This is a genomic window from Pseudoalteromonas sp. NZS71_1 (assembly GCF_015864305.1).
Classification (GTDB): domain Bacteria; phylum Pseudomonadota; class Gammaproteobacteria; order Enterobacterales; family Alteromonadaceae; genus Pseudoalteromonas; species Pseudoalteromonas arctica.
This window is the reverse complement of the sequence record NZ_JADYXM010000001.1, coordinates 115344-173014: the sequence shown is the minus strand read 5'-3', so window position 1 is coordinate 173014 and position 57671 is coordinate 115344. Positions and strand designations below refer to the sequence as shown.

General features: G+C 38.6%; 51 protein-coding genes (2 of these 51 cut by a window edge). 37 read left to right on the top strand and 14 right to left on the bottom strand.

The annotated features are described in order from the left end of the window. Positions 1–156: the beginning of an ATP phosphoribosyltransferase gene (gene hisG, locus I6F43_RS00715; protein WP_007580644.1), read on the bottom strand. The gene continues 744 nt to the left of window position 1, outside the view; only the first 156 of its 900 coding nucleotides appear in the window; it begins with the start codon at positions 154–156; the stop codon falls past the left edge of the window. Positions 157–575: 419 nt separating this feature from the next. Between hisG and I6F43_RS00710 the strand changes: the two genes are divergently transcribed. After that, the gene (locus I6F43_RS00710; RefSeq protein WP_197100475.1) at positions 576–812 is read left to right on the top strand and encodes a hypothetical protein; all 237 of its coding nucleotides are present in this window, start codon (positions 576–578) and stop codon (positions 810–812) included. A 112-nt stretch (positions 813–924) separates the two neighbouring features. Here I6F43_RS00710 and I6F43_RS00705 read toward each other — a convergent pair whose 3' ends face one another. Continuing rightward, positions 925–2781, bottom strand: a complete 1857-nt coding sequence (locus I6F43_RS00705) for a cytochrome c/FTR1 family iron permease (protein ID WP_197100913.1) — start codon at positions 2779–2781, stop codon at positions 925–927. 283 nt (positions 2782–3064) lie between these two features. Beyond that, entirely contained in the window at positions 3065–4348 is a 1284-nt protein-coding gene (locus tag I6F43_RS00700) for a cation:proton antiporter (RefSeq protein WP_007580638.1), read from the bottom strand. Positions 4349–4680: 332 nt separating this feature from the next. Here I6F43_RS00700 and I6F43_RS00695 point away from each other — a divergent pair, with 332 nt between their 5' ends. The 3 genes from I6F43_RS00695 (at position 4681) to I6F43_RS00685 (ending at position 7706) form a co-directional block, all read left to right on the top strand. Continuing rightward, positions 4681–6597 carry an ATP-dependent DNA helicase gene (locus I6F43_RS00695; protein ID WP_101163490.1) on the top strand — a complete coding sequence of 639 codons (1917 nt, stop codon included), beginning with the start codon at positions 4681–4683 and terminating at the stop codon, positions 6595–6597. A 9-nt stretch (positions 6598–6606) separates the two neighbouring features. Continuing rightward, positions 6607–7308, top strand: coding sequence for a tRNA (adenosine(37)-N6)-threonylcarbamoyltransferase complex dimerization subunit type 1 TsaB (gene tsaB / locus I6F43_RS00690; RefSeq protein WP_024607770.1), 702 nt, complete (start codon positions 6607–6609; stop codon positions 7306–7308). 68 nt (positions 7309–7376) lie between these two features. Beyond that, on the top strand, positions 7377–7706 hold the full coding sequence (locus tag I6F43_RS00685; protein ID WP_007580633.1) for a hypothetical protein: 330 nt from the start codon (positions 7377–7379) through the stop codon (positions 7704–7706). Positions 7707–7963: 257 nt separating this feature from the next. Here the strand turns inward: I6F43_RS00685 and I6F43_RS00680 are convergent, their stop codons facing one another. Then, a complete protein-coding gene (locus tag I6F43_RS00680) occupies positions 7964–9253 on the bottom strand; it encodes an alkaline phosphatase (protein WP_007580632.1) in 1290 nt (429 codons plus the stop codon). Between the two features lie 415 nt (positions 9254–9668). Here I6F43_RS00680 and I6F43_RS00675 point away from each other — a divergent pair, with 415 nt between their 5' ends. The 3 genes from I6F43_RS00675 to rnd all read left to right on the top strand — a co-directional run bounded on the left by I6F43_RS00675 (position 9669) and on the right by rnd (position 13470). Further along, positions 9669–10520 (top strand): alpha/beta hydrolase, encoded by an 852-nt coding sequence (locus I6F43_RS00675; protein ID WP_197100473.1) that lies wholly within the window; start codon positions 9669–9671, stop codon positions 10518–10520. A 115-nt stretch (positions 10521–10635) separates the two neighbouring features. Beyond that, on the top strand, positions 10636–12288 hold the full coding sequence (gene fadD / locus I6F43_RS00670; protein WP_007580629.1) for a long-chain-fatty-acid--CoA ligase FadD: 1653 nt from the start codon (positions 10636–10638) through the stop codon (positions 12286–12288). 51 nt (positions 12289–12339) lie between these two features. Continuing rightward, the gene (rnd, locus tag I6F43_RS00665; protein ID WP_007583273.1) at positions 12340–13470 is read left to right on the top strand and encodes a ribonuclease D; all 1131 of its coding nucleotides are present in this window, start codon (positions 12340–12342) and stop codon (positions 13468–13470) included. A 152-nt stretch (positions 13471–13622) separates the two neighbouring features. On the opposite strand, the gene minE is transcribed toward rnd, so the two are convergent. From minE to minC, 3 genes are read right to left on the bottom strand one after another with little or no spacing between them, the layout of a single operon-like run. Next, entirely contained in the window at positions 13623–13886 is a 264-nt protein-coding gene (minE, locus tag I6F43_RS00660) for a cell division topological specificity factor MinE (protein ID WP_004334706.1), read from the bottom strand. Position 13887: 1 nt separating this feature from the next. Continuing rightward, positions 13888–14697, bottom strand: a complete 810-nt coding sequence (gene minD / locus I6F43_RS00655; RefSeq protein WP_007583272.1) for a septum site-determining protein MinD — start codon at positions 14695–14697, stop codon at positions 13888–13890. 5 nt (positions 14698–14702) lie between these two features. Beyond that, on the bottom strand, positions 14703–15407 hold the full coding sequence (minC, locus tag I6F43_RS00650; RefSeq protein WP_007583271.1) for a septum site-determining protein MinC: 705 nt from the start codon (positions 15405–15407) through the stop codon (positions 14703–14705). A gap of 155 nt (positions 15408–15562) precedes the next feature. On the opposite strand from minC, the gene I6F43_RS00645 reads away from it, so the two are divergent. Both I6F43_RS00645 and I6F43_RS00640 read left to right on the top strand, forming a co-directional pair. Further along, a complete protein-coding gene (locus I6F43_RS00645) occupies positions 15563–15844 on the top strand; it encodes a YcgL domain-containing protein (protein WP_007583270.1) in 282 nt (93 codons plus the stop codon). Then, a complete protein-coding gene (locus I6F43_RS00640) occupies positions 15837–16853 on the top strand; it encodes a lytic murein transglycosylase (RefSeq protein WP_007583269.1) in 1017 nt (338 codons plus the stop codon). The genes I6F43_RS00645 and I6F43_RS00640 overlap by 8 nt, the downstream gene beginning before the upstream one ends. A gap of 40 nt (positions 16854–16893) precedes the next feature. Here the strand turns inward: I6F43_RS00640 and I6F43_RS00635 are convergent, their stop codons facing one another. After that, positions 16894–17439 (bottom strand): GbsR/MarR family transcriptional regulator, encoded by a 546-nt coding sequence (locus I6F43_RS00635; protein ID WP_010552940.1) that lies wholly within the window; start codon positions 17437–17439, stop codon positions 16894–16896. 206 nt (positions 17440–17645) lie between these two features. Here I6F43_RS00635 and adhP point away from each other — a divergent pair, with 206 nt between their 5' ends. Next, positions 17646–18656, top strand: coding sequence for an alcohol dehydrogenase AdhP (gene adhP, locus I6F43_RS00630; protein WP_182672370.1), 1011 nt, complete (start codon positions 17646–17648; stop codon positions 18654–18656). Positions 18657–18724: 68 nt separating this feature from the next. On the opposite strand, the gene I6F43_RS00625 is transcribed toward adhP, so the two are convergent. Both I6F43_RS00625 and I6F43_RS00620 read right to left on the bottom strand, forming a co-directional pair. Further along, the gene (locus tag I6F43_RS00625; RefSeq protein WP_197100464.1) at positions 18725–21145 is read right to left on the bottom strand and encodes a TonB-dependent receptor; all 2421 of its coding nucleotides are present in this window, start codon (positions 21143–21145) and stop codon (positions 18725–18727) included. 218 nt (positions 21146–21363) lie between these two features. Then, positions 21364–22641 carry a Xaa-Pro dipeptidase gene (locus I6F43_RS00620; protein ID WP_197100462.1) on the bottom strand — a complete coding sequence of 426 codons (1278 nt, stop codon included), beginning with the start codon at positions 22639–22641 and terminating at the stop codon, positions 21364–21366. A gap of 154 nt (positions 22642–22795) precedes the next feature. Here I6F43_RS00620 and I6F43_RS00615 point away from each other — a divergent pair, with 154 nt between their 5' ends. From I6F43_RS00615 to I6F43_RS00525, 19 genes are all read left to right on the top strand, one after another. Beyond that, the gene (locus I6F43_RS00615; protein WP_197100460.1) at positions 22796–24637 is read left to right on the top strand and encodes a DUF885 domain-containing protein; all 1842 of its coding nucleotides are present in this window, start codon (positions 22796–22798) and stop codon (positions 24635–24637) included. 97 nt (positions 24638–24734) lie between these two features. Further along, positions 24735–25247 (top strand): YcgN family cysteine cluster protein, encoded by a 513-nt coding sequence (locus I6F43_RS00610; protein ID WP_024591051.1) that lies wholly within the window; start codon positions 24735–24737, stop codon positions 25245–25247. Further along, positions 25247–25765: an RNA methyltransferase gene (locus I6F43_RS00605; protein WP_197100458.1), complete on the top strand. Its 519-nt coding sequence runs from the start codon at positions 25247–25249 to the stop codon at positions 25763–25765. The genes I6F43_RS00610 and I6F43_RS00605 overlap by 1 nt, the downstream gene beginning before the upstream one ends. Before the next feature lie 74 nt (positions 25766–25839). After that, entirely contained in the window at positions 25840–26733 is an 894-nt protein-coding gene (locus I6F43_RS00600) for a substrate-binding periplasmic protein (protein ID WP_197100456.1), read from the top strand. 85 nt (positions 26734–26818) lie between these two features. Continuing rightward, the gene (locus tag I6F43_RS00595) at positions 26819–28075 is read left to right on the top strand and encodes a sugar MFS transporter (RefSeq protein ID WP_197100454.1); all 1257 of its coding nucleotides are present in this window, start codon (positions 26819–26821) and stop codon (positions 28073–28075) included. Positions 28076–28332: 257 nt separating this feature from the next. Beyond that, positions 28333–30222: a methyl-accepting chemotaxis protein gene (locus I6F43_RS00590; RefSeq protein ID WP_197100452.1), complete on the top strand. Its 1890-nt coding sequence runs from the start codon at positions 28333–28335 to the stop codon at positions 30220–30222. Positions 30223–30227: 5 nt separating this feature from the next. Beyond that, entirely contained in the window at positions 30228–31310 is a 1083-nt protein-coding gene (locus tag I6F43_RS00585) for a GGDEF domain-containing protein (RefSeq protein ID WP_101216935.1), read from the top strand. A gap of 13 nt (positions 31311–31323) precedes the next feature. Beyond that, positions 31324–31938 carry a DsbA family protein gene (locus tag I6F43_RS00580; protein ID WP_197100450.1) on the top strand — a complete coding sequence of 205 codons (615 nt, stop codon included), beginning with the start codon at positions 31324–31326 and terminating at the stop codon, positions 31936–31938. A gap of 241 nt (positions 31939–32179) precedes the next feature. Continuing rightward, positions 32180–32932 carry a DUF3450 domain-containing protein gene (locus tag I6F43_RS00575; protein ID WP_197100448.1) on the top strand — a complete coding sequence of 251 codons (753 nt, stop codon included), beginning with the start codon at positions 32180–32182 and terminating at the stop codon, positions 32930–32932. Positions 32933–32942: 10 nt separating this feature from the next. Then, on the top strand, positions 32943–34322 hold the full coding sequence (locus tag I6F43_RS00570) for a MotA/TolQ/ExbB proton channel family protein (RefSeq protein WP_165736060.1): 1380 nt from the start codon (positions 32943–32945) through the stop codon (positions 34320–34322). Between the two features lie 3 nt (positions 34323–34325). Then, entirely contained in the window at positions 34326–34853 is a 528-nt protein-coding gene (locus I6F43_RS00565) for a MotA/TolQ/ExbB proton channel family protein (protein WP_024591043.1), read from the top strand. A 54-nt stretch (positions 34854–34907) separates the two neighbouring features. After that, entirely contained in the window at positions 34908–35318 is a 411-nt protein-coding gene (locus tag I6F43_RS00560) for an ExbD/TolR family protein (RefSeq protein WP_024591042.1), read from the top strand. A gap of 9 nt (positions 35319–35327) precedes the next feature. Next, positions 35328–35933, top strand: coding sequence for an energy transducer TonB (locus I6F43_RS00555; RefSeq protein ID WP_024591041.1), 606 nt, complete (start codon positions 35328–35330; stop codon positions 35931–35933). A gap of 45 nt (positions 35934–35978) precedes the next feature. Next, positions 35979–37307: a tetratricopeptide repeat protein gene (locus I6F43_RS00550; protein WP_197100446.1), complete on the top strand. Its 1329-nt coding sequence runs from the start codon at positions 35979–35981 to the stop codon at positions 37305–37307. 284 nt (positions 37308–37591) lie between these two features. Then, a complete protein-coding gene (locus I6F43_RS00545; RefSeq protein WP_197100445.1) occupies positions 37592–41680 on the top strand; it encodes a hypothetical protein in 4089 nt (1362 codons plus the stop codon). A 64-nt stretch (positions 41681–41744) separates the two neighbouring features. Then, entirely contained in the window at positions 41745–44447 is a 2703-nt protein-coding gene (locus tag I6F43_RS00540; RefSeq protein ID WP_101163505.1) for a TonB-dependent receptor domain-containing protein, read from the top strand. Positions 44448–44667: 220 nt separating this feature from the next. Next, entirely contained in the window at positions 44668–45807 is a 1140-nt protein-coding gene (gene asd, locus I6F43_RS00535) for an aspartate-semialdehyde dehydrogenase (protein WP_197100444.1), read from the top strand. Positions 45808–46146: 339 nt separating this feature from the next. After that, the gene (locus I6F43_RS00530; RefSeq protein ID WP_206007875.1) at positions 46147–48036 is read left to right on the top strand and encodes a putative bifunctional diguanylate cyclase/phosphodiesterase; all 1890 of its coding nucleotides are present in this window, start codon (positions 46147–46149) and stop codon (positions 48034–48036) included. 351 nt (positions 48037–48387) lie between these two features. Then, positions 48388–49512, top strand: coding sequence for a DUF748 domain-containing protein (locus I6F43_RS00525; protein WP_197100443.1), 1125 nt, complete (start codon positions 48388–48390; stop codon positions 49510–49512). Positions 49513–49599: 87 nt separating this feature from the next. Here the strand turns inward: I6F43_RS00525 and I6F43_RS00520 are convergent, their stop codons facing one another. After that, positions 49600–50409, bottom strand: a complete 810-nt coding sequence (locus I6F43_RS00520; protein WP_007583228.1) for an ion transporter — start codon at positions 50407–50409, stop codon at positions 49600–49602. A gap of 100 nt (positions 50410–50509) precedes the next feature. Here I6F43_RS00520 and I6F43_RS00515 point away from each other — a divergent pair, with 100 nt between their 5' ends. The 5 genes from I6F43_RS00515 (at position 50510) to I6F43_RS00495 (ending at position 52707) form a co-directional block, all read left to right on the top strand. Next, positions 50510–50722 (top strand): hypothetical protein, encoded by a 213-nt coding sequence (locus I6F43_RS00515; protein WP_121954678.1) that lies wholly within the window; start codon positions 50510–50512, stop codon positions 50720–50722. A 15-nt stretch (positions 50723–50737) separates the two neighbouring features. Next, on the top strand, positions 50738–51019 hold the full coding sequence (locus tag I6F43_RS00510) for a hypothetical protein (protein WP_007583225.1): 282 nt from the start codon (positions 50738–50740) through the stop codon (positions 51017–51019). Between the two features lie 68 nt (positions 51020–51087). After that, positions 51088–51279: a YwbE family protein gene (locus I6F43_RS00505; RefSeq protein ID WP_007583223.1), complete on the top strand. Its 192-nt coding sequence runs from the start codon at positions 51088–51090 to the stop codon at positions 51277–51279. Beyond that, positions 51279–51797 carry a DUF4240 domain-containing protein gene (locus I6F43_RS00500; RefSeq protein ID WP_007583221.1) on the top strand — a complete coding sequence of 173 codons (519 nt, stop codon included), beginning with the start codon at positions 51279–51281 and terminating at the stop codon, positions 51795–51797. The genes I6F43_RS00505 and I6F43_RS00500 overlap by 1 nt, the downstream gene beginning before the upstream one ends. Before the next feature lie 448 nt (positions 51798–52245). After that, the gene (locus I6F43_RS00495; protein WP_010552920.1) at positions 52246–52707 is read left to right on the top strand and encodes a hypothetical protein; all 462 of its coding nucleotides are present in this window, start codon (positions 52246–52248) and stop codon (positions 52705–52707) included. 20 nt (positions 52708–52727) lie between these two features. Here I6F43_RS00495 and I6F43_RS00490 read toward each other — a convergent pair whose 3' ends face one another. From I6F43_RS00490 to I6F43_RS00480, 3 genes are all read right to left on the bottom strand, one after another. Then, positions 52728–53987 carry a Y-family DNA polymerase gene (locus tag I6F43_RS00490; protein WP_197100442.1) on the bottom strand — a complete coding sequence of 420 codons (1260 nt, stop codon included), beginning with the start codon at positions 53985–53987 and terminating at the stop codon, positions 52728–52730. After that, the gene (locus I6F43_RS00485) at positions 53975–54388 is read right to left on the bottom strand and encodes a S24 family peptidase (protein WP_010552918.1); all 414 of its coding nucleotides are present in this window, start codon (positions 54386–54388) and stop codon (positions 53975–53977) included. Before I6F43_RS00485 ends, I6F43_RS00490 begins: the two co-directional genes overlap by 13 nt. Before the next feature lie 80 nt (positions 54389–54468). Then, complete coding sequence (locus I6F43_RS00480; protein ID WP_010552917.1) at positions 54469–54888, bottom strand: MarR family winged helix-turn-helix transcriptional regulator; 420 nt, start codon at positions 54886–54888, stop codon at positions 54469–54471. Between the two features lie 123 nt (positions 54889–55011). Here I6F43_RS00480 and I6F43_RS00475 point away from each other — a divergent pair, with 123 nt between their 5' ends. From I6F43_RS00475 to I6F43_RS00465, 3 genes are all read left to right on the top strand, one after another. Next, positions 55012–55755 (top strand): siderophore-interacting protein, encoded by a 744-nt coding sequence (locus I6F43_RS00475; RefSeq protein ID WP_197100441.1) that lies wholly within the window; start codon positions 55012–55014, stop codon positions 55753–55755. A 141-nt stretch (positions 55756–55896) separates the two neighbouring features. Next, positions 55897–56886 (top strand): LLM class flavin-dependent oxidoreductase, encoded by a 990-nt coding sequence (locus I6F43_RS00470; RefSeq protein WP_007583209.1) that lies wholly within the window; start codon positions 55897–55899, stop codon positions 56884–56886. A gap of 282 nt (positions 56887–57168) precedes the next feature. Next, positions 57169–57671 carry the 5' portion of a patatin-like phospholipase family protein gene (locus I6F43_RS00465; protein ID WP_197100440.1) on the top strand. Its footprint extends 511 nt past the window's final position, so only the first 503 of its 1014 coding nucleotides appear in the window; it begins with the start codon at positions 57169–57171; the stop codon falls past the right edge of the window.

Below are 57671 nucleotides of genomic sequence, written 5' to 3'. Positions count from 1 at the left end.
ACGTAGTACGTCAATTGGCATATTAGTTGAGTGTGCAATTAAGCGTTGTTCACGAAGGTTAAGTTTAACACCTAACTGTTTAAGCAGATCTTGACAATCTTTAGATAGGCGGCCGCCTTTTTGGATGGCGATACGTAGACGATTACTGTTGTTCATTATTCATTTTCCTTTAATTTAAAAACTAAAAACCCCGAGGGGAACCTCAGGGCGAAAATGAATCAATGTTATTTGAATCGCCAGAGGTTCCTTTTAGGAATAACCTCTCAGCGAAAGACCTGACAGGTTATTCCGGTGAATGGTGGTGATGATGTACTGTTGTCAGGTTTAAGCGCATTTTTTATCCTATGTAGCTGCTCGTTGATATAGTAACGTTCAGTTGTTATCTGTTTAAATAAATTTCGCATTCATAAAAACATAAACAGCTATATTATGGCAAGTTTTTTTTAGCTTAATTAAAGCATATGTTATAACTGTCGATAATATTAAGATAATAAGCGCAATTTTCGCCAACAATTGGTTGTTTATCACTCAAACCAAGTGGTTAATGAATAAAATGAAAAAATAAGGAAGTACTTATGGATATTATGATCCCTTATTTAGGAAGAATAACTAGGCTAGAAGTTGAGTCAAAAAGTGCTTTTCATATTGCGGGTGTGCAAAGTGGGGCTGCCGCTGAAAAAGTTGAATTAGAGAATAAAAAAAGGCGTGAGTTACAAAAAAAGAAAAAGCTCAATATGCTTGATGATCAAAATAATAAAAAAAAGTCTAACCTAGATGATGACGAAAACACCCATTTAGATACATGGGCTTGATAATACCAACTTTACTAAATACATAAGCAATTAACTCAAAAAGGCCCTTGCGGGCCTTTTTACTATGTATTTTGCTTATGCCAATTAGCTTAAACTCTTAAGCAGATTGGCATTACTCTTGGTTTTTGCTTTTAAATATATAAAAGCTAAATATAGCGAACACACATACTTGAGCCACAATACCTTGCCATGTTGACTTTATACCAAGCCATGCAATATCAAAGCTCATTGGCAGTGATGCAATACCTATTATATCGGCCTCTTGTAATGCAATAACAGCTTTGCCCATAAGCACAAACGAGAGTGCAAATAATAGGTAAGTGGTAATTGCAAAAAACTTAGCAACCGGTAATTTAATTGAGTACTTAATTAATACCCACGTAATAATAGCCAGTATTGCTACAGCTATCGCAAAACCCGAAGCAATAGATGAATATTGAGCAGGCGAGCTTTGCGTTAATAAAGACTGATAGAACAATACAGTTTCAAAGACTTCTCGGTATACGGCTATAAACGAAAGCCCTGCTAAACCCCATAATGTACCCGACTCAAGACGCTTATCTATATTGTCTTTGATGTATTTTTGCCATTGCTGCGCACTGGTTTTACTGTGCATCCATACGCCAACATACAGTAAAATTACAGCGGCAAACAATGCACCAGTACCTTCCATAACTTCGCGACTTGCACCACTTATTTCTATTAATGTTTGCGCCGCAGCCCACGTTAAACCACCTGCAAGAAGTGCGGTTACCCAACCAACATGTACATATTTAAGCGCGTCTTGGCGTTTAGTTTTAATAAGTACGGTCATAAGGGCAATAATAACGAGGAGTGCTTCTAGGCCTTCGCGTAGTAATATAACTAAACTCGCTGAGAGGAGTGCACCATCAGTTAGTTTGGTTTCGTTTAGCATGCTATCTGCTTTAGCGAGTTGAGCTAGCGCTGCACTTACTTTTTCGCCAACGATGGCTGCATCTTTCTCGTTTTTAAATGTTTGGCGCAGGTTCATCAGTTGTACTTCGATGTTTTTACGCAGTGTTTCGTCGTAGGCATTTAAGTTGTTTTCAACAAGCTCAAAGCCATCTAGGTAAGCGCTAATTGCTAAATCACTTGCTTGTGAGTAATTGCCTTTAGCATGCGCGGCTTGCGCTGCAAGCAACTGCGTGCGAGTAACCGTTATCGGATTCTTTTTACCGGTAAATAGTTGCTCTGGATTACCACGAAGCCATTTAACGTAATGTGCTTGTGCTTCACTTTGACCTGCCGATAATTGTGCAGGGTTTAAGTTTACAATCTGCGAAGCGGTAATGTTTTGCTCTAGATTTTGTGGTTTTTGAACATCTTTAAATGCCAAGCTACCTACATAAAAAGCTAAAGACCAACGTTGTTGTTCATTAAATTGAGTAAAAGCAACCATTGGCGTGTCGTTAATACCGTTACTTACAGCGTCAAATAACCCCATTAATGAGCGGTTAGTTGCGCGTTCTTCATCGGTAAAATTGGTAGGCTCTGGTGATAAGTTTTTTGCAAGCGGGCCGTCGCCTTGACCACTTGGGCCGTGACACATTGAACAGTTAGCAGCAAAAAGCGCTTTAGTTTGCTCAACAGGAAGTAGTGATGTAGGTAACGATAGTTGCGGCATAAAGGTCAGTAGCGACTCACGAAGCGCTGAGCTTGCTGCACGTACATCGGCAACACTCGCTTTATTAGCAATCGCTGTATGCAGGGCTTTAGCTTGTGCCTTTACTGTATCAAACTCATTTGTTTGGCTTGATAGTTGCCCAGCTTGCTCAATAATGACGTGCGAAAATTCAGTCATTTCTTGATATTCGTCAGGATCAAGTATTTCACCATTTCCAACAGCTGCCACGTAATCAACACCTACATACTCTGCAAGCTGTGCAATTTGTTTTATTTTTGTTTGCTCATTAGGCGAGGCTGAAACACTAAAGCTTGCCATGACCATTATAAAAAGCATAAAAAAACATTGAAATTGTCGTTTGCTCAGAGACACCAAATTTAAAAACATGTGAGAATTATTTATGGACATCGAAAAGCCCTGTAGAGGAAAAGTCAAAATTATAATTGTTTTCATTTGCATTTCAAGCGGATTAATTTAAACAAAGCAGATAAATAAAAAGGATAACAATTTATAGAACTTTAAAGTGTTTTTGTAACACGTGAGTAACAGTAACCAAGTGATTTTTATAATAACTTGGTTACTGAATGTGTTGCAGACAAAGCATTTATTACTTGGCTTGCTCAGCTGACTTAATGCTGCTTTGAATAAGCGGCGAAATAGTTAATCCTTGTACAATAATAGAAAATATAACCACTACGTAAGTAACAATAACGATTAGGTTATGTAGGTCTGAACCGCCTACAAAAACTTGCTCGCGTGGGATTGCTGCCGCCATTGCCAGAGCAAGGCCACCACGTAGTCCACCCCAGGTCAAAATTTTAACACTGTGTTTATCGTAAGTTCTAAAGCGTTTAAAAATTACAAATGGTGCGCCTACACTTATAAAGCGTGCTAGCAGTACAACAGGTACCATTAATAGCCCTAAACCAATTTCGCCAAGCGTGATTGGCATAGTGACTATTAGCATACCTATTATTAAAAACAGTAGAGCATTTAGAAAGCTGTCGGTTGCATGCCAAAAATCTTTTACGTAGCGCGTGTCTTCGGGGCCCGTGCGCTCGGTTGCTTTGGTGCGGGTAATATTACCCATTAATATGCCACTGGTTACCATGGCAAGTGCGCCAGATATTTCCCAAATATTTGCTGCAGCAAAACCTGCTGTTGGGATAGTTAAGGTAATTAATAGGCGAATATTTACATCGCGGCTATTAATAATTAAAAAGTGGCCAACCAATGCAATAACTAAACCAAACGCAATGCCCCCTATTGCATCAACAAAGAATAGCTCTGCTATGTCACCAAATTGTGCATCTGTGCCATAAAAAGCAACAGAAAATATAGTGGTAAATATAACTAAACCAATACCATCGTTAAATAGCGACTCACCTTCTACTTGAACTGAGATGCCTTCTGGCGCTCGCATTTGTTTAATAATAGCAAGTACAGCGATAGGGTCGGTTGGGCTAATAAGCGCGCCAAACAGTAAACAATAAATAAAAGGGACATCAAAACCAAAAACTGAAAATAAATAAAAGCTCAAATAACCCACTATAAATGTGGAGGCAATGGTTGAAAACAATACCAGGGCAGTAATTTCCCACCGCTGCTTACGCAGGGCAAGTAGGTTTATTTCGAGCGCACCCGCATAAAGTAAAAACCCCAACATGCCTTTAAGTAGTAACTCGTTAAAGTCAATACTGGAAACAATTTGGGTCATTGCTAGTGCGTTCTGATCGCCTAATAATTTTACTGCAATAATCAGTAATAAAGAAATAACCACAGAGCCAGTAGTAATGGCAATGGTAGTTTGCATTTTGAGGATGTACTGGTTTGCAAAGGCTATAAAAATTGCAATTGCAGAGAGAAAACAAATGAGGTACCAAGCATTCATTGATTAACCTTAACTATTTTTTAAACGACACACAAAAAGGAGGATTATAAACCCGCGTATGTTACTCCTGTAATATTTGAGAGTCACAGTATTTATGCCTAAATATAGCTTTTAATACGGATTGTTTTTAGTAAGAGTTAATAGGAAATTAGGCTTTGTAAATATTGTCATTATTAAATTAAATGTACGTTATAAATACAGTGTTTGTTGTAAACTTTAGTGGTTAATCACATTATTGAAACGTGTGTTGCATCATAAAATAAAAGTCGATTTTGTAATTACTTGCCCTAAATGCTTTGCTTACGTAAAATCCCGCTATTATTTATTTTAAAGTGATTGGTATTATCAAACAGCTGTTTAGTGCAACCGGGCCTTTGGCGTCATCGTTAGATGGATATACGCCTCGCCAACCACAAATTGATATGGCAGTAGCTGTTGCAGATGCATTAAAAAACAGTTCGCAATTAGTTGTTGAAGCAGGCACGGGTACTGGTAAAACATTTGCATATTTAGCCCCTGCACTTAAATCAAAAGGCCGAACGATAATATCGACTGGTTCTAAAGCCTTACAAGAACAGTTATACCACCGCGATTTACCTCAATTAGTGAAAGCGCTTGGTGCTTCTAAAAAAACCGCCTTATTAAAAGGGCGTGCCAATTACTTATGTACCTACCGACTTAATCAGCATGTTGCGCATGTACCTACTGACGACTCCGACGTAATGCATCAACTAGCTATGGTGGCTAAGTTTGCCAGTGAAACGCAATCGGGAGATTTGGCCGATTGCATTGGTATAGAAGATGACGCGAAAGTACTGCCTTATGTAAATTCAACCGCCGATAATTGTTTAGGTAAAGAATGCCCAGACTTTCAAAGCTGTTATATACGCAAAGCACGTTTAACTGCGGCCGATGCCGACGTAGTTGTGATTAACCATCATTTGTTTTTTGCCGACATGGCCGTAAAAGAAAGTGGCTTTGCTGAGCTTATGCCAAAAGCTGACGCGTATATATTTGATGAAGCCCACCAGTTAAGCGAAATTGCCAGTGATTATTTTGGTGAGAGTATTAGTACTAAAAAGCTGGTGGATTTAATTAATGATTTACGTGCTATTTATAGAGCCGAAATTCCCGATATGCTGCAGCTAGGTAAAAGCTTAAATAAGCTTGAAACAAGCGTTGCTGATTTACGATTACAGTTTGGTGTTGATGGCAGTAGAGGCGATTGGCGAGAAAAGCTAAGCGATAAACAAATATGCGCGGCACTTCATCGTGTCATTAGTGATTTAGATTTTGTTTATCAAGTACTTAAACTTTGCCTAGATAGAAGCGACAAAATTGAGCATCCATTTGAACGTGCACTTGCGTTTAAAGGGCAGTTAGAGCGGGTTTTTGATACAGCTCAAACCGGTTTTAGTTACTGGTATGAAACAACGCGCCGTTATTTAACGATTAATATAACGCCTTTAAATGTATCCGCTAAATTTGCTCAAATGATGCAAGACACGGGGGCAGGCTTTGTATTTACATCAGCAACACTTTCGGTCGACAACAAACTAGAGCACTTTAATGCAAGCCTTGGTTTAAAACCAAAGCAAAGCATGATGGTAGATAGCCCGTTTGATTACCCTAATCAGGCGCTGCTGTGTTTACCGCGTTACTTACCTGAATCGCACGCTGATAATATGCCGCATGCGATTGTAAAATTAACACTTGAGCTTATAAAGTCAGCGCAAGGGCGTTGTTTTGTGTTATTTACGAGCTATCGAATGATGCACTTAGTTGCCGAAGGGCTCACCACACAAATAGACTACCCAGTTTATATGCAGGGGCAAATGTCTAAGCGTATTATTTTAGAGAAATTTACCCGCCATGGTAATGCTGTATTACTGGGCACGGCTTCATTTTGGGAAGGCGTTGATGTACGCGGCAGCACATTAAGCTGTGTTATTATAGACAAATTGCCATTTGCAGCCCCTGACGATCCATTGCTTCAAGCTAAAATGCAAGATTGCCAAATGCAGGGAAAAGACCCTTTTTCACACATACAATTACCGCAGGCTGTTATTGCGCTAAAACAAGGTGTAGGGCGTTTAATTCGAGATAGTAAAGACAAAGGCGTACTTGTAATATGCGATAATCGCTTAGTTACACGCCAATATGGCCAAGTATTTTTAAAAAGCTTACCGCCGATGCGCCGCACGCGAAGCTTAGAAGATGCCAATACATTTTTAAAACAAATTAATTAGAGTAATAAAATGATCAAAAGTAATATTCTTGCCCTTGATGCTTCAACTGAAGCACTTTCAATTGTTTTACATTTTCAGGGCCAAACATTTCATCATTTTGAAGAATGTCCGCAGCAACATAGCCAAAAAATACTTCCACTTGTGGATGAGCTATTAACTAAAGCAAACTGTAAATTAAAAGACTTAGATGTCATTGGTTTTGGGCAAGGCCCGGGTAGTTTTACTGGTGTGCGTATTAGTGTAGCAATAGCACAAGGTTTAGCGTATTCAACTAATTTGCCGCTTGTAGGTGTTTCTACTTTGGCTATTATGGCGCAACAAGCGTTTGAACAAAACGGTAGTGTGAGTGTTTACCCAAGTATAGATGCGCGTATGGGGGAGATATACTTTGCACATTACCAAGCGCAAAATAATCTAATGCTTTTAGTTAACCAAGAATGCGTTATAAAACCTGATTTACTAAACAATGATTATATAGCGACCAATGAGCCATCTGTAGCGGTAGGCACGGGCTTTAAAACCTATCCTGATGCGCTTAATGACTTTGAAAACGTGACAATTAATACTGATATCACATTGCCTGATGCGCGTTATATGTTAGCGCATGTTGAAGCCGCGTTTTTAGCGGGTGACGTTGTAAAAGCGAGTGACGCTCAACCTAAATATGTGCGCGATACGGTAACGTGGAAAAAGCTACCAGGACGTGAGTAATCATATTATTTGCAAATTGGTTGTTTTTAAATCATAATTTTATGCAATATTAAGGTTGGAGATGCGTAATGACGCTGCCTATTGGTTCAGGTTTTTTTACCGGAGATATTCCGGGTAGGGTTAGCCCTACTAAAGTTGTTACTAATAAACCACAGAGTTTATTAGACCAGCCGGCTGCTCAAAAAACGAATACCGATTATGTAAAAAGCAGTGTCGAGGGCGTCGAACTGGCTAATCAACTGTTTAAAAGCAGTGCTAAAAGTAATGAATACAGCCAAACAATTTACGACCAACCGACAGCTCAAGTAAGCAAAGCGATTTCTACTTATACTGAATTTGCCAATTTAGAACGCAGAGCCGAAGTACAAAATTTAATAGGCGTTGATATATACGCTTAAAGCTCATTCAAACGTTTTAGATAAATACAGCGATAAAATTCAATAAAAAGCCCGAACATGTGTTCGGGCTTTTTGTGTTAAAAACGAGGTGAAATTATACCAATTCGCTTAATTAAGTGATCTATTTTGAGGGAAGAAAATCGTGTCGATAACAAGGCAAAAATTTCGTTATTTAGTTGTTCTATATCAGAAATTTTTAACGTAGTTAACGTCAGATTTAACCCCTCAAATTGATTAAGTATTATTGCGGATTGGTATTACTGTTCAATAAAGCCAATTAGCTTATCGGCAATATCAGTATTATTTTGTGAGCCAATAAATTGCTCACTGCCTTTGCCATAGGCAAATACTTGAACGTCTACAGCGGTGTGTCCGCCGGTTGTCCAGCCAGTAAAGCTCGCATCACTAATAATACTTTTAACAGCTAAATTAAGCGCTTTTTCGCCCATTTTTTTAGCTTGCTCTAGTTTGATTTGGTTTTCGGTTGTAAATTCAATATTGGTGTTAGCAGTCCATACTGGTTTTAAGTCTTTAGACTCCATAAGTTTGTCTGTTAACTTACTAGCCGTTGCCTTAACACCTTTAATTACGTCTGTTTCCCATTTAAATTGGCCGTGCGAACCAATAGTTAAACCGCCCGTTGAGTGATCGGCTGTAACTACAAGTATCGTGTCTTTATTTTTATCAACGTACGCTTTTGCTTTTTCGATTGATTTAGCAAAGTCGTCCATTTCAGCCATCGCACAGGCTATATCGTTAGAGTGACCACACCAATCAATTTGGCTGCCCTCAATCATCACAAAAAAGCCTTCTTCGTTCTGGTTATCTAGTAAACCAAGCGCTTTAGATGTTAACTGAGTAAGGCGAGTTGGGTTTATATCAAGTGCAAATGGCAGGCCTTTGCTTGCATACAAACCTATGGCAGGTATTTGTGTAATTTGGCCCAGATTATTAATATCGTCACCGTATTGGTAACCTGCCGCTTTAAATTCTTCAACTAAATTCCGGTCATCACGAATAAAATATTTAGTACCGCCACCTAGCATTAAATCAACGGGTAATTTACCAGCAATCTTATTATCAATATAATCGTTAGCAATATCATCGTAGTTGTAACGAGATTCATTGTGAGCTGTAAAGCTAGCAGGTGTTGCATGGTTTATTTGTGACGTTACAACAAGCGCTGTTGTCATACCACGCTCTTTTGCTATTTCAAGCATAGTTTTAACTGGTTTTTTGTCTGTATCTACAGCAACTGCGCCATTATAACTTTTATGACCGCTACTAAGCGCTGTAGCACCCGCAGCACTGTCTGTTACATAAGTATGGTCGTCAGGGTAGGTATGAGCCATGCCTTTTAAAATAGTGTCAAAAACCGTGCCTTCTACTTCTTTTGTTGCGGGGTCATCTTTAAAATAGCGATAAGCCGTGGTGTAAGCCGGACCCATGCCGTCACCAATCATATAAATTACATTTTTAGGTGCTGATTCTGCGTAAGCACCAGAAGCGGTGCATAAAAGTGCCAATAAGCTGATCTGTTTTTTCATGGTTGTACCTTATGAGTGTACCTTATTTAATAGCCGCTGATATTGTATACAGATAGGATGATAAATAAATGAATATCTGAGATATTTATAATTTATACTTTGATTTTATATACATAGAATTGTAGTTAACGCTGTTAGTTCTATTTATTTAAATTATACTAGTTATAAGCTATCTATATATGGTGCTCTCACCTTTTATTTGTTTAAAAGGTACTCAAAATTAATATGTTAAAAAAACTTTGCTTATTACTCCATTTTTAAGTTATTGAAAATATTGAGTTTGGTTTTCTACTCAGTGCTATATTTGATACCAGGAAGATAATTAAATCGTGAATTTGGCACCATTTTCTAAGTTAGTGGTCTGACAACTTGTATGCTATAAATAATGATGCTCTAAATTAATAAAGGACTTACCGTGCAGCCATTTAATATTGAAACCAATAATTTAAATATTCATGGCTTAAAAGTAGGTTCAGGGAACGAAATAGTAATAGCGTTGCATGGGTGGTTAGACAACTGCCATAGCTTTATGCCAATGTTAAACAACGTTAACCCAAAACACACTTGGTACTGCATTGACTTTGTTGGGCACGGTTTATCGTCTTGGCGAAGTGATGATGCACACTATTATTTTATTGATTATATTGATGATGTGTACCAACTTATAAATGCGCTTGGTGTTAAAAAAGTACATTTAGTAGGTCATTCAATGGGGGCTATGGTTGCAGGACTTTTTGCAAGCTGCTTTAGCGATTATGTAAAGTCTGTTACCTTTATTGAGGGAATTGGTTGTGTTACAACCCCGAGTGAAGGTGTGTGTGAACAGTTAAAAAGTGCAGTACTAAATAGAGCGCGTTTAAAAAATAAAAAGTCGAGAATTTATAAGTCGAAAGAACTTATTTATGAAGCACGCGCTCAAACAACCGATTTAAATAGCGAGCTTATTACGCTATTAATGCAGCGAAATATAAAACAGGTTCTAGATGGTTTTGCGCTAACAACAGATCCAAAGCTCAAAAATCACTCAGGTTTTAGGTTTAATGAGGCGCAATGTATTGGTGCAATAAAAGATTTAATTGCACCATGTCAATTAATTTTAGGTAACGAAGGTTATTCGTTTGTAAAACAAAATTTGGCAAAGTATATTAGTTATTACAATAGCTTGAAGGTCATTAATGTAGATGGTGGGCATCATTGCCACATGCAAAGCAGTCAACTATGTTTTGAGCATATTCAAGACTTTATGCTGCAAAATGGTGCATGTTAATTGTAAGTTTGTGTTAAATGTGGGATTATTCCTGCATTAGAGTATTTGCTCAATTGTTAAAGCGCCTTACTTAGATTAAGGTTAATAAAAATATAATTATAAACAGGGGCTAAGAGTGGAAAAAATCTGGCTTAAGCGCTACCCAGAGGGTATGCCTGAAACAATCGATCCTGAGCATTACAACTCGTTACTCGAAGTGTTCGAAAAAAGTTTTAGTGACTACACCGATTTACCTGCATTTACGAATATGGGTAAAACGATGTCTTACGATGAAATAGACACAGCAACAAAAAAAGTTGCTTCCTATATTCAAAATGATTTGGGTCTTAAAAAAGGCGACAAAGTTGCCGTAATGATGCCTAACTTACTACAAACACCAGTCACAATTTTAGGTGTTTTGCGTGCAGGTTGTGTGGTTGTAAATGTTAACCCACTTTACACAGTACGTGAATTAGAGCATCAGCTAAAAGACTCTGACACTACAGCTATTTTCATCCTAGCAAACTTTGCTGACACACTTGAAAAGTCACTTGCTCATACTGATGTTAAGCATATTGTGGTCACGCAAGTAGGCGATATGGTTGGCGGGCTTAAAAAGCATGTAGTTAACTTTGTTGTGAAGCACATTAAAAAAATGGTGCCAAAGTTCAACTTGCCTAACACAATTAAATTTTCAGACGTTTTAGCTGCAGATGAAGCTAAATATACGCGCCCTGAAATGAGCTTGTCTGATCTTGCATTTTTACAGTACACCGGTGGCACAACAGGTGTATCTAAAGGGGCAATGCTGAGCCATGGCAACATGGTTGGTAACCTTGAACAAGTTTCAGGTTGTTTAGACAAAGTGTTAAACCGTGGTGAAGAAGTGGTTGTGACTGCTTTACCGCTTTATCATATATTTGCCTTAACAGCTAACTGCCTAACATTTATGAAGTACGGTGGTTTAAATATATTAATTACAAACCCACGAGATATGCCTGGGTTTGTTAAAGAGCTGGGTCAGCACAATTTCACAGCTATTACCGGTGTTAATACATTATTTAATGGTTTATTAAACACACCAGGTTTTGCTGAACTTGATTTTAGTCATTTAAAAATGTCTTTAGGCGGCGGTATGGCCGTTCAACGTCCTGTTGCTGAAAAATGGCAAAAAGTGACTGGCTCAAAATTAATGGAAGGTTATGGCCTTACAGAATGTTCTCCTTTAGTTACTATTAGTCCTTTTGATTTGAAAGCATATAATGGCTCTATTGGTTTACCAGCGCCTAACACTGATATTAAATTGGTTTTAGATAACGGCGAAGAAGCCGCTAAAGGTGAACCTGGCGAGCTTTGTGTTAAAGGCCCGCAAGTCATGGTTGGTTATTACAAACGACCAGATGCAACCGCTGAATGTTTAAAAGACGGCTGGTTTGCTACAGGTGATATTGCGACTTATGATGACGAAGGTTTCTTCTTTATTGTAGATCGTAAAAAAGACATGATCATCGTATCTGGCTTTAATGTTTTTCCTAATGAGATTGAAGAAGTAGTGGCTATGCACGAAGGTGTGCTTGAAGTAGCTGCTATCGGTATTCCTCACGATGTAAGTGGTGAACAAGTTAAAGTTTTTGTTGTGAAAAAAGACCCTTCTTTAACTGAAAAAGATATAATAAGTCACTGTCGTGATAATTTAACTAATTACAAGGTCCCCAAGCTGGTAGAGTTTAGGGATGAGTTACCTAAGACTAACGTAGGTAAGATACTCCGAAGAGCCTTGAAAGATTAGCAACCTATAAAAAAGCCGACATATGTCGGCTTTTTTATTGTAGGAGATTAAGTGCAATACCAATTGATCGAAACCCAAAATCAACTGAACACTTTTGTTGAACAAATAAAAAATAAACCTATTTTAGCTATTGATACTGAGTTTATGCGTCGTCGTACTTTGTATCCAGAAGTTGCACTTATCCAAGTTTTTGATGGTGAGCATTTAGCGCTTATTGACCCATTAGCGGAACTTTCACTATTTGATTTTTGGGAAATACTTAAAGATCCTGCAGTTTTAAAAGTACTGCATTCTCCTTCAGAAGATATTGAAGTTTTTCAAAAGTACGCAGGCTTTGTCCCAGCCCCATTATTTGATACACAATTTGCGTTGCAGCTACTCGGTGAAGGTAACTGTATGGGTTTTGCTCTTATGGTAAAAGAGCTGCAAGGTATTGAAATAGATAAAAGCGAGTCACGCACTAACTGGCTGCAACGCCCGTTAACTAAAAAACAATTAGACTACGCGGCTGCTGATACTTTTTACTTATTACCGTGTTTTGAGCTGATTATCGATCGTATTAATGCCGCTGGCTTCTTTGACATTGTAATAAACGAAAGTGAATTGATTGCCAAAAAACGTGCATTTCAAACACCTGACGAACTTTTATATAAAGATATTAAAAATGCATGGCAACTTAAACCGCACGAACTGGCGGTGTTAAAAGAGCTTGCTGTATGGCGAAGAAATAAAGCTATCAAGAAAAATTTGGCGCTTAATTTTGTGTTAAAAGAACATAACATGACTGAAATTGCCAAACGTGGTCCTTCAAGTTTAAACGCTCTACGTCAAATTCCAGGGGTTGAAGCTATTGAAGTTAATCGCTCTGGTGTCGATATAATAAAGTGTATTGAAGCTGCTAAAGAAGTCCCAGATGCTCAGCACCCTGATGTACTTAAGCGCTTAATTGATTTTCCTACTTATAAAAAAGTAGCAAAAGATATAAAACAAAAAATCACTAAAGTAGCTAAAGAGCACAATATACCAGAAGACGTTATGGCCTCTAAAAAGCAAGTCAATCAACTGATTAGTTGGAATTGGAAGTTAACTAATGAGCAAAAACAGAGTCATATAAAGCCTGATTTATTGAGCTCTTGGCGATATACCTACGTTAAAGACGCTTTAAAAGAATGGGATACTTAAGACTAAATATTTTCTTTAACTGTGTAATACTTATCTATAGTTTTTGTGTTACATAGTTAAAAGTTTTAGTTGCACGAAGGGGATTAAAACGTAGGTATTTAGAAAGTTATTGCGAAAATAAAGAGGGCGCTTATAAAGCGCCCTTTCTTCAATTACTTCTTTTCTTCATCAGGTAGTGTAACGTTTAGCTCAAGTACGGCTAAATCGTCTTCGTTCTGATCAAACTGAACCTGAACTGCATCGGTACTTACGTTCACGTATTTACGGATCACATCTAAAATGTCTTGTTTTAATTGTGGTAAGTAATCCGGCGTTCCTCGTTGAGAACGCTCGTGCGCGACAATGATCTGCAATCGCTCTTTTGCTAGTGACGCACTGTTTTTCTTTTCTGAGCGGAAGTAGTCAAGTAAAGACACGTTAACCTCCAAAAATCCGTTTAAATAAGCCTTTTTTCTCAACGTCTAAGAAGCGAAAATCGACGGTTTCACCTAGTAAGCGGTTAATTGCATCAGAATAAGCTTGGCCTGCATCAGATTCTGTATCCAATATAACAGGTTGGCCTGAGTTTGAAGCACTTAATACCGCTTGCGATTCAGGAATAACACCTAATAGTGGGATTGACAGAATATCTTGCACGTCTTCTACCGATAGCATTTCACCTTTTTCAACACGACTAGGATTATAGCGTGTTAATAGTAAGTGCTCTTTAATGTTTTCTAGGCCTTCTTCAGCACGTTTTGATTTGCTGTGTAAAATACCTAAAATACGATCTGAATCTCGAACTGACGACACTTCTGGATTTGTTGTAACAATTGCTTCATCAGCAAAGTACATTGCCATCATAGCGCCAGCTTCAATACCTGCTGGTGAATCACACACAATGTAATCAAAGTCTTCTTTTAATTCGTTTAATACGCGTTCAACACCTTCACGAGTTAATGCGTCTTTATCACGAGTTTGTGAAGCGGGTAGTAAAAATAATTTATCTACACGTTTATCTTTAATAAGCGCTTGGTTAAGGTTTGCCTCACCATTAATGACGTTTACAAAGTCATAAACAACACGGCGTTCACAACCCATAATTAAATCTAAGTTACGTAAACCAATATCAAAGTCGATAATAACTGTTTTATAGCCTTTTAACGCTAAGCCTGTGCCAATTGCAGCACTTGATGTTGTTTTACCAACACCGCCTTTACCTGAGGTAACGACAATTACTTTTGCCATGAGATTTATCCTTTAACCAAAGCTGAAATTTCTAATGATTCGTCTTTTTGTTGTATTTGCACTGCATTTCCCCAATGTTCACCTTGTAGTGAATCACTGATCCAGTAGTTACCATCTATTGAAACCAGCTCGGCCTCAAGTTTTTGGCAAAAAATGTGTGCTTCTTTAAAACCTTTTGCGCCTGCAATAGCGCGACCGCGTAGCGTGCCATAAATATGCACATTTCCATCGGCAATAACTTCAGCACCATGACTAACCGCGCCAAGTACTATCAAATCTCTATCTTTTGCATACACTTGTTGTCCAGAGCGAACTGTACCGCTAATAATTTGCGCTGGTAAATGCACTGTTTTTTCTACAATCGACGTATTAGCCTCTTGTTTAACAGGTTCGCTCTTAACGTCTTGTGAATAATTCAAAACAGATAAGCCAGCAGCTTTAGCTTGTGTATGTTGCTCATCTGAGCCATTACATACACCAACAGCGTTAAAGCTCATACGCTCGATTAATGACTTTAAGTGTACAAAATCAAGTGAACTGTTTTTAATTTCAATTAAATTAACAACAATAGGAGCACCCTCAAAAAACTTAGGGGCCTGGGCTATTTTTATATATAGTTGTTCTGCTAAAAGGTTTATATCAGTACTATAAAGATGCAAAACTGATAACGTAAAAAGATTCCCTTTTAACTCAAAAATTTGGTCCGACATACACGCTCAATTGAATTGTCTGATTAGAAATTAATTTTAGATAAACGTAGGCTGAATAGGGCCTTTATTGAAATTTCTAATCTAATTTTTCTAACTTATTATTACTCTCATGTTATAGTGTGCGGCATTGTTAAGCAAGAATTTATAGGGTCATAATGCTCACTGCAGTATATAAAAGTAAGAAAAAAGCGGATACGTTCTTATTTGTTGAAAAAAGAGATGATTTTGACAAAGTTCCGGAACCTTTAATGGCTATGTTTGGTCAACCTCTTTATGTGATGATCATCAACTTAGCAAAACGTGAGCATTTAGGTGGGTCTGATTTAGAAGCTGTAAAAGGTGCACTAAGTGATCAGGGTTATTATTTACAACTTCCTCCACCGGAACAAAATTTGCTAAGTCAGTTACGAAAAGAAAATGGAGTTGATAGTGATTAAAAAACTTATCGTTATATTATGTGGTGTATGTTTAAGCTCATCTGTGATGGCAAAAACACAGGCCGAATTTCAAGATTATTTAGCAAATTTAAAGCAAGAAGCCATCTCAAAAGGCTATGAAGCAAAACTTATTGATGATGCTTTTGCAACAGCAACATATAAAGAAAAAGTGGTTTCGGCTGATAAAAACCAGCCAGAAGTAAAAGAAACCCTTGAAACGTATTTACCAAAACGCGTACCACAGTGGAAAATAGACCGCGCACGCAAGCTTTATGCAGAAAACAAAGATGTACTTGAAAAAGTAGCGAAAGAGTTTGGCGTACAAGCACGCTTTATAGTGGCATTGTGGGGACTTGAAAGTAACTTTGGCGCTATTCAAGGTGGCCATAATGTTATTTCGTCACTTGTTACACTTGCTTTTGATGGACGCCGAGAAGCGCTTTATAAACGCCAACTTTGGGCTGCACTCGACATTTTAAAATCGGGCCATATTACGCTTGATAAATTTAAAGGCTCATGGGCAGGCGCAATGGGGCAAACGCAATTTATGCCAACTTCATTTAATGCTTACGCGGTTGATTACAATAATGATGGCCGTAAAGATATTTGGACCACAAAGGAAGATGCTTTTGCTTCAATTGCTAACTATTTAAAGCAAGAAGGCTGGAACGACTCTCTTACGTGGGGTCGCCAAGTACAGTTACCTGAAAACTTTGATAGTAAATACGTTTTAGTGCGTGGTACAAAAACGCGCAAGCAGTGGTTAGAATATTGGAATGACTCAGAGCGCTCATTAGCTGATTGGCAAGCACTGGGTGTTCGTAAAGCTGATGGTTCTGATTTACCTAATGTAGACGTACGTGCTGCGCTGGTTATGCCTGATGATATAAATGGCCGTATGTACTTAGCGTACGATAACTACAAAGTGTTTATGCATTGGAATCGCTCGTATTACTTTGCTACTAGTGTAGGTTACTTGTCGGATAGAATTGGTTATCCAAAAATCTAATTTTTAAAATATACCTATAAATAAAGCCGCAATTGCGGCTTTATTCTTTTTTGAATATTTTATCTTTTAGGTCAATAACTTTACCAATTCCAGAACCTAGCTTCATTAGCTTATTAAGTTGCTCTGGCGTTAAACGCTGTAGTTCTGATGACCATTTAGTGACGGTTTCAAGTAGGTTGTGAATCTCACCCATTTGTTTTTGTGCGTAAAGTTCATCGTCGTTACTGGCTTCGTCTAATAAGTTATCGCGTAGTAGCGTTAAGGTGGGCTCAATTTCGCGCTTTTTACGTTCTTCAAATACGCGATTTGCCATATCCCAAATATCGCCAGCAGGGGCGTAGTACTCTTTACGATCGCCAGGAATATGCTGCACTTTAATTAACTGCCACGATTGCAGCTCTTTAATACCCATACTTACATTACCGCGAGAAATACTAAGCGCATCTGCAATCTCATTGGCTGTCATTGGGTTTTTAGTAATAATCAGCAAACCACACATTTGCCCAATCGTACGATTGAATCCCCAGCGGCTGCCCATCTCACCACAATGCATTACAAAGGCAAAATTCTTTTCGGATAAACTCATAGCTTAGTAACTTTCAGTAATTTCAGAAAGTAAATGCTAGCACGCTCATTATGGATAGCAAGTTCTTAGCAGGCTTATAAGTTAATTTAAATGACTAAAATATGATTTAGATTAATATTTATACATCTATATTGGGATATGTTGTACACAACAATACGTAAATAAATCCTTATTTTTAATTTTTTTTCACATACGATGGAATGACTATGAAAGCTGCAATTAATACTCAATACAAAGGTAAATTAGAAATAACAGACTTACCAATTCCTGAGGTGGGAATAAACGACGTTTTAGTAAAAATAGCGGCCTGTGGCGTTTGCCATACCGATTTACATGCCTGTCATGGGGATTGGCCAGTAAAACCAAAAATGCCATTAGTACCAGGGCATGAAGGTGTCGGTGTTATCGAAAAAGTCGGAAGTAATATAAAACATTTAGAAGTTGGCGACAGAGTCGGTATTCCTTGGCTCTATAGTGCATGTGGGCACTGTGAGTTTTGCCTAGATGGTAAAGAAACATTGTGTTTATCGCAGCACAATACGGGCTATTCTATTGACGGTAGTTATGCAGAATATTGTTTAGCGCATGGCGACTACGTTGTAAAAATACCAGAAGAACTCGGTTTTTCTGAAGCTGCTCCATTATTTTGTGCAGGTGTTACAACCTATAAAGCATTAAAAGTATCTGGTGCTAAACCTGGGCAGTGGGTTGCTATTGTTGGTGTAGGCGGGCTTGGTCATTTAGCAGTTCAGTACGCTAAAGCAATGGGTTTTAATGTAATAGCTGTTGATACAGGTAAAGAAAAACTCGCGCTTGCTAAAGAGCTTGGCGCAGATATAACACTCGACTTTAAAGAAGTTGTTCCTAGCGAAGCTATTTTTGAACAAGTAGGTGGCGCGCATGGCGTTGTGTGTACTGCGGTATCTAAAGCTGGGTTTGAACAAGCTTATAAGAGTGTACGCCGTGGCGGTAAATGTGTATTAGTGGGATTACCTCCAGAGGATATGCCGCTTCCTATTTTTGATACTGTGCTTAATGGCGTGTCAGTAGTGGGATCTATCGTTGGTACGCGTAAAGATTTGCAAGAATGCTTGGAATTTGCCGCTCAAGGTAAAGTAAAAGCAATCATAGAAGAAAAACGCTTAGAGGACATTAACGAAATTTTTGATGATATGCTCAAAGGTGAAATTAACGGTCGCATAGTGGTTACTATTTAATTAAATCGCCATAGCAAAAAAGCACGGCTTGTAAAAATACAAACCGTGCTTTTTAATCATCTAAACTATCAAAGTGTGTAACTAAAACTTAGTTTTGCATTACGCTCTTCGCCTGGCATACCACCTAAAAACATTGCTTTTGAGTAATATTTTTTGTTAAACAAGTTATTTAAGTTTAACTGCATATGCCATTTATCAGTTGTATACGATACAGCTGTATCGTATATCGTGTAACTTGGTACATATCCATCTGGAATCGAGAAAGAACTCGAATTAGTACTTCTGTTATCTACAAATGTAATACCACCACTTATATTTACAGCTTCAGGTAAGTTAAACATATCTGCGTAATAAGTTACCCACGTGCTTGCTGTTACGTAAGGCACACCTTTTTGGCGTGTGTCGTAACTGCTGCTGTTAGGATTGCTTTTGTCACGTGCATCTTGATAAATACCGTTTACGTTTACTTTCCATTTATCATTTAAGTAAGCGTTTAAATCAAGTTCAATACCTGTTGTTTCTTCTTTACCATCATAATAGCTTTCAGGTACATTTGAGCCTGATGTTAAAGCGTCATAAAGCGGATTTGCGTATTCTAAATTAGTACGAGAGCTTTCGAATATAACAACAGAAGCTAGTAGTTGATCATCAAACGCTTTAAATCTAAAACCTAAATCGTTACTCATTGATTCAGAATCTTCTCTGTCTGCTTCATTACCCGCAACAGATCCCAATACACTATACGCTGTACGACCTTTTGAATGATTTACAAATACAGATAAATCTTCAGATGGCTGATACGTTGCACCTAGGTTATACGTTAAGCCAGAATCTGATGTACTCGCTTCAGGTGTTGGCTCTGCGCGGCTTGAGCTATAGCGCTCATCTACACCAAAGTGCTCGTAAGTTTGCTCAATGCGGTTATATGCTACACCAATACGCGTTGTAAGCTCTTCAGTAAGATAACCAACATGTTGAATGCCTAAGCCCCATGCTTGTACTTTTTTATTGTAGTCGCTGGTTTTAAGTGGATCGAAGTCATCAAAGTTGCCAGATGGCCAATTTGGTTCTCTTATATCGTAAATATACGGCAATGAACCTTGGTACGTTACATCACCAGCATCGTTTGTGAGTACGTAATCTTGATCCCATATTGAGAATTGTTTAAAACGAATATCTCTATCTTCGTAGTTTGCGTTAACAAGTAATTCGTTATCTACGTCGCCTAACATAAAGTCATAACGTAAATCTAAAAAGTACTGCCATGATTTTTCATCTGCTTCTACTTGGCGGTATTCTTGGCGGCGTGCTGCATACGGGTAAAGTACACCGTCTTCAACTAACGGAGCACGTGGGTCATTATTTATAATTCCATCACGAGTAGAGTAAACGTAGTTATAAGCACCTGTTTGGCGCGCAAAACTTGATGTGTAGTTACGGTACTGTAGCTGCTGGTTTAAAAACAAATCGTCAGTAATGTAATAGTTATGCGTTAATTTAAAACGCAGTTCTTCACCTTCGTTAGCATCAGCCATTGGTGAAATAATACCATTTGTGCCAAAGCTATAAGGTGTTAATCCATCAGATGAAGATAGCGAATTAGCAAGTTGGTCGCGTTGTGCATCACTTAACTGTACGCCGCTTCCTGTCGGATCGTTTACTAAATCGGCACCGGTTACTTCACCCGCGCTTAAACCATTTGCAGTTTCTGCATTGTAAATACGAATAGGGTGGCCAATAGAATCAACCGCTATTTCATCTTTTATATATGCTGCAGAAAGCATGATGTTTTGTCTGTCGTTTAGCACGTATTTAAGCGAAGTATAAATTTCGTCGCGATCTTCTTTTAAATCGCGAAAGCCGTCACTTGACGCTGTTTTAGCCATTACACGATAGGCCAAGTCATCTGTTATAGCGTTAGTGCTATCAAACGATAATGAATAGCTATCCCACTGGCCAAGCTCAGCCGATACTTTGTGTTTCTCTTCAAACTCTGGCTTTTTCTCTATTAGGTTAATTACGCCACCCGCACTACCAATGCCATATAAACCTGTTGCTGGGCCTTTTAAAACCTCAACAGATTCAACATTTGTAAGTGAACGAGTTGGGTTGAATGTATTACCCAGGCCTGCACCACCATACATACCATCGTAGGTGTAGTTTGCATCTAAACCACGAATTACTAAGTTATCACCAATACCGTAGTTATTACCTGCTTGTGTTAAACCACTTACGTTTCTAACTAAATCTTGTAGGCTATCTACACCTTGAGATTCAATAAGTTCACGGTCAATAATCACAACCGGTGCAGGTGTTTCCATTAAAGACATGTCTGATTTAGTAGCAAGACCTGAGCTCATCACCACGCGGTTTTGTTTTTCGTATACGCTGATGCGTTCAATATCAGCATCAACTTGTGTATTTTGGGCAAATGCCATATTTGCATTTAAACAAGCAAGAGTAATAAGAGAGTACTTAAACGTTTTCATAGAGTGATAACTATTCGCGTTATTGAATTTGCGCGAATGATAATGGTTATTGTTTTTAAAGTGAATAGAAAGTTCATTTTATTTGATTAAATAAAACTGTTCGGATAATTAATAAACAAAACCAAGCCTAATAAAGGTACGTTGTACCTTTATTAGGATGTTTGAGATGGGTGAGGGGTTTATTAAGACTAAGTAAGCTCAGCCTTAATAGCGTGTATTTACAATTGGTTTTTATAAACAACACCTGCTTTCATTACGAAGGGTACTGACTCTAAGGTTTTAATGTTTTTAAGAGGGTTTGCTTTTACAGCAATTATATCAGCAGCAAATCCGGTTTTAATTTGTCCTAACTGAGTATCCATTTTTAATAACTTAGCGCTATTAATAGTGGATGCTTGAATGGCTTGTAGTTCTGTCATGCCAAATTCAACCATGCGGCTAAACTGTTTTGCATTATCTCCGTGCGGGTAAATTGCTGCATCCGTTCCAAAGACCATTTTCACACCCGCTTTTACAGCACGGCTAAAGCTATCACGTTGCCTTTTTGATACTTGGCGTTCTTTATTTAGGTTTTCTTCGTCAACACCATTTTGCTCGCCATAAGTCAAAGTGTATTCGGTGTTATAAATATCCATAGAAAGCCAAGTTCCATGCTCTTTGGCAAGGGCTATGGCTTCGTCATCTAAAAAGCTGGCGTGCTCTACGCTATCAACACCTGCTTTAATGGCTGTTTTAATCCCGCTTGTACCGTGTGCATGAGCTGCAACAGGTAAATCTCGCATATGGGCTTCATCAACGATGGCTTTCATTTCTTCAAAAGAATACTGCTGTGCACCTACTTTAGTCCCTTTTGAAAATACTCCACCTGTGGCGCAAAACTTAATAGCGTTTGCCCCGTATTTAATGTTTTCGCGTACTTTTATACGCGCAGCCCATGGACCGTCTGCGACGCCACTTGAAGTATATTTAAGCTCAGGAGGTAATCGGTTGTTATCACAGTGCCCGCCGGTAATTCCGAGTGATGGCCCCGCAGCCCAAATACGAGGGCCAACTATGTCACCCGCATTTATGCCGTCACGCACCGCTATAACGCTGTAACCTTCTGCGCCAACATTACGAACTGTTGTAAATCCGGCTTCTAAGGTTTTTTTAGCAAAATGAGCCGCTTTAATTGCCATTCTAGGAACTGACTGGCCTAAACGTTCACTGCGTGGAACGGTCGGATCGCTTGTTAAATGCACATGCATATCCATTAAACCTGGCATAAGGGTTAAATCAAGTAGTTGAATATGTTCATCATCTTTAGTCAGCGTTGGTTTTTTATTTTGTTCAATGTTTGTAATTACGCCATCATCAATAGTAATCAAGGGCGATTTAATGTGCGTGCCATCTTCCACATTAACCATGGCTTTAGCCGATAGGTATGTAACGGCATGGGCATTAAAAGTAGTTAAACACAGTAAGGCTATAGAGGTGCTGAGTAGTTGTTTTTTCATTTTATTTTTCTTTTAAATCATATTTGAATTAATAGAAATGTAACAAGCTCAGATAAAAGTGCAAATTTAATACGATGAACGCAATCTATCGTAATTACTTTATTAAGTATGGCTTAATGCGCATAATCAAAAAACGATATTAAAAAGGATTATCATGAAATCAATTAAATTAGCATTAGTTGCCAGTGGCGTTATGTTTGCTTTAAGTGGCTGTATGAATACTGAGCTTAGTACACACACTAATACCAGTGCGCAGTTAAACACCGTTAACGCATCGGCAGGTATTGTTTCAGAGCTTTCGGCAGAGCAACAGCTCGATGTACTTGTTGCACAGTATTACGATGAATCGCTTACATATAGCCCCATCAGCGCAACGTATAATGGTCGTAACGAGTTTAACGATCAATTTACGCCTGAGATTTCAAAAGAAAATAGAGCTAAAAAAGCGGCTTTTTATAAAAAATATCAACAGCGTTTAAACTTTATAGATAAAGCACAGTTAACAGGGCAGTCGCTTTTAAGTTTTGAAATATTAGAGCGCGACCTTGCACTTAAATTAGAAGGCATGCAGTTTCCTGATTATTTACTACCAATTAACCAAATGGCGGGTGCGCATAACACCTTTGCAGGTTTTGGTTCAGGTCAAAGTGCTCAGCCGTTTAATACCGCTGAAGATTACACGGCTTTTATCTCGCGCAGCGAAGGTTTTGTAAAGTGGCTAGCTAGTGTAGAGCGCTCAATGGCACAAGGCATTAAACTAGGTATTACGTTACCAAAACCACTTGCTGAAAAACTGCAGCCACAATTTGCAGCTCATGTAGTTAAAAATGCCGAAGACTCACTATTTTGGGGACCAATTAAAAAATTACCAGACTCGTTTAGCGCACAGCAAAAGCAAAAAATTACAGCACAGTATCGTCAATTGATTATGAAGCACTTAGTACCTGCTTATAAAAGCATGAGTGACTTTCTAGCTAATCAGTATATTGCAAATAGCCGAGAAAGCGTTGGTTATAGTGACTTACCAAACGGTAAAGCATGGTACGAATACCAAATTAAGAAAAACACGACGCTTAGCTTATCTGCTGATGAAATTCATGACATTGGTTTAAGTGAAGTGTCGCGTATTTTAAGCGAAATGAAAAAAGTAAAAGAAACCGTAGGCTTTAAAGGTGAGTTATCAGAATTTTTTGACCATTTACGTGATTCAGATGAATTTTACTACGACACGCCCGAGGAGTTAATTGCGGCATATGAAAACGTTAAGAAAAAAATAGACGCGCGTTTGCCTCTGCTTTTTAACATCGCACCCAAAGCACCTTATGTTGTAAAAGCTGTTGAAGCATACAGAGCGCAGTCTGCAGCAGGTGCTTCATACGCATCTCCGGCGCCTGATGGCTCTCGCCCTGGTATTTTTTATATCAATGCTTATAACTTAAAAGCGCAGCCTAAATTTTTACTCGAAACTTTATCGATTCACGAAGCAGCCCCGGGCCATCACTTTCAAATAGCACTTCAGCAAGAAATAGAGGGCTTACCTGATTTTCGCAAATTTGGTGGTTACACTGTGTTTGCAGAAGGTTGGGCGCTTTATGCAGAAAGCTTAGGCAAAGAGCTAGGTTTATTTACCGACCCTTATATGTGGTACGGACGTTTATCGGATGAGCAATTACGCGCTATGCGTTTAGTGCTTGATACTGGTTTTCATGCAAAAGGGTGGACGCGTCAACAAGGTATAGACTACATGCTTGCAAATTCGTCTATGGCTAAAAGTGATGTAATTGCTGAAGTAGAGCGCTATATAGCATGGCCAGGCCAAGCGCTTTCTTACAAGTTAGGGCAATTTAAAATTCAAGAATTACGTGATTTTTCTAAAAAAGAACTCGGCAATAAATTTGATATTAAAGCGTTCCACACGCAAATATTAATTGATGGCGCATTGCCAATGCCAATCCTTGAGGAAAAAATTAAGCGTTGGGTTAAATCTCAAAGCTAATTTGTAGCGCAAAGCCTGTACTTTGAAAGGGTATTGGCTTTGCGCCATTTACAGCAATACGGTAGAATGCGCGCTCTTTAGGGGGCACGAGTAAACTATGTTTGATCAACAATTAGCAAATACACAATTTTGGCTTAAAAAAAGCTTAAGCGACATGAGTCAAAACGAATGGGAAGCCATTTGTGATGGATGCGGAAAATGTTGTTTAAATACGTTTATTGATAGCGAAGATGAAGACGAATTTACCGCCACCGATCAGTTACGCGAAGGTGAGCAATTAATATTTACTAATATTGTATGTCAGTATCTTGATAACAACACCTGTGGTTGTAGCGAATACGAAAACCGCCAAACGCTTGTTCCTTCTTGTGTAAAACTCACAAAAGAAAACCTTAAAGACATCTTTTTTATGCCACAAAGCTGCAGTTACCGTCGTTTACATGAAGGTCGTGGTTTGGCTTCTTGGCACCCATTATTAAACAGTGGCGATAAAACAAAGATGCATGAGCTAGGTATTTCTGTAAAAGACAAAACAGTCAAAGATTGCGATGTAAAGCTAGACGACTTTGATTTGTACATTGCAGAGTGGCCAACAAAGGACGCTGAGTAATGAGCAAACAACAAGCGGTAATTGGTTTAATCAATCCTAAAAGCCCGACTAATGTTGGCGGTGTATTACGTGCAGCAGGTTGTTACGATGCCAAACAGGTGTTTTTTACCGGTAATCGTTACTTAAACGCTAAGAAGTTTCATACCGATACTAAGAACGCACTTGAGCGTATCCCTTTAACTGAAACTAATAGTTTAGAAGCGGTAAAACCAGAGGGCGCAACCGTTGTTGTCATTGAGCTTATTGAAGGTGCAACACCTTTACCTGAGTTTAAGCATCCTGAAAATGCGTTTTATGTTTTTGGCCCCGAAGATGGCTCTGTACCAAAAGACGTTTTAAAGTGGTGTGATGAAGTGGTATATATTCCAACTATTGGCTGCATGAACTTAGCGGCTACTTGTAATGTGGTTTTGTACGATCGCTTAGCTAAATTAGGCGGCGTTGAGAGCAGCGATACAACAATTATAAGCTCACGTGATACAAATAATAAAATGAAATGGCAAAAAGCATCTGATTAATCGAGGTTTATTTGTGCAAAAATGTTAGTTTTGGCTAAGCTTAAAAACATTATAAATCATAAATAGATACTAAAATGCGCTGGTTTTATTTTATATTATTACTGACAAGTAGTAATTGTTTTGCTGAAACATCAGTTGAGTATTATCAAAATGGTACTCAACATGTTTTAACTGGACATTACCACAAATCAGGAGTGCTCTATGAAGCGAAAAACCCCAAACAAACACTCCATTTAGCCACACTCGATTGGCCTCCTTATATTGGTAATAATTTATGTAATAAAGGCTGGGTTTATCAATTTTCAATAGCTCTATTAAATAGTAAGGGCTACAGCGTATATATAGAATTTTTGCCTTGGGCAAGAGCTGTACGAAATGTAGAGCTAGGCAAAGCTGATATATTAATGCCTGAATATTTTATAGAAGATACAGCCCCCTCCGATTATGTTAATGGTAAAACACGTCGAGAATTACTCGGTTTATCTAATTCATTTAAAGGTGGAGAAATTGCATTTTTAAAAAGGAAAGGCGATACAGACCGTTTCACTGGAAACTTAAAATCGCTTAAAGGGCAAAAGATTGGTGTTGTTCGTGGGTATCAAAATACGCCTGAGTTTGATGCCATGATGGACAATGCTGAGTTTGAAGTTATTACCTCTGTTGATGATTTACAGCTTGTTCAGCTTCTGGTTGCTAAACGTGTTGATTTGATTATAGGCGACCCTCAAGTTCTTAAATTCTCAGTAACTTATTCTTCTTTAACTAAACCTGAAAAACAATCTTTGCTTTCTTCTATTGAGCAAGAAAGCATTCCTCTGCAATACAACCCTTTATATTTTGCTATTAGTAAGCTTACACCTAAATGGCTTTTAGTCTTAGAGGACATAAATGAAGGGCTTTATCAGTTTCATAATAGTGGCGAGATAGACCGTATTATCAATATGACAAATACTCAATGCAAGCCATAAAATTGGAACGTTCCTTTGTTGCGCTGACTAATTTATATATAAACATGTAGAATCGTTTTCAACTTGTTAATGGAGTGAAAACGACGTGAGTGAAATAAATACAAATCAATCATTCGCGGTCAACGAACAGCCAAATAAAAATTATCTGTTTCCACTGACTGCAATGACGACCCTATTTTTTTTATGGGGTTTTATTACTGTTTTAAACGATGTACTAATACCACGATTAAAAGGCGTATTTGATTTAAGTTTTTTTGAAGCGATGCTAGTACAGTTTTGCTTTTTTGGTGCTTATTTTATTGTTTCTATCCCTGCGGGGATTTTAGTTAAGCAGTTTGGTTACAAAAAAGGGATTTTAACTGGTTTAATTGTAGCTTCAATTGGCTGTATGTTGTTTTATCCTGCTGTTGTAGTACATGAATATTGGCTATTTTTGAGCGCTTTATTTGTACTTGCCGCTGGTGTAACGGTGCTTCAGGTTTCTGCGAATCCTTATGTTGCTGCTCTTGGGAGCGAAAAAACAGCTTCTTCTCGTTTAAATTTGGCACAAGCACTTAATGCGCTTGGTACTACCGTTGGGCCTTATGTCGGTGGTTTATTATTTTTTGGTACAGCAGGTAGTATTGCTGCTTCTGCAGCAACTGCTGAGTCTGTAAAAGTGCCTTATTTAATGCTTGCTGGTGCCTTATTACTTATCGCTATTATATTTGCCTTTATAAAGCTTCCAGAAATTGAAGCCCATAAAGAGGAAAATAATGCTGCAGTAGAATCTCGTTCATTAACTCAAGCACCGCACTTAACTATGGGTGTACTTGCTATATTTTGTTATGTAGGTGGGGAGGTTGCCATTGGCAGCTTTTTAGTTAACTACTTTGGTGAGGCGCACATAGCAGGACTTGAAGAGCATACTGCGGCTGCACTTATTAGTTATTACTGGGGCGGGGCAATGGTAGGGCGTTTTATTGGCTCTGTATTATTACAAAAAATAGCGCCTTCTAAGGCGATCGCATTTAATGCATTTAGTATTATTGCGCTATTGCTGATCACCATTTTTACTCAAGGTGACGTCGCTTTATATTCAGTATTGGCAATTGGTTTATTTAACTCAATTATGTTCCCGACTATATTTTCAGTTGCAATTGAGCGACTAGGATCATTGACCAGTAAGGGTTCTGGTTGGTTGTGCTTAGCTATTGTAGGTGGTGCACTTGTACCATTACTGCAAGGGTTTATAGCTGACACAGTAAATATACAGCAAAGCTTTTTTGTTCCAATGCTATGTTATATATTTATTGCATGGTACGGATTAAATGTTGTTCGCTTAGCAAATAAGTGGAAATAACAGACTATACAAGAGTGATTGAATACGTATTCAGTCACTTATAAAGCTACATTTAATAGGAACGTTCCATAAGTAATTAATACGAGTCACAATTTATTTCAATATTAGTCAGTTACCCCCTACAGACTTTTGTTTTTTAATCCTTTATCCTTATTTTTATCTAATAACCTAGTCGCAAGCCTTATTTATTAGGACATTTAGCTAAATTTTTGCTAAAACTGTATGGATAATAAAGATAAATAATAAAAAGGATGTATATGCTTAACTCGTTGAAATTTACTTCCAAAGTGACTATTGCAGCCTCTTTAATTTTGGTTTTGGTGCTAGGGTTATTTACTTTTAATAACTACATTGCGATGCGCAAGCAAACCGAGCAGCAGTTAAGCCTAGTATTACAACAAAATTCCGAATCTGTTTCACAAAATATAGCGAGTTGGTTAAATGCAAAGTTGGCGATTGTTATATCAATTGCTAAAACCCATAAAGCTAATGATTCTAAAGCACTCACCCTTTCACAATTAAATACTGCAGAGCTTGCCGGAAGCTTTAAAAATACGTATATAGGTAAATCCAGCGGCACGTTTATATTAAACGATCAATCAGTCGTTTTACCTGCTGATTTTGATGCGACCTCTCGCCCTTGGTACAAATTAGTCGAAAACAAATCAAATACCGCTTTTACAACTCCCTATATTGATGTAACAACTAACGAGCTTACAATTTCAGCGGTAGTACCCATGCTACAAAATGGCCAGTTTAGCGGCGTTGCAGGTGCCGATATTGATATGCAAACCGTGACTAAAATTATTAACGATATTGATTTTTTAGGTCTCGGTTATGGTTTTTTACTCGATAACAAAGGTCAAGTGTTAAGCCATCCTAATGCTAAGTTAAACTTAAAAAATACATCAGACATTTTTGGTACTAATACGCCCTTGCAAAGTGAGTTTACCCAATACGAGATAAACGGAGAGTCTAAGCTTATCTCGTTTACAAAAATCAGTGGTATTGAAAACGTAGATTGGTACCTAGGTGTTGTCATAGATAAAGATAAAGCGTATGTCAGCGTTTCTAACTTTGGCCAAACTGCGGCTGTTTTTATGGTAATAGGGATCATTACTATCATTATTATGATGCAGCTTTTATTACGCTATTTAATGCAGCCTATGAACCGTTTAAACGATGCCATTAAAGATATAGCACAAGGCGAAGGTGATTTAACAAGGCGTTTAACCGTTGAAAATGATGATGAGTTTGGCGACTTAAGCCATTCATTTAATATTTTCATCGAAAAAATTCAGCATTCAATAGAGCAAGTAAAAGAGTCAACAGAGCAATTAGATACAGCTATTGAGAGCCTGGTATCACAAACACATTCATCGCTGTCTATGTATGATGATCAAAGTAAACGAACCGATAGTGTTGCAGCGGCTATTAACCAGTTTTCAGCTACATCAATGGATATTTCAAATAATGCAGAGAGTGCATCGCAGCTTGCTAAAAATGCAGATGAGCACTCAACACAAAACCAAGAAGCATTAAGCCACAGCGTTGCAACCATCCACCAGCTTTCAGCTAATATGGAGAAAGCTCAGCAAACTATAAACAGTTTAAATACGCACACAGCCAGTATTGGGCAAGTGCTTGAAGTTATTAAAGGTGTAAGCGAGCAAACTAATCTATTGGCACTAAATGCAGCAATAGAAGCCGCTAGAGCAGGAGAGGCAGGACGCGGTTTTGCCGTTGTAGCAGATGAAGTACGCCAATTAGCACACCGCACTCAACAATCAACGCAAGAAATTGAAGACACGGTGAGCCAGTTACAAAAAGGCTCAAACCTTGCTGTAGAGCTTATGAAAACAAGCCTTCAAGACAGTGAAAAAAGCGTACAACAAGCAGATGCCGTCGGCAATTTAATGAGCCATGTTATACAAGCTATTAAGCAAATTAACGATGCAAATCATTCTGTAGCCAGTGCAACCGATGAGCAAAACCAAGTTGTTAAGTTATTAGATACTGATATTCAAACAATTAGTGCGCTTTCTATACAAGGCAAGGCTAACTTAAATGACACGCTTAACGAATGTACCAAACTAAAACAGCAGTTTAGTGCCTTAGAAAATATGGTTCAAAAGTTTAAAGTATAAAATTAATGACTAAAAAAAATGTGAATAAACCAAATTGGCTCAGTCTAATAAATATCGACAGTGTTTATAGCTCAGACATGCAACGCAAAGCGTTTTCTTTATTTACCATGATTGGGATATCAATTGTGGTGATTGCTGTATTAGTGTTTTTGAATTATAAGGTTTACTCACCGATACTCACTGCTTCATTAATTATCGTTAACATTACAAATATAAGCTGTTCTATCTACTTTATAAAAACGGGTAATCTTCAAGTAGTGGCATTAATAAGTATGAGCATTGTGTGCATGATGTTTGTTGCACTTGTTTATACCGGTGGTAAAGACAACACCGCGCTATATTGGCTAATGTTTTATCCTGTAGTGACGTTTGCATCTTTAGGGGTCAGGTTAGGTGCTTGGTTAGGTTTTACTTTACTGTTTTCTTGTATTGTTATTTTATACGGCCCTGACTTGGGTCAAGTTAGCTATGGCAATGTAGAAAAAACACGGTTTATAGCGTCCTTTTCTATGGTGTTTTTATTCTCATTTATTGGTGAGTATTTTAGGCATAAAAGCCACATGGCTATTGCCGATATTACGCTAGAGCAAAAACAAGATGCTTATACCGACCCCCTTACTGGCATAGCAAACAGACGTTTTATTACCTCTCATTTTTTAAAGCTTGCCCAAACACGCCCAGAGCAGTACTTACCTTTTTCAATTTTGTTAATTGATTTAGATAACTTCAAGTCTTTAAACGATACGCATGGTCACGATTTTGGTGATACGGTATTAATTGAATTTACCAAGCTCCTTGAATCTCAGTTTTTGGCAACTGCGTTAAAGGCCCGTTATGGCGGTGAGGAGTTTGTTGTTATTTTACCGCAGGTTACTGTTACTACAGCCACTGTAATAGCAAACAAATTTCGAGAGGCTGTTGCAGGGCACGTTATATTTACTGATGACAAGCAGCGTATTTCAATCACCTGTAGTATTGGTATTTCCCAAGTAAATAAAGTAACTGATTATGATGACTCGTTAAAACAAGCTGATGAAGCTCTTTATAGTGCAAAGGCTGCTGGTCGTAATAGTGTCGTCTCGAACTAGTTGAAGGATTAATATGTCTCAAAGTAAATTAATATATGTTCATGACCCAATGTGTAGCTGGTGTTGGGGTTACTCACCAACCTGGCTTAAGCTAAAATCAGAGCTTGCTGGTAAAGTAGCAATTGAATATAAAGTAGGTGGATTAGCACCTGATAGCCAAGACCCAATGCCGCAAAATATGAAAGAGATGCTTGAGGGTACTTGGCATAAAATTTCAGCGCAGTTAGGTACGCAATTTAATTATAACTTTTGGCGCGATTGCCAGCCAAGACGTTCAACGTATCCCGCATGCAGAGCTGCACTTATAGCGCGCAAAGCAGATGAAGAAGCTCAAATGGTGGCTGCAATTCAACATGCTTATTACCTAAATGCGCAAAACCCGTCAGATGAAAGTACGCTAATTAGTTTGGCTGAACAAATTGGCTTAGATAAAAATGAGTTTACTGCGCAGCTAGCATCAAGTGAGCTTAATGATGAACTTAAAGAAGAGTTGTCTTTCGTTCGTACGTTACCTATTCAAGGGTTTCCCTCACTCGTGCTTATAAAAGACAATAAAGCACACCCAATAGAAATTAATTATACCGATTGGCACTATTCCCTTAATCAAATTAATTCAATTTTAAAATAACCCAGCTTGTTTATAGGGCATTTGGTTAACAAATGCTCTTATCATCTTAAAAATCTCCTCGTAAGTCTTAATTGTTACCATTGTCATAAAAGCGACTTTTTTGCGCAACATCCTTGTCATGTTACATCTATAAACTCCTGCTCATTGAAATTATTAAGTCATAAATTATTTATATAACAAAGTTTATGACCTAAGAAAACAAACTAGCAAATCCGCTAACTAACGAGTAAAGGTGTATGCGATGAAAGGCGTTAAACCATTAATCTTAGCTGGTATTGTGGCCGCAAGTGCAGCAGTACACGCAAACGATTTAGATAAGGTTATTGATAAAAGCAGTGAAATTAATAAATCAGCTGCGCAATCACAAACAAAAATAGACAAGATTGCAGATTCAATGCAAGGGCGTTTACAGCAGTTTAAAACCCTCAATAAAGAAATTGACGGTTTAGCTGTTTACAACGCTCAGCTAACTAAACAGTTAAATAATCAAATAGAAGAGATGGAATCGTTAAACCTGTCAATGGATCAGGTTTCTATTATTGAACGTCAAATTACACCTTTAATGATGCGTATGATCACAGGCCTTGAGCAGTTTGTATCACTCGACGTGCCATTTCTACAAGATGAGCGTGCAAAACGTTTAGCCTCATTAAAAACCATGATGGATCGCGCTGATATCACCTCAAGCGAGAAATTTCGCCGTGTTTTGGAAGCTTATCAAGTGGAAGTTGATTACGGGCGTACCATTGAAGCATATACCGCTCTATTAGAAGTAAGTGGTAAAGAGCGAGAAGTAGACTTTTTACGCATTGGTCGTTTAGAGCTTATTTATTTAACGCGCGATGGCAAGCAAGCAGGTAGTTGGGATACAAACACAAAAACGTTTGTAGCGCTTCCTGACTCTACTATAAGCCAAATTAACAAAGGTCTTCGCATAGCGCGTAAGCAACTTGCCCCAGATATGTTAACTCTGCCAGTACACGCAGCAGAATAAGAGGTTAAAAATGAAATTGTTTACTCAAATGACAAAAAAGGCTCTTTTTGCTGCAAGCCTTACACTAAGCCTAGGTTTTACAGGTAATAGTATCGCGGCAGAGTCAATGAATCTTGATTCGTTACTTAAATCAATTGAAGACGGGAAATCGGTTCAAAGCGCACAAAACAAGCAACGAGAGCAAGAATTTACCTCGCGTCAAAACGAACAAGTGCAAATGCTAAAAGATACACAAGCAAAACGCAGTCAAATGCTTGGTGAATCAGAGCGATTAGAAACACAGTTTGAAGAAAACGAAATTAAGCTTGCTAATTTAACCGATACTTTATCAAAGCGTATGGGATCACTTAAAGAACTATATGGCGTTCTTCAGCAAGTTGCTGGTGATTCAAGCAATAAATTTGCAACATCGGTTGTATCGGCAGAAATTCCGGGGCGAAGTGCTTTTATGGACGATCTCGCTCAAAAAATGGGCTCAACATCAAAGCTTGCTTCAATCGACGATATTGAAAAAGTGTGGTACGAGCTGCAACGCGAAATGACCGAGCAAGGCAAAGTAAGTCGCTTTAATACTACGGTTATAGTCGAAGGTGGTAATAAAGCACAGCAAGAAGTTGTTCGCGTAGGTGCTTTTAACCTTATATCGGGCGGTAAATATTTAGAATACAACCCAGGTACGAATACACTAAGCGAACTAACTCGCCAACCAGTATCGCGCTACACATCAACAGCGGGCGATTTACAAGAAGCTAAGACAGGTGTTGTGCAGTTTGCACTTGACCCAACAGGTGGTTCAATTTTAGGTTTACTCGTTCAAGCCCCAGATACTGCAGAGCAAGTACATCAAGGTGGCGCTGTTGGTTACGTAATCTTAGGTGTAGGTTTACTTGCATTATTAATTGCAATTGAGCGTTTTGTATCGCTATTACTTGTTGGTGGGAAAATTCGCCGCCAGCTAAAAGACAGCGTAGCGAGAGATGACAATCCACTAGGTCGTGTTATGAAAGTTAAAGATGACTACCCAAATGTTGCCTACGACACGTTAGAGCTTAAATTAAGTGAAGCTATTTTACGCGAAATGCCAAAAATAACGCGTAACTTAACACTTATCAAAATTATATCGGTAGTTGCACCGCTATTAGGTTTACTTGGTACGGTAACCGGTATGATCAATACCTTCCAAGCAATTACACTATTTGGTACTGGCGACCCTAAACTAATGGCTGGTGGTATTTCTCAAGCACTAGTAACAACCGTATTAGGCTTAGTTGTTGCAATACCAACCGTATTTATTTACACGCTACTTAATACTCGCTCAAAAGGTTTACTGCTTATATTACAAGAGCAAAGCGCCGGTATTATTGCAGAGCGAAGTGAGAAAGGAGAATAAGCCATGGTGCTATTGATTGACTCAATCAATGCTATCCGTGATTTTCTCGACACTGGTGGCCAAGTTCTCTTGGTCATTGGGGTGTTAATCTTCGCGATGTGGTTATTGATACTCGAGCGATTTATTTATTTTTTTAATGGTTTTCGTGGTTATAAAAAAGACGCTAAAAGCACATGGAGTTCTCGCTGTGAGCGTAACAGCTGGAATGCAGAGCAAATTCGTCAAGCGATGATCTCGCGTGCAAGTATGCGCCTAAATACTAATTTACCGCTTATTAACGTAATGGTTGCGTTATGCCCGTTACTTGGCTTATTGGGCACAGTAACAGGAATGATTGAAGTATTTGATGTGATGGCAATTACAGGCACAGGCAGTGCGCGCTCAATGGCATCGGGTGTATCTAAAGCAACTATTCCAACAATGGCGGGTATGGTAGGTGCGTTATCGGGTGTATTTGCATCAACGTATTTACAACGCAAAGCCAAGCGAGAAGTAGAGCTACTACAAGACAGCATGGTTTTAGACCATTAAGCAAAATTTTGATAAGCGGCCCATTTAAAGCCGTTCATCCTAGGAGAATAAAAAATGAGAGCCCCTTTAGGTAATTTAATGCAAGAAGACGAAGCTGAAGAAATAAACATGACACCTATGTTAGATGTTGTATTTATCATGCTTATTTTCTTTATTGTTACAGCGTCGTTTGTAAAAGAATCGGGTATTGACGTAAACCGACCTGAAGCAGCAACAGCTGTTAAAAAAGAACGTGCAAACATATTAGTGGCGATTTCTGACACGGGTGAAATTTGGATTAACAAACGTCAAATTGACATACGCGCAGTGCAAGCCAATATTGAGCGTTTAAAAGCTGAAAACCCGCAAGGTAGTGTTGTTATTCAAGCTGATAAAAAATCAACAACCGATACTTTAATAAAAGTAATGGATGCAGCACGCGCAGCAGGTGTGTTTGATGTGTCGATTGCGGCTCAAGAAGCATAAGGGCAGGCAATGCGTTATTTAGTAGCATTAGTTATAGCCGGTGTAGTGACCTTTATGTTGTTTTTAGGCATGCAGGCACTTATTACTGGTGGCGAAGGTGTAATGAGTGAACCCGCCAAGGGTAACGTACTTGATTTTGTCAGGCTTAAAAAAGAAGAAAGCGTGCAAAAAAAAGAACGTAAACCACAAAAGCCACCAACGCCTAAAGAGCCACCTCCGCCAATGGAATCGCCGCAAATGCAAAATAGCGACGCGACTGCGAACGCTAATAACTTCGACTTTGGCGCCAATGTAGATGCGGATGTAAATTTAGCCGGTGGTTTAGCACTTGAAACAAGTGATGGTGAGTATTTACCTATTGTTAAAGTGGCGCCTGTTTATCCTCGTCGCGCATTATCACGTGGCATTGAAGGCTACGTTATTGTTGAATTTACAGTAACTAAGCAAGGTACGGTGCGAGACCCACAAGTGATTAAAGCAGAGCCTGAGTCTCTCTTTGATAGAGCGGCGATGGATGCAGCCCTTAAATTTAAATATAAACCGCGCGTAGTAAATGGTGAAGCCGTTGAAGTTGCGGGTGTTCAGAACAAAATATCTTTCCAAATTAGCGGTTAATTTAGTAATTAACCACGAGTAAACGGACAGAAATGCGAGGCGATTATGAAATTACTACCTATAGCTAAATTTTTAAAATTAACACTATTTTGTACTGCTGCGATCAGTACAAGTATTGTTGCACCAAGTGCCCTAAGCCTAATACCAGGGTTAAATGTAGCTACGGCATATGCAGAGCAAGAGCAAAAAACAAAACGTGTCCCAGCGCTACGTGAAAAGGTTTATAGTCAACTGGCTCGTGCCCAAAAACTTGCTGACGATGGCGATGTTAAAGGCGGACTTGAAGCGCTCGATAGCATTAAAGAACGAGCCTCGAGTATGAATTCGTACGAAGTTGCAATGATGCATAATTTTTATGGATTTATTTATTACAACGAAAACGATTTACCAAAAGCGATAGCTTCGTTTGAAAAGGTCGTAGCAGAGGAGGCCATTCCTGAATCGCTTCGTTTAAGTACTACCTTTAGTTTGGCGCAACTAGCTATGGCTAATAGTGATTACACTAAAGTTATCGCATTTTTAGATGACTGGGACAGTATTAACACTAAGCCTAAAACAGAAGGCTATTACTTGCTAAGGGCTCAAACATACTATCAGTTAAAGGATTATAAAAAAGGGCTTGAGTATATCTCCCAAGTTATCTCCTTAAGTGATAGCGAAGGTAAAACCCCTAAGGAAAACTGGTTAGTACTACAGCGTGCCATGTACTACTCACTTAATCAAACTGACAAAGTTGTTGAAGTACTTGAGCGCATGGTAAAGCTCTATAACAAACCTGAGTACTGGGTACAATTATCGGGTATGTATGGCGAAACTGGGCAAGAAAAAAAGCAGCTAGCAATTATTGAGGCGGCTTACCAGCAAGGTTTTTTAACATCTAAATCTGATCTACGCCAATTAGCGCAAGTGTATTTATATAACGGTTTGGCTTACAAAGCAGGCGTTGTAATGAGTAAAGCGATTAAAGAAGGTGTCGCAGAGCAAAACGCTAAAAACTATGCCTTTATAGCTGAGGCGATGATCCAAGCAAAAGAAGACGAAAAATCAATAGAATACTTTGTAAAAGCAGCTGATTTATCATCCAGTGGTAAGTATGACCAACGCTTAGCTGAAGTATATGTTAATACTGAGCAATATGAAGAAGCGGCCGACGCAGCGCGTAAAGCACTTAATAAAGGCTCACTTGATTTTGAATCAAATGCATTTGTAGCCTTGGGTATGGCTCAGTACAACTTACAAAATTTTGATGCATCTATTTTAGCGTTCGAACAAGCAGAAAAACATAAAAAATCACAGCGTTTAGCACAACAATGGATTAAATATGTAAAGCGCGAGAAAGTGCATGCAGAAACATTAAGAACGGCACTGCTTTAAGCTTTAGTAATAACGTTTAAATATAATTTCATAATCGCAAATCCAAACCACACTATTTTTAGTGTGGTTTTTTTATGTTTTTAATAAATTAACTACTTGAATTTTATGTAAATAACTTTGTCATCTTATGTTTATTAAAGTGTAACTGTAATGTCATATAGCTACCGTAAGGTAGGCGCTGCTGATAACTCAAGTGACCTTAAAGCATTACTTAATGTTTTAAGGTGACTTGAGTTTATTTAAAGCACTTAACAAAATAATTAAATACTTTAACGGAGTGAACAATGAAATTATCTGACTTATTTAAAGTTAGTTTGATTGCAACTGCAATATCATTAGCGGGTTGTGGTGGTGACTTAGTTGTATCTGAAGGCGACACAACAATAAATGAAGGCGACACAGTTACTAATGTTGTTGAAGGTGGCAGTGATACAGTAGATGAAACATCATCGCGTGATGATTCTCAAAATGGAACTACGGGTTTTCCTGCTGATATCGACAATGCACTTGTTCAAGGCTTAGCAACGGATGTCTCAAGTGAATTTCCAGCAATAACAGATAAACCAGTGTATCGCTTAAGTGCTGATACAACATTGATTGCTGATGTTTCATTAACTAATGATGCACATTGGATTGTGAGTGGTCGTACTGCTGTGGGTAATGACCGCGCAGATAGTACAACGCTTTATGTTCAGCAAGGTACAACGATTATTGGTGAGTCAGGTGATGACTTTTTAGTTGTGCGTCGAGGTTCACAAATTGAATCAGTAGGCACTGCAAGCCAGCCTATTACGATGACATCAATTCAAGATGTTACGGGTAGCGAGACAGCAATTGGCCAATGGGGTGGTTTGGTATTACTTGGTAATGCACCTGCAAATTCATGTGGAGACCAACAAGGTGAAGCAACAGCAGACGAACTTGCTAACTGTGGTGTGTCAGCTGAAGGTGATGCAGGTCAATTCGGTGGAAATATTAGTGATGATAATTCAGGTACTCTAAAATATGTACTTGTTAAGCAAGCAGGTAAAACGCTTGGTAATGGTGATGAGTTAAATGGTATTACATTTGCCGGTGTTGGCTCTGCAACTACGGTTGATTATATCCAGGTTCATGAAAACCTGGATGACGGTATCGAGTTTTTTGGTGGTACGGTTAATGTAAGTAATGTAGTGCTGACTAACATTGGTGATGATTCACTAGATTGGTCTTTTGGTTGGACGGGTTCGGCTACTAATGTTTACATTCAACAAGCTGCTAACGTAGGCGATAACGCTATTGAAGCGGATAACTCTGAGTTTGATTCAAGCGCCACGCCATTAACACTGCCTACTATATCTAACGTAACAATCGTCGGTGCAGAAGGTAATAATGGTATTCGTCTACGCGCTGGTACTGCGGGCGCTCTTAAAAATGTATTTGTAACGGGTCCTGCTACTTACGAAAACTGTTTACGTGTAGGGTCTGATTCAGTTCCTCGCGCTGAAGATGGCACACTAACGATTGTAAACTCTATTGTGGCGTGTCAAACAACGGCAAATAATTTTGGTAGTGAAGTAATTAACGGTGGCGATGTACAATCTTGGTTTGAAGGACAAGATGGTAACCAAGTACTTACGCCGGCAGAGCTTATGCTTGCTGATGACGGTTACACGCCACTTGCTGGTTCACCGCTTATCGCAAATGGTCAAATTGGTGCTTTTGATGGATCAACTAACTGGATGGAAGGTTGGACTGTCGGTATTAATGGCGGCTTCCCTACTGATATTGATAACGCGCTCGCACAAGGCTTAGCATCAGATGTTTCTAGTGAATTTCCAGCAATTACAGATAAACCAGTATACCGTTTAACTGAAGATACAACGTTCACAGCAGATGTAACGCTTACTAACGATGCACATTGGATTTTAAATGGTCGTACTGCAGTTGGTAATGACCGTGCAGATGCAACTATATTATATGTTCAAGCGGGTACAACGCTAATTGGTGAAACAGGTGATGACTTTTTAGTTGTACGTCGTGGTTCACAAATTAATGCCAATGGTAATGCAACTGCGCCAATCACTATGACATCTATTCAAGATGTAACAGGTGCTGAAACAACGATTGGTCAATGGGGCGGCTTAGTATTATTAGGTAATGCACCTGCTAACTCGTGTGGCGATCAAACCGGTGAAACGACAGCTGAAGAATTAGCTAACTGTGGTGTATCAGCTGAAGGTGACGCTGGTCAGTTTGGTGGTGATATTAGCGATGATAACTCAGGTGTTCTTCGTTATATTGTTGTTAAACATGCAGGTAAAACGCTGGGTAATGGCGATGAACTTAACGGTATCTCATTTGCAGGTGTTGGCTCACAAACGAAAGTTGAATACATTCAAATTCACCAAAACCTAGATGATGGTGTTGAGTTTTTTGGTGGCACAGTTAATGTTCGTAACATTGTACTAACTGATATTGGCGACGATGCATTCGATTGGTCATTTGGTTGGTCGGGTCGTGCACAAAATATCTATATTCAACAAAGTTCAGTTGAGGGTGATAACGCAATAGAAGCTGATAACTCAGAATTCGATTCAAATGCGACACCATTGACTAAACCGCTTATTTCTAACGTAACAATTGTTGGTGCTGATGGTACTAACGGTGTTCGTTTACGTGCAGGTACAGCGGGCGTTTTACGAAATGTTGTTATAACGGGCCCTGAAGGTTACTCAAACTGTTTACGTGTAGGCTCAGACTCTGCTGCTAATGCAGAATCGGGTGAGTTGTCTATCGAAAACTCAGCTGTTGCATGTAGTGAAGATAATAACTTTGGTTCACAAGCAATTGGTAGTGGCAATGTGCAGTCTTGGTTTGAAGGTCAAACGGGTAACTTAACGCTTACGGCTTCAGCACTTAATTTAGCGACAGACGGCTTTACCCCAAAATCGGGTTCACCTTTATTAGGTGCTGGTGGGGATTCATCTGAGCTTGACTCGTTCTTTACCAAAACAGATTACATCGGCGCATTCGATGGCGATAATAATTGGATGGATGGTTGGACAGTTGCTATTACACCAAGCTTTCCTGACGATATTGCTAATGCATTAGCACAAGGACTTGCAACAGATGTTTCTGCTAGCTTCCCTACAATTACAGACAAACCTGTATATCAATTAACCTCTGATGTTGTATTTACATCTGATGTAACACTGACTAACGATGCGCATTGGATTTTAAAAGGACGTACAGCCGTTGGTAATGACCGCGCTGACAACACAACACTTTATGTTCAGTTTGGTACAACGTTAATTGGTGAGTCGGGTGATGACTTCTTAGTTGTTCGCCGTGGTTCTAAAATTGAAGCGGTAGGCAGTGTAAATCAACCAATTACTATGACGTCAATCCAGGATATGACGGGCGGCGAAACTACGATTGGTCAATGGGGCGGTTTAGTATTATTGGGTAATGCACCTGCTAACTCATGTGGCGACCAACAAGGTGAAGCAACCGCAGAAGAACTTGCCAGTTGCGGTGTGTCTGCTGAAGGTGACGCAGGCCAGTTCGGTGGTAATGACCCTGAAGATAATTCAGGTACGCTAAAATATGTTGCAGTTAAGCAAGCGGGTAAAACGCTGGGTAATGGCGATGAACTTAACGGTATTACACTTGCGGGTGTTGGTCGTCAGACTGAACTAGATTACATTCACGTTCATGAAAATCTAGACGATGGTGTTGAATTTTTTGGTGGTACTGCAAATATTAGTCACCTTGTTTTAACAAGCATAGGCGATGATTCACTTGATTGGTCATTCGGTTGGACGGGTAAAGCGCAATATGTACTGATTAAACAATCAGACTCTGAGGGCGACAATGCAATTGAAGCTGATAACTCTGAGTTTGATTCAAGTGCAACGCCGCTAACAATGCCAACTATCTCTAATGTAACAATTATTGGTAATGTGGGTGTAAATGGTATCCGCCTACGTGCAGGTACTGCGGGTATGCTTAAAAATGTAGTGGTGACAGGCGGGGCAGATTATTCAAATTGTTTACGAGTAGGCTCTGATTCAGCGCCGCGAGCAGAGGACGGTACATTAACTGTTACTCACTCAATCGTTGCGTGTGAAACCGCTAACAACTTTGGTACGCAAGCAATTGGTACAGGGAATGTTGAATCTTGGTTCTTAGGACAAACAGGCAATTCAGTTCAAGTAGCCGCTGACCTTGGGCTTGCAGATAATGGCTATATGCCAACTGCTGAGTCGTTATTACTTGGTAATGGCTTTGATTCATCAAGCTTAGATAGTTACTTTGATTCTGTAGATTACATTGGTGCGATGGATGCACAAACAGACTGGACAGCAGGTTGGGTAAAAGTAGGCCTTTAACCCACACCACATTATAGCCGAGCGAAAGCTCGGCTAATGTCTTGTTTTGTTTCGGAGTATAAAAATGAAATCTTTTAAACCCTCTACACTTGCTTTATCAAAATTAAACTACGCTGTAATGGCTGCGTTACTTGGTTTATCAGTAAATACAGCCACGGCTGCTGAGCAGCAAGTAGAAGAGCAAGAAATAGAAGAAGTTGTTGCTGTAGGGCAACGATTAAAGGGCAGTGCGGGTGCGGTACTGCAAGAACGTCAAAACCAAGCGTTTGTTGCTGATATTATGGGTGCAGATCAAATATCACGTACTGGTGATGGCGATGCCGCCTCTGCACTTCGTCGTGTTACTGGTTTAACGTTAGTCGATGGCAAATTTATTTATGTGCGTGGTTTAGGTGAACGCTATTCTAGTACTCAGCTAAATAGCATGTATGTACCAAGTCCTGATCCTACTCGCTCAGTGGTTCCTTTGGATTTATTTCCATCTGAAATTATTGAAAGCTTGAGTGTACAGAAGTCATTTTCACCGGATATGCCAGCGCATTTTGGTGGTGGTAATGTAAATATTCGCACTAAATCAATTCCTTCTGACTTTTTATTAAAAGTACAAGTGGGTACATCGTACAATACTTCTAATAGCGATACCGGTTACTTTTACAGTGGCGGTGATGATGACTGGATGGGTCGAGATGATGGTTCGCGAGCATTATCGGATGTGTTTACTACTGCGCTTACCAGTGATGCTGGTCTTGAGGGCAATATAAACACTACGTTAGCTGAGCGTAAAAACCTGATTCAATCGCTTGATTGGGATGTAGGTATTTCAGAAAAGGATGTTGACCCTGCTATGAACTTCTCTATTGCCTTAGGTGATAGATTTGAAAGTGAGGTCGGTACTTTTGGTGTGCTTGCAGCCGTATCTTACGATAACGAGTGGGAAGTAGTTCAAGAGCAAAGCGGCTCAAGCCTTGGTAGCTTAGGCTGTGAAGACAAATGTTTTGCCCAGTATTACGATGGTACATCGACTGAGCAAAATGTACGTTGGAGCGGCACATTAAATTTAGGATATGAGTTAAATTCAAACCATAAGTTTGAGCTTACTAATATTGCACTTCATGACATGAGTGACCGCGTACGTAACCGCGATTACTTTGATGCAAATGAAACCGAAGAAGGTGTCACCGAATTACGCCGAGTAGATATTACGTACGAAGAGCGCGAAATGTTTTCGACTCAGCTTAAGGGGACGCACAACTTTCCAGAGCTAAATAATTTATTTTTTGATTGGTATGGAGGTTTAAGTCGAGCAAACCGTAATGCACCAGGTGGTTTAGATGTTGTTTATCAGCAAAACTTAGTTGATGGCGTGCTTGAATCTGAACAACTACAAGATGTAGCTGCAACAAATATCACCCGTGAGTATCAAGTATTACACGACGATGTTGAAACATTTGGTTGGAATATGGGTATGCCTTTTTATGGTGACGGCTATGAGCTTGAGTTAAAAATAGGCGGCGATTTTTCAGAGAAAAAACGTGATGCAAGTAATGTGAAGTTTGGCATTACGCACCGTGGTATAAGCGATGAGTACTCGTTCGGTTCTAACGTAAGCGATATTTTTGCTGATGAAAACACGGCGAATGACGCTTTTTATGCAAGTGTAACTGGCTCAGGTATTTTTGATGATGGCACCACTGATGGTGATAAGTACAGTGCAGCGCATAAATTAGATGCTTATTATTTTATGGCCGATTACTTCTATCAAAACACTTGGCGTTTTACTGGTGGCGTTCGATGGGAAGATTTTTCGCAAGTCTCAGTCGGTTATGAAGCGCATACTAATTTCTTTGAAAATACGCTACAAGAAATCCAAGATGTAGCTATTAATGAAGATAACTTTTTTCCTTCTTTAGCTGTTACGTACATCATGGATGAAGAAATGCAATTTCGCTTAAATTTAAGTGAAACAACCATTCGCCCTGATCTACGTGATGTAAGCTCTTCTTTCTTTGTTGACCCGTTAACTGAGTTTCTGGTGAGAGGCTCTCCTAGTTTACAAAGTTCTAATTTAAAAAATGTTGATTTTAGGTTTGAATGGTATATGCCATCAGGTAATAACCTTTCTGTTGCATTGTTTTATAAAGACATTGAAAACCCAATTGAAATGGTTGAGCTTGCGGGCGTAGGGGGAGCATCTCCACAGTTATTAACCGCAAATGCTCAGTCGGGTAAATTGTCGGGTATTGAAGTTGATTTTTTAACTGACTTTGGCTTTATAAATAAAGATTGGTCCTCAGCATTCTTGTCAGGCAACGTTACGCTATCTGACTCAAGTGTTAATTTGGGGATTAATGATTCAGACGGTGTTGACTCACTGTTTGAAACACAGCTTAAAGAAGCCCTTGAGGCCGATACGGTATCGAATATTGTAACTAACAATGAGCGTCGTTTAGTTGGTCATTCTGAGTGGGTTGCAAACTTACAAATGGGCTATGACTCGGATGATGGATTTCATTCTACTTCACTAATTTATAATGTGTTTGGTCCTCGTATAATTGTACCTGGTACACGTGGTAATGAAGATGCCGAAGAAAAGTCGTTTCATTCAGTTGATTTAGTTTATTCTTACTTCCCTAACTTTAACTCTAAAGTTAATTTTAAGGTTAAGAATATGCTTGGCCAAGAAAAAGAAATTGAACAAGAAGGTCTTACCCTTTGGGGACAAGACACCGGCACTGAGTTTAGTTTAAGTTATAGCTATGAGTTTTAAGCTTTATTTAAAATAAAACTCAAGGAATGAAATAATAAACTTCACTATCTATTAGCTCTGTATTTTAATACAGAGCTTTTTTGTGTTTATGCTCAGTATGAAAAATATTTAAGTTCTGTTTTATTCGCTAGTTTTAGCTTTCAGCCAGTGTTAGTTTAGCGTTAATGAAAATTAAATCTCACGCAATGAATTTAATTTTTAATGTATTAAGGCATCTTTTATGAATCAAACAGTGGAACAAACAATGAAAAAAGTAGGATTAGTCGGTTGGCGTGGCATGGTTGGCTCTGTGTTATTAGAACGTATGCAGCAGCAAAGTGATTTTGCCCATATCGACACCACCTTTTTCACCACCTCACAAGCGGGTCAACTAGGCCCAGATATAGCAGGCGACGCAAAACCATTACTAGATGCAAGTGACATTAGCGAACTTGCTAAAATGGATATTATTGTTACTTGCCAAGGCGGTGACTACACCAATGCGGTATATCCAAAACTTCGAGAGTCGGGTTGGGATGGTTACTGGATTGATGCAGCTTCAGCGCTGCGTATGAGTGAGGACAGCATTATAGTGCTTGATCCCGTAAACAAAGATGTTATTGAACAAGGCTTAGAGCAAGGCGTTAAAACCTTTGTGGGCGGTAACTGTACTGTATCGCTGATGCTACTTGCATTAGGTGGTTTATTTGAGCAAGACCTAATTGAATGGGTAAGCCCAATGACTTACCAAGCGGCGTCGGGCGCTGGTGCACGAAATATGAAAGAGCTTATTGCACAAATGGGCGCTATTCATGCAAGTGTTGCCGACAAAATTGATAACCCAAGCTCTGCTATTTTAGAAATTGATAAAATAGTAAGTGAAACAATGGCGTCAAAAGACTTACCACAAGACCAATTTGGTGTGCCATTAGCGGGCAGTTTAATCCCGTGGATTGACGTACCTATGCCAAGCGGTCAGTCTAAAGAAGAATGGAAAGCGCAAGTTGAAGCGAACAAAATTTTAGGTTCTTCAAAGCAACCAGTGCCTATTGACGGTTTATGTGTACGTATTGGCGCTATGCGTTGTCATTCACAAGCGATGACCATTAAATTACGTGAAGATATTAGCGTAGAAAAAATTGAAGAAATTTTAGCGTCTCATAACGAGTGGGTTAAGGTTATTCCTAACGAGCGTGAAATTAGCGCAACAGACTTAACACCCGTTAAAGTAACAGGCACTTTAACAATTCCTGTTGGCCGTATTCGTAAATTAGCGATGGGGCCAAAATACATCAGCGCATTTACAGTAGGCGATCAGCTTTTGTGGGGAGCGGCAGAGCCACTTCGTCGTATGCTACGCATAATTGTTGATGGTGAGTAATACCAATTCGCAATAATACTTAATCAATTTGAGGGGTTAAATCTGACGCTAACTACGTTAAATATTTCTGATATAGAACAACTAAATAACGAAATCTTTGCCTTGTTATCGACACGATTTTTCTTCCCTCAAAATAGATCACTTAATTAAGCGAATTGGTATAATATATAATCAGTATTAACAAAAGGGGTTGGCAATTTGCCAGCCCTTTTTAGTTTAATGGCTTATAAAACCGCTTAAGAGGCTTAAACAATACTTTTTTATGAATGTTCACTGTTGTTTATTATTGAACTTAAGTAAACTGTTTACATTGTGCAACAGCCTATTCAAGTAACATTAATGACCTCTCATATAAATAACTTTGCCAATAAGCGATTAGCATTTGTTAGCTCCTATTTTAGTTCTGCAATTGCTATAAACACGGTTGTTTCTTGTTTTCTTATTTTTAGCAGTATTAACCACAGCGCTTCGCAAGAAAAACTTTACTGGCTTTTTACGTTATCATTTATTTCATTACTTCGAATAGCCAGCCATGTATTTGTTAACAACACCCATGCTTTTAAATATCATCTGTATTTTATAGGTTTATTATTAACAGCCGTAACTTGGGCTGCTTTCCCCATTTTGTTTTATGAAAATATGCCAATGCAGGAGAAGTTTGTATCACTCGTTGTTTTTAGCTCCCTTGCTGGTGGCGGTGTAAATGTTTTAGCTTCTGATATTCGTTCCTCCTTGTCGTATATAACCTGTTTACTGGTTCCTTTTAGTATTTTATTACTTTTACAGCCTATTGAAGATGAGAATGTACTAGGTATTTTAGGGCTCGTTTTATGGTTTATTTTGTGTTTTGTTACCGCTGTACGTTCTGCTAAAGATGTAAAGTCATCAATTAATAATGAACTTAAGTTAGATCAATTTATTGAAAACTTAGAAAACGAAGTGCAACTTCGTACCGAACAAATAATCCTTTTAGAGCAAAAAGATAATTTAACTAAATTGTTTAACAGGGGGAGCTTTGTTTCTAATGTTGAACTTGATTTAGCCAATCAAAATGATGATATTAAAGCCGTTTTATTTTTAGATATGGATGACTTTAAAATCATCAACGATAAATACGGTCACGATTTTGGTGACTTTGTTCTGGCCCAAACAGGTAAACGATTAGTTGAAACACAAACTCAGGGCGATTTTATTGCTTGTCGTTGGGGAGGGGATGAGTTTATTTTTTATTCTCGTAGTAACACCGAAGACGAACTTTTTGACTGTGTTTTTAGATTAGTTAAAACTTTAACGAAAACAGTAAGCATGGATAGCTATCAAGTAAACCCTTCTTTTAAGGTTGGGCTGTATTTTACGCGTGAAAATTTTAACCTTGAAGACGCGATTAAATACGCTGATGTTGCTATGTATGAAGGTAAGAAAAGCCGTAATGAAATATCAGTATTTGACGAGCGAATGCATGAATCGCTTAAAAGAGAAGAAGTACTTCGTAGCTCAATTAAAGAGTGCGTAGAAAAAGGTGACTTTCATCTGTGTTATCAACCTATTGTTGATATAAGTACAAATGAAATAACCACGTTTGAAGTACTACTTCGTTGGCAGTTTAATGATGAATTTATCCCCCCTTCAGAATTTATAGATATTGCAGAGCGATATGGAAAAATTAATATATTAGGTGAATTTGTACTAGAACAAGCCATCGCGAGTTTAAGTAAGTTAAACGCTGTGAATAGTAAGATTGGATTGTCGATTAATGTGTCGGTGCTGCAACTAGAAAACCATAACTTTTTAGATTTTTTAGTTGCGCTTTTAAGTAGGTACGCAGTCAAACCATACAATGTGCATTTAGAGATAACAGAAACAGTCATGATCAAAAATTTACCGTATTTGTCAAAAGTGATTACGGCCATAAAAAATACCGGTGTGCGTATCTCTATTGATGACTTTGGTACTGGGTTTTCTTCTATATCGGTTTTAAAAGAGCTATCAGTTGATTACATTAAAATAGACAAATCTTATATTGATAACATTTGTGAATGCTCAAAAGATAAAAGTATTGTATCTGCGGTAACTAACATGTCGCATATGATTGGATGCCAAGTAATAGCTGAGGGCGTAGAAAGTCCAGCTCAGTTAACGTTATTACAAAGCTTACAAATTGATAAGTATCAAGGTTTTATATTCAGTAAACCAGTTAGATTTGATCAAGCATTTTCACTTATAAGTTAAAGGGATACACTCGCTTTATATTCAATTAAGCATTGCTGTATAAATTACATTTTGCAGCAATGTCTTATTTTAAATACTGGATTTACATCATTTTTTCAGAAAAACTTAAAATCTATATTGCATTTTACTACCTTAGAATATTTCCCTACTCGTACTTTTGAATCTTCATATTCATCGTTCACTCTTAAAGTGGTATAACCTTTGCTCTTAATACGTAGATTAGCCTGTTTAGCTACAATGAGGCTACCAACGATGTATTTTAAATGCGATCTACGTAGTGTTATTACAATTTTGCGTAATTCTTACATGTTTAAAATGCTCATTTGAAAGTATTAAGTAAAGGAAATTACAATGAGCTCGGTTTCTAATTTATTTCATAGCAAATGGTTTAACTCATTAGCGGTTACTTTATTAGTCCTTATTATTGCCAGAATAGCCGCGCCTTATGTCGTTCAGTATTACGTAAATTATCAGTTAAAGCATACGCAAGGTGTTACGGGACATATTGGTGATGTAGATTTGTTTTTATATCGCGGTGCCTACGCAATTGACGACGTTGAAATTTACGCTGTTGATGCAACTTCAGCCCCGAAGCCTTTACTGAGTATTCAAACTCTCGATTTTTCACTTGCGTGGTCAGCCCTTTTAAAGGGCAATTTAGTAACAAACATGGCCTTTACCCGTCCTGAAATAGTTATTTACGATAAAGACCCCAATGCTTCTGAGCAAAATAAACAAGTAAAAGACGAAACTACCTGGGTAGGGCTCGCCAATAATTTAGTACTGTTCTCTATTGATACCTTAACAATTGAGCAAGGCAAATTAACTTTAGTTAACTCAACTAATAGTGGTGAAAAACCCACTTTTATATCAAATATTAACGCTCGAATTGAAAATATAACCAACGCGCAAAACCTATCAAAAACACTAGTGACTACTCTAAGCGTAGAAGGTGCATTAATGGGGGAGGCCGGATTAAAGCTTGATGGCAAATTAGATCCCTTTAGCAAACAAGCCAATTTTGATTTTAACGCAGAGGTACAGCGTTTCTCTGTTAAAAACCTCGATACTGTATTTAAGGTATACACGCCTTTTGATATTGAAGCGGGTGGCATTGATGGCGCTATGGAACTTGTAGCTAAAGACAATAACTTAAATGGTTATGTAAAAGCGGGCGTTCAAAACTTGAGTGTGTTCTCGTGGCGCGAAGATATAGAAAAAGATGACGACGGCATATTTACGGCCATATTTGAAGGCAGTGTTGATTTACTGGGCTCTATACTCGAAAACGATGAGTCAAAACTTGTTGCTGCACGTATTCCTATAGAGGGACAACTAGATAATACGGATGTTTCGACTTTTCAAGCTGTGATTTCGGTATTAGAAAACGCATTTTTTGATGCGTTTAAAATGAAAGTAGATAACGTTATTTCTTTTGAAGATACGGATGAAAAACCTGATAACGAGGAAAATTAAAGCTCTTTGGTAATTCTATTTCAATTAGATCTTTAAATTGCACCCACTTTTTAAACTTTAAGTGGGTGCTTTAGTACTCTTATCAGATTAGTTTTTGCGGTTACTCAATAGCTCTTTAAGCTCAGCAATTTGGGATTGTAGTTCGTTTACTTGCCCTTGCGTTGCAGGTAATGAGCTGTCGTCTGCGAGCTCTTCTCGTGCTTTGCGGTGCTCCTCACTCATAACTTCTAAAATGGCACCTACCATCATATTTAAAAATACAAATGCGGTTAAAAATATAAACGTAAGGTAATAAATCCAGCTTAATTCGTACACCGCCATTGTTTCGTACATTATGTCGGTCCAATCTTCAAACGTCGCCACCCTAAACAAGGTAAGCATTGAGATTGATACGTCTTGCCAAAGTACGGGGTTTATTTCCGCAAACATCATGCTGCCCATTGCAGCGTATATATAAAAAATAACAAACATTAATAGGGCTATATAACCCATTTGCGGAATGGCTTTAAGCAATGAGTTAACCAATAAGCGCAGCTCTGGGATCATCGATACCAATCGCAGTACTCTAAATATGCGCAGTAAACGAGCAATTAACATAGTAGAACCAGCAGCAGGATATAAACTGCCCAATACTATGATGGTGTCGAATATATTCCATCCTTTAGAAAAAAAGTGTTTTATGCCTTTACTTGCAATAAAGCGGATTACTAGCTCAATTAAAAAGAATGCGGTAATGCCAACGTCCATCCAATTTAGAGCAAGCTCTACGGTAGGATGTAGTGAGTAAGTGTGCGCACCGACTGTCAGGGCAGAAACAATAATTACAGCTATAACAAATGATTGAAATATCTTGCTTTTGTCTATACGCTGAAACAACTTTTGTAACTGCGACATCATAGAAATAGATCCTTTGGAGATTAAGATTTTATGGCGCTAATATACAATAATATTGTAATAATTTAACGCTTTTTCGATATAGAAAGTGTAAGGAAATTTAATGTTTATCAATAAACTAAAAAGTAGCGCATTACTTATTGTTGGATTATGTGTTTTAGCTGGTTGTAGCTCTGACGCGCGTTTTCATGAAGTTCAATCGGCGCGCCTTGATGAGTGTAACTATAAAGCCGACAAAGAATATTACGAATGCCTAGATAAACAAGACTCTAACTACGAAGAGTTTAAAAAACAGCAACAAGCCCAGACTAAATAAGTAACCTTTATATTTATGACTAAAACTCAAAAGCAGCGCGATAAGCACATTCGACTAGCACTTACTAATGCATGCGAGGCAATAAAAGAAAGCGTAATTGGTTTTGATTATCTAACGCATACCATTGATTTAAATAACGAGGCCAATACGTTAAAAGTACAGTGCTATTTTAATGATGATATAGCCCTTGAAAGTGCAAAACCGCAACTTAACGAATTAACAAATATAATACTCAAAGAGCTTACGAGTATTAAGTTGAACGCAAAACCAGCACATATTTCATTTTCCGCCAATTAACAGAGCTTTTGTTGGTTTGATAGCACATGGACGTTATAATTAGATAAATTATTTTTAGGGTTTAAATTATGGCTGTTCCTACGCGTTCGCAAATATCACCAGGTACCACAGTAAATATTGTATTAAAAGAAGATCAACGCAGCGGCACATTAACTGAGGGTGTTGTTGAGCGCCTTTTAACAAAATCACCAAATCACCCACACGGCATTAAAGTACGTTTAGAAGATGGTCAAGTTGGCCGAGTAAAAGAGATTTTATAATGGCAGCGTTAACAGAACAGGCTTTTTGGGAATTAGTAACAACGCCTGATTTAGGGCTCGATCCGCAAAGTGTGAGCGATAACCTAAAAACTAAACTTAATGATTTAAGCGATCAGCACCTTATTGATTTTGATAAGCATTTTGGCATACATATGCGCAAGTGTTTTACCTGGGATTTGTTTGGTGCCGCCTTTGTGATGGCCGGATGTAACGACGATTACGGCTTTAGCGAATTTAGATGTTGGTTAATTTCGCGCGGTAAAACAGTATTCGAAAACGCCTTAGAAAATGCTGATTCTATAGCGCAGTGTACACCTGTTTATTACTTAAACGAGCAGCCTTATCCGTACATTGATGAGTACGACTTAATAGCCGGTTTATTATTTGAAGAACGTAACGAAGACGAATTGCCGTTTATCCCATCTGGCAGTGATGAACCCAAAGGTAAACGTTTTAAAGACAAACCTAAGTTTTTAAAGCAAAGCTACCCTTTATTATTTGCAAAGTACTGGCAATAAAATAAATACCAATTCGTATAACTAGTTAAACAATCTAATGAGTTCAATTTACCCTTACAATTAAGCGCATTGGTATAAATCGTTTTGTTGTTTAAGTACGTATTAAATAAAGTGCTTAACAACAAAATGGTTCGTAATGAGTATCTAGGGCATGTTTACCTTTGGTGGTTGAATTTGTTCAATCCAAGAAGGATTTAATCGCGGCGCGAAATTTGTAAACTAGTGGGCTCGACAACTGCTCCTGGGTTATTCTAATGGCTTACATCCATGTAAGAATAAGTAAAAACCGAGCAAAGCTTCCGCGTCCTACTCACGCGCTCGCTCCTGTAATACGACTTCTCTCCTTTTATAGTAAATCTCTGTTATAGTTGTTAAAAGTTATAAAAGCTAAGTGATTAGGCATTTTGCTATTATTTAACACGCTGACTCACGAGGATACACCCACGAAATGAAATATTTAACACTCGCTTTATTAACTGTCGCTTTTACAAGTGCAAATGCTTTTTCTGAGCCGAGTAATAAAACACGATTTATACCGTTTTTAAAGTCAAAATTGGGGGCATACGAAGTTGTGTCGACCAATTCAGGGTTATGCGTTAATAGCGATTTGAGTTTGACAGACGAAAGTGATTTAAGTGCAGGTTTTAAACTTGGAGAACAAATTGTATTTGGATCGCTCCATAATGGTACTCGCACTATTAAAAAACCAAACTTTTGTTTTATAACCAGTACGCTTAAATATAAAAGTGATGGCCTTGAAAACGGTTTAAGAATGAGCCGTTGTGAAAACCCTGCAAACGAAAAAACAATCAGTCAAAGTATCAAGTTTTTAGCTGATAACACACTAAAATATACATTAAGCGAACCTAGTGTAGAGTGCACATTTAAAAAAGCAGACGAGAGCAAATAAAGCATCTAGTAAGTAGTAAATCATTCGCAGTATATTTTAGGGATATCGCGCCAACGCGTAGTGTACTGCGGCGATAAAAAATCACGGTTCATGTGCCATCGGTCATTTAATTTACTGCTTGCAAGGCTGAGCATCCCTTTTCCGTATCGATTGTTAATTGTATCTAGGCATTGCATAAGCTTTGGATTATCAGGGCTCTTATTAAATAAGTCATTTTGCTGAAACTGTTCTGATATTAGCTCTACCGCGCCCACACCACACTTATAAAATAGGATCCCCGGTTGGTAAATATTATTAAATACCTCAGATACAGCATTAGCCATCACGCAGGTGTCGTTAGTGGGTGAGGGGAACTTATACACAAACGACTTTTTATAATATCTGTTTTCGTGCGCACCACTAGCTGCAAAAATATAAAGCTGGTGAGTGAGCGAACGTTGCGCTCTTAGTTTATTAGCCACTGTGGTTACATGGTTAATTAGTGCTGTTTTAAGGGCTGTTGGCTCGCATATGCGCTCTCCAAAACTACGGGTCGAATAAATCTCTCGCTTGTCTTGTCGTACATCATCCCAGTTTAAACATGTTATCCCGTTAAGTTCGCTTACTGTACGTTCAACAACCACACTAAATGCACGGCGCATTGCTTTAGGGTTTTGCTGAGCAAGGTCCCAAGCGGTGTGTATATTCATTATTTTAAGCTTTTTAGCTAGTCGCCGGCCTATTCCCCAGACATCTTCGCAGCTCATTCTTTGTAAAATAGCTTGGCGAGTTTGCTCGCTATTTATTACTGCAACACCATTAAAGCCACTGAGCTTTTTAGCAGCGTGGTTAGCGGCTTTTGCTAAAGTAGGGGTCGGGCCAAAACCTACACCTACAGGAAGCTTTGTTTCGCGCCATACTGTGCGCCTTATTGTATGGCCGTATTCATGCCAGTCTTTAATTAATGATGTGTAGCCATTAAAGTGCAAAAACGATTCATCAATACTGTATATGTGTTGTGTATCGCAAAAGCGGCCAATAATATTCATCATTTTGTCGCTTAAATCAGCATAAAGCTCGTAATTGCTAGAGCGAATAACAACGTTGTTTTGCTCAAGCAAATGCTTAACTTTAAAGTACGGGCCAAATTTAGGAATATTTAAGCGCCGAGCAATAGGGCAAATAGCGCATACACAGCCATCGTTATTGGTAAGTACAACCACGGGTTTGGAGCGAATAGCAGGGTCGAATACTTTTTCGGCACTGGCATAAAACGACACAGCATCAACTAAGGCATACATTTTAGTAACTCTGGGCTTTGCCTGTGCATTCTTATTGATAGCGTTACTACGCCTTCTAGCTGAAATTCGTCTGCAGAGGTTAGTTGTACAGGCTTATGTAAAGAAGAAGCTGAAAGCAGCCGTGCATTGGTTTTATCAAGTAGTTTGCATACAAAAAGACCATTTAAGTTAGCAACAATAACGTCACCATTTTCTGCAGGCTCTGCACGGTCGATAACTAATAAGTCACCTTCAAAAATTCCGACTTCTTGCATAGAGTTACCCGATGCAATACCAATAAACGTAGCATCTGGATGCTTTATTAAAAGCTCATCAAGGGTTACACCTAGCTCGGTGTACTGCGCTGCGGGGGATTCAAAACCACACACGCCTGCTTCTATATAAATGGGAATGACAAACATAACACAACCTAAAACGCATATACTGTATAAGTGTACAGTATATGCGTTTTGTGTAAGTTATGCCAAGAATGTATGGCTGATCAATCCATGTTTTTGATCATTTGTTGTGCGGTATCTAAAAAGTCTTTGATTTGTTGAGGGTTTAAGTTTTTACACATTTGATTATTTATTTTTTTCTCTGAGGCTAATAACTTATCAAAAAGAACTTTACCTTGCTCTGTGAGCGACAAAATAAAGCAGCGTTTATCGTGCTCACTTGCCTGTTTATTTATTAAATTTAAGCCAATAAGATCTTTAATTAAACGTGCTATTTGCGCTTTGTCGCGCTGCGTTTTAGTAACAATATCGTTAGCCGTACAGTTATTTACGTTCGCAATAATATGTATGCAGCGTACGTGCATAGCATTAATACCAAGTTCGCCTGCGTTAATTGCTTCACGAATTGTGACACGGTAATTTTGCATTAGTTCAAACAGCGTATTTGATAAAGGTGTATTCATAGAATTCTCAATATAGTTGACAAAGTCAATTAATTTGCTATGGTTGATTTTATCAACCAATGGGGCGTTGTGCAATACCTGCTTTTTCTAGCAGCCAATTATTAATGTAAAACGAGGTAATACATGAGTAAACAAGTTCGCAAAGCCAACGTATTAAGTACACAGCAAATCACACCCCACCTACAGCGTATTGTTGTAGGCTCTGATGATTTTAAAGACTTAACCTCACAGTACATTGGTAACTATGTAAAAGTACTATTTCCAAAAAATGGTGAAGTAGATTTTAACTTAAAAACAGCGTGTGTACGGTCATATACAATAAGGCATGTAGATGCACAAACAGGCGCGCTAACGCTTGATTTTGTTATAAATATGCACCAAGGCCCTGCAACTGACTGGGCTAAAATTGCAAAAGTAGGCGACGAGCTAGGTATTGCAGGACCAGGCCCTAAAAAGCTAGATAATTATGAGCATTCGCATTATGTATTACTAGGCGATTTAACATCGGTAAATGCAATAAAAGGGTATGCGCAGCAATTACCTTTAACTTCAAAAATTGATGTTTTTGTACATGCGCCCACTGAGCAAGACATTATTGATTTAGAAACAAGCCGCGATATTAATTGGCTTGTTACCGACAACGCTGACGAAGCGCTACTTAGCGCGCTTCAAAATTTACACATTACAGCAGAGCCTCCCATTGTATTTATGGCCTTGGAGGCTGGGCTTGTACGTAGGGTAAAAACACTGCTAACAGAGCAATTTAATATACCGCGCAGTAATATTGTTTCCTCAGGTTATTGGAAAAAAGGCGTAGACTCAGAAGGCTATAAAAAGCTGCGCCAACGTGATGCACAGCTTGCTTGAATACCTTAGAGCAAAATAACATATACCTATTTTGCTTTAATACCTCTGCGTAACTTGAATTGACCTAATAGCAGACCCATTTAAGTGTTTTATGCTAATGATGTAATCCATTATTAGCATGCATTTTTAGGAGCTGCTATTTTGTTAAATTCCATTCCTTTTTCGTTATTAGAACTTGCCCCCATGATCAAAGGGGACAGCGTTACTAACACTCTTCATAAAAGTACTAAATACGCCCAACGTGCAGATGAACTTGGCTTTAACCGTTTTTGGCTTGCTGAGCATCATAATATGCCAGGAATAATTTGTGCTGCCACTTCTATTTTGGTTGGACACATTGCAGGTAATACCAAAAAGATACGCGTTGGATCGGGCGGTATTATGCTGCCAAACCACTCCCCATTAGTTGTTGCTGAACAATTTGGTACGTTAGAGAGCTTATATCCAGGGCGAATAGATTTAGGACTAGGGCGTGCCCCCGGCAGCGACCCTGTAACGAGTCGTGCATTAAACAACGATATGAGCCGTGCAGAAAACTTCCCGGGTGAAGTAACTGAGCTGCAAACATTGTTAGGTCCTTACAACGGTACGCACCCTATACGTGCTATACCGGGTGAGGACACAAACGTTCCTATTTGGTTATTAGGCTCGAGTTTATTTAGCGCGCAACTAGCGGCGCAAAAAGGGTTACCGTATGTATTTGCAGGACATTTTGCACCGCGCTTCGTGCACGACGCAATAGCGTTGTATAAGCGCGAATTTAAAGCATCAAGCGTACTTGATAAGCCATACGTCATGCTTGCACTGCCTTTAGTGGCAGCAGACACCGACGATGAAGCGCAATACTTGTCGACTACTTCTAAGCAACGTGTGCTCGAACTGATACGCGGTAACGAGCTGTGGCTAAAACCACCTGTTGAAAGCATGGACGGGTTATGGAGCGAACAAGAACGCGCTCATGTAGAGAACTTTTTAAGTCTAAGCGTAGTAGGCGGACATGTAAGTATTAAACACAAGTTAGAGATGATAGCGAAACAGCTAGAAGTTGATGAGTTTATATTTACCAATGATGTATTCGATAGTGAAAAACGCCACCGTGCACTCGAAATTTTAATGGAAATAAAGCACTAAAATATAGTTAGTTAAGCAAGCGTACACTCTGGGCTTGTTAACATACAGACATCATCAAAAGTTAAACTTTTTTAACTCATTTTATTAACTTTAAGTGATGTCTGTATTTGTTATTTAAATATTCAAAGTAAATTTGATTGCTATTTTTAGTATATATTTTGCTTTACATACCGTTCTGTTTTTTCAATCGAACTGATTTAAATAATCAATTTTAAGATATCACTTTTATTTTTTATAATGTATGTATTAAACCAAACATCATTAAATAAAGGTAGGTTCACCGTGAAGTCTCTAAATAGCGCAACAGCTAATTCAGTTAACAAAACAGCGCAACCAAAAGTTGCACTGATTGCTGAAGGTGGCGGGCAGCGAGGGATCTTCACAGCTGGCGTACTTGATGCGTGGTTAGAGCAAGAATATGACCCATTCGATTTATTCATTGGCACCTCTGCAGGTTCGCAAAACCTAACTAGTTACTTAGCGCGTCAAAAAGGCTATGCAAAACGCCTAATCAGAGGGCTTTCGCGTAACAAACGCTTTTTTCAGCTTGGTCGCGGATTAGTGGGTAAACATATAGTTGATTTAGATTGGTACTTTGACAAAACCACTGAGGTAAAAAGAGCCATAGATTTTAAAACAGCTAAAACGAGTTTAGGCGCGCGTGAGCTACTTATAACAGCCACTAATGCACGAGATAGAAAAGCATATTACTTATCGCCAACAGGTGAGAGTGGCCAATGGCGTGATTTGTTAAAGGCTTCTAGCGCACTCCCGTTTTTATACAA

Bases quoted from the DNA above. Each gene is read 5' to 3' on its own strand.
- I6F43_RS00635 (WP_010552940.1), bottom strand. From the start codon at position 17,439: ATGAGTTTATCCGAAAAGAATTTTGCCTTTGTAATGCATTGTGGTGAG.
- I6F43_RS00495 (WP_010552920.1), top strand. From the start codon at position 52,246: ATGAAATATTTAACACTCGCTTTATTAACTGTCGCTTTTACAAGTGCA.
- I6F43_RS00685 (WP_007580633.1), top strand. From the start codon at position 7,377: ATGACGCTGCCTATTGGTTCAGGTTTTTTTACCGGAGATATTCCGGGT.
- I6F43_RS00605 (WP_197100458.1), top strand. From the start codon at position 25,247: ATGAGCAAACAACAAGCGGTAATTGGTTTAATCAATCCTAAAAGCCCG.
- I6F43_RS00545 (WP_197100445.1), top strand. From the start codon at position 37,592: ATGAAATTATCTGACTTATTTAAAGTTAGTTTGATTGCAACTGCAATA.
- I6F43_RS00550 (WP_197100446.1), top strand. From the start codon at position 35,979: ATGAAATTACTACCTATAGCTAAATTTTTAAAATTAACACTATTTTGT.
- I6F43_RS00610 (WP_024591051.1), top strand. From the start codon at position 24,735: ATGTTTGATCAACAATTAGCAAATACACAATTTTGGCTTAAAAAAAGC.
- I6F43_RS00615 (WP_197100460.1), top strand. From the start codon at position 22,796: ATGAAATCAATTAAATTAGCATTAGTTGCCAGTGGCGTTATGTTTGCT.
- adhP (WP_182672370.1), top strand. From the start codon at position 17,646: ATGAAAGCTGCAATTAATACTCAATACAAAGGTAAATTAGAAATAACA.
- I6F43_RS00590 (WP_197100452.1), top strand. From the start codon at position 28,333: ATGCTTAACTCGTTGAAATTTACTTCCAAAGTGACTATTGCAGCCTCT.
- I6F43_RS00680 (WP_007580632.1), bottom strand. From the start codon at position 9,253: ATGAAAAAACAGATCAGCTTATTGGCACTTTTATGCACCGCTTCTGGT.
- tsaB (WP_024607770.1), top strand. From the start codon at position 6,607: ATGATCAAAAGTAATATTCTTGCCCTTGATGCTTCAACTGAAGCACTT.
- I6F43_RS00565 (WP_024591043.1), top strand. From the start codon at position 34,326: ATGGTGCTATTGATTGACTCAATCAATGCTATCCGTGATTTTCTCGAC.
- asd (WP_197100444.1), top strand. From the start codon at position 44,668: ATGAATCAAACAGTGGAACAAACAATGAAAAAAGTAGGATTAGTCGGT.
- I6F43_RS00585 (WP_101216935.1), top strand. From the start codon at position 30,228: ATGACTAAAAAAAATGTGAATAAACCAAATTGGCTCAGTCTAATAAAT.
- I6F43_RS00510 (WP_007583225.1), top strand. From the start codon at position 50,738: ATGACTAAAACTCAAAAGCAGCGCGATAAGCACATTCGACTAGCACTT.
- I6F43_RS00620 (WP_197100462.1), bottom strand. From the start codon at position 22,641: ATGAAAAAACAACTACTCAGCACCTCTATAGCCTTACTGTGTTTAACT.
- I6F43_RS00485 (WP_010552918.1), bottom strand. From the start codon at position 54,388: ATGTTTGTCATTCCCATTTATATAGAAGCAGGCGTGTGTGGTTTTGAA.
- I6F43_RS00500 (WP_007583221.1), top strand. From the start codon at position 51,279: ATGGCAGCGTTAACAGAACAGGCTTTTTGGGAATTAGTAACAACGCCT.
- I6F43_RS00480 (WP_010552917.1), bottom strand. From the start codon at position 54,888: ATGAATACACCTTTATCAAATACGCTGTTTGAACTAATGCAAAATTAC.
- I6F43_RS00475 (WP_197100441.1), top strand. From the start codon at position 55,012: ATGAGTAAACAAGTTCGCAAAGCCAACGTATTAAGTACACAGCAAATC.
- I6F43_RS00525 (WP_197100443.1), top strand. From the start codon at position 48,388: ATGAGCTCGGTTTCTAATTTATTTCATAGCAAATGGTTTAACTCATTA.
- I6F43_RS00515 (WP_121954678.1), top strand. From the start codon at position 50,510: ATGTTTATCAATAAACTAAAAAGTAGCGCATTACTTATTGTTGGATTA.
- I6F43_RS00540 (WP_101163505.1), top strand. From the start codon at position 41,745: ATGAAATCTTTTAAACCCTCTACACTTGCTTTATCAAAATTAAACTAC.
- I6F43_RS00645 (WP_007583270.1), top strand. From the start codon at position 15,563: ATGCTCACTGCAGTATATAAAAGTAAGAAAAAAGCGGATACGTTCTTA.
- I6F43_RS00575 (WP_197100448.1), top strand. From the start codon at position 32,180: ATGAAAGGCGTTAAACCATTAATCTTAGCTGGTATTGTGGCCGCAAGT.
- I6F43_RS00700 (WP_007580638.1), bottom strand. From the start codon at position 4,348: ATGAATGCTTGGTACCTCATTTGTTTTCTCTCTGCAATTGCAATTTTT.
- I6F43_RS00490 (WP_197100442.1), bottom strand. From the start codon at position 53,987: ATGTATGCCTTAGTTGATGCTGTGTCGTTTTATGCCAGTGCCGAAAAA.
- minC (WP_007583271.1), bottom strand. From the start codon at position 15,407: ATGTCGGACCAAATTTTTGAGTTAAAAGGGAATCTTTTTACGTTATCA.
- I6F43_RS00570 (WP_165736060.1), top strand. From the start codon at position 32,943: ATGAAATTGTTTACTCAAATGACAAAAAAGGCTCTTTTTGCTGCAAGC.
- I6F43_RS00625 (WP_197100464.1), bottom strand. From the start codon at position 21,145: ATGAAAACGTTTAAGTACTCTCTTATTACTCTTGCTTGTTTAAATGCA.
- I6F43_RS00530 (WP_206007875.1), top strand. From the start codon at position 46,147: ATGACCTCTCATATAAATAACTTTGCCAATAAGCGATTAGCATTTGTT.
- I6F43_RS00555 (WP_024591041.1), top strand. From the start codon at position 35,328: ATGCGTTATTTAGTAGCATTAGTTATAGCCGGTGTAGTGACCTTTATG.
- I6F43_RS00710 (WP_197100475.1), top strand. From the start codon at position 576: ATGGATATTATGATCCCTTATTTAGGAAGAATAACTAGGCTAGAAGTT.
- I6F43_RS00520 (WP_007583228.1), bottom strand. From the start codon at position 50,409: ATGATGTCGCAGTTACAAAAGTTGTTTCAGCGTATAGACAAAAGCAAG.
- I6F43_RS00505 (WP_007583223.1), top strand. From the start codon at position 51,088: ATGGCTGTTCCTACGCGTTCGCAAATATCACCAGGTACCACAGTAAAT.
- I6F43_RS00600 (WP_197100456.1), top strand. From the start codon at position 25,840: ATGCGCTGGTTTTATTTTATATTATTACTGACAAGTAGTAATTGTTTT.
- I6F43_RS00705 (WP_197100913.1), bottom strand. From the start codon at position 2,781: ATGGTCATGGCAAGCTTTAGTGTTTCAGCCTCGCCTAATGAGCAAACA.
- minD (WP_007583272.1), bottom strand. From the start codon at position 14,697: ATGGCAAAAGTAATTGTCGTTACCTCAGGTAAAGGCGGTGTTGGTAAA.
- I6F43_RS00560 (WP_024591042.1), top strand. From the start codon at position 34,908: ATGAGAGCCCCTTTAGGTAATTTAATGCAAGAAGACGAAGCTGAAGAA.
- I6F43_RS00580 (WP_197100450.1), top strand. From the start codon at position 31,324: ATGTCTCAAAGTAAATTAATATATGTTCATGACCCAATGTGTAGCTGG.